The 57671-nt window shown below is 34.1% G+C and carries 38 protein-coding genes and 1 tRNA gene (2 of these 39 cut by a window edge); 15 read left to right on the plus strand and 24 right to left on the minus strand.

From position 1 onward, the window contains the following. The 3 genes from OYT91_RS12685 to OYT91_RS12695 all read right to left on the minus strand — a co-directional run. Nucleotides 1-818 carry the 5' portion of a PorP/SprF family type IX secretion system membrane protein gene (locus OYT91_RS12685; RefSeq protein ID WP_281238258.1) on the minus strand. Its footprint begins 100 nt before the window's first position, so the window shows 818 of its 918 coding nt (coding positions 1-818); it begins with the start codon at nt 816-818; the stop codon falls past the left edge of the window. Between the two features lie 46 nt (nt 819-864). Next, nucleotides 865-6876, minus strand: coding sequence for a T9SS type B sorting domain-containing protein (locus OYT91_RS12690; protein WP_281238259.1), 6012 nt, complete (start codon nt 6874-6876; stop codon nt 865-867). A gap of 547 nt (nt 6877-7423) precedes the next feature. Continuing rightward, nucleotides 7424-7503, minus strand: a tRNA-Leu gene (locus tag OYT91_RS12695). A 291-nt stretch (nt 7504-7794) separates the two neighbouring features. Here OYT91_RS12695 and OYT91_RS12700 point away from each other — a divergent pair. The 3 genes from OYT91_RS12700 (at nt 7795) to pth (ending at nt 10389) form a co-directional block, all read left to right on the plus strand. Further along, entirely contained in the window at nt 7795-8736 is a 942-nt protein-coding gene (locus tag OYT91_RS12700; RefSeq protein ID WP_269224516.1) for a ribose-phosphate pyrophosphokinase, read from the plus strand. Between the two features lie 52 nt (nt 8737-8788). Continuing rightward, entirely contained in the window at nt 8789-9397 is a 609-nt protein-coding gene (locus OYT91_RS12705) for a 50S ribosomal protein L25/general stress protein Ctc (protein ID WP_269224515.1), read from the plus strand. 320 nt (nt 9398-9717) lie between these two features. Beyond that, nucleotides 9718-10389, plus strand: a complete 672-nt coding sequence (gene pth, locus OYT91_RS12710; RefSeq protein ID WP_281238260.1) for an aminoacyl-tRNA hydrolase — start codon at nt 9718-9720, stop codon at nt 10387-10389. A 51-nt stretch (nt 10390-10440) separates the two neighbouring features. Here pth and OYT91_RS12715 read toward each other — a convergent pair whose 3' ends face one another. Continuing rightward, nucleotides 10441-13119 (minus strand): zinc-dependent metalloprotease, encoded by a 2679-nt coding sequence (locus OYT91_RS12715; RefSeq protein ID WP_281238261.1) that lies wholly within the window; start codon nt 13117-13119, stop codon nt 10441-10443. A 218-nt stretch (nt 13120-13337) separates the two neighbouring features. On the opposite strand from OYT91_RS12715, the gene OYT91_RS12720 reads away from it, so the two are divergent. From OYT91_RS12720 to bioB, 5 genes are all read left to right on the plus strand, one after another. Beyond that, a complete protein-coding gene (locus OYT91_RS12720; protein ID WP_281238262.1) occupies nt 13338-14282 on the plus strand; it encodes a bifunctional riboflavin kinase/FAD synthetase in 945 nt (314 codons plus the stop codon). A 495-nt stretch (nt 14283-14777) separates the two neighbouring features. Continuing rightward, nucleotides 14778-15827 carry an IS110 family RNA-guided transposase gene (locus OYT91_RS12725; RefSeq protein WP_281238263.1) on the plus strand — a complete coding sequence of 350 codons (1050 nt, stop codon included), beginning with the start codon at nt 14778-14780 and terminating at the stop codon, nt 15825-15827. Nucleotides 15828-16108: 281 nt separating this feature from the next. Next, nucleotides 16109-16939: an IS982 family transposase gene (locus OYT91_RS12730; RefSeq protein ID WP_281238264.1), complete on the plus strand. Its 831-nt coding sequence runs from the start codon at nt 16109-16111 to the stop codon at nt 16937-16939. A gap of 996 nt (nt 16940-17935) precedes the next feature. Then, nucleotides 17936-18373: a hypothetical protein gene (locus OYT91_RS12735; protein ID WP_281238265.1), complete on the plus strand. Its 438-nt coding sequence runs from the start codon at nt 17936-17938 to the stop codon at nt 18371-18373. 98 nt (nt 18374-18471) lie between these two features. Then, nucleotides 18472-19557: a biotin synthase BioB gene (bioB, locus tag OYT91_RS12740; RefSeq protein ID WP_281238266.1), complete on the plus strand. Its 1086-nt coding sequence runs from the start codon at nt 18472-18474 to the stop codon at nt 19555-19557. A 68-nt stretch (nt 19558-19625) separates the two neighbouring features. Here bioB and OYT91_RS12745 read toward each other — a convergent pair whose 3' ends face one another. The 4 genes from OYT91_RS12745 to OYT91_RS12760 all read right to left on the minus strand — a co-directional run bounded on the left by OYT91_RS12745 (nt 19626) and on the right by OYT91_RS12760 (nt 28951). Then, nucleotides 19626-22055: a RemA C-terminal-like gliding motility protein gene (locus OYT91_RS12745; RefSeq protein ID WP_281238267.1), complete on the minus strand. Its 2430-nt coding sequence runs from the start codon at nt 22053-22055 to the stop codon at nt 19626-19628. A 152-nt stretch (nt 22056-22207) separates the two neighbouring features. Further along, entirely contained in the window at nt 22208-27451 is a 5244-nt protein-coding gene (locus OYT91_RS12750; RefSeq protein ID WP_281238268.1) for a RemA C-terminal-like gliding motility protein, read from the minus strand. A 962-nt stretch (nt 27452-28413) separates the two neighbouring features. Beyond that, nucleotides 28414-28707 carry a type II toxin-antitoxin system RelE/ParE family toxin gene (locus OYT91_RS12755; RefSeq protein WP_269224504.1) on the minus strand — a complete coding sequence of 98 codons (294 nt, stop codon included), beginning with the start codon at nt 28705-28707 and terminating at the stop codon, nt 28414-28416. Next, entirely contained in the window at nt 28700-28951 is a 252-nt protein-coding gene (locus OYT91_RS12760) for a type II toxin-antitoxin system ParD family antitoxin (RefSeq protein WP_269224503.1), read from the minus strand. The genes OYT91_RS12755 and OYT91_RS12760 overlap by 8 nt, the downstream gene beginning before the upstream one ends. A gap of 219 nt (nt 28952-29170) precedes the next feature. Between OYT91_RS12760 and OYT91_RS12765 the strand changes: the two genes are divergently transcribed. Continuing rightward, a complete protein-coding gene (locus OYT91_RS12765) occupies nt 29171-29650 on the plus strand; it encodes a regulatory protein RecX (protein ID WP_269224502.1) in 480 nt (159 codons plus the stop codon). A 188-nt stretch (nt 29651-29838) separates the two neighbouring features. On the opposite strand, the gene OYT91_RS12770 is transcribed toward OYT91_RS12765, so the two are convergent. The 11 genes from OYT91_RS12770 to OYT91_RS12820 all read right to left on the minus strand — a co-directional run bounded on the left by OYT91_RS12770 (nt 29839) and on the right by OYT91_RS12820 (nt 45626). Further along, a complete protein-coding gene (locus OYT91_RS12770) occupies nt 29839-31011 on the minus strand; it encodes a beta-ketoacyl synthase N-terminal-like domain-containing protein (RefSeq protein WP_281238269.1) in 1173 nt (390 codons plus the stop codon). A gap of 163 nt (nt 31012-31174) precedes the next feature. Continuing rightward, entirely contained in the window at nt 31175-32479 is a 1305-nt protein-coding gene (gene bioA / locus OYT91_RS12775; protein ID WP_281238270.1) for an adenosylmethionine--8-amino-7-oxononanoate transaminase, read from the minus strand. A gap of 2 nt (nt 32480-32481) precedes the next feature. Further along, nucleotides 32482-33099 carry a dethiobiotin synthase gene (bioD, locus tag OYT91_RS12780; protein WP_281238271.1) on the minus strand — a complete coding sequence of 206 codons (618 nt, stop codon included), beginning with the start codon at nt 33097-33099 and terminating at the stop codon, nt 32482-32484. A gap of 133 nt (nt 33100-33232) precedes the next feature. After that, on the minus strand, nt 33233-34369 hold the full coding sequence (locus OYT91_RS12785) for an aminotransferase class I/II-fold pyridoxal phosphate-dependent enzyme (protein WP_281238272.1): 1137 nt from the start codon (nt 34367-34369) through the stop codon (nt 33233-33235). Nucleotides 34370-34480: 111 nt separating this feature from the next. Next, nucleotides 34481-34762 (minus strand): FoF1 ATP synthase subunit delta/epsilon, encoded by a 282-nt coding sequence (locus OYT91_RS12790; protein ID WP_264565893.1) that lies wholly within the window; start codon nt 34760-34762, stop codon nt 34481-34483. 84 nt (nt 34763-34846) lie between these two features. Further along, nucleotides 34847-36358, minus strand: coding sequence for a F0F1 ATP synthase subunit beta (gene atpD, locus OYT91_RS12795; protein WP_269224497.1), 1512 nt, complete (start codon nt 36356-36358; stop codon nt 34847-34849). A 263-nt stretch (nt 36359-36621) separates the two neighbouring features. Continuing rightward, entirely contained in the window at nt 36622-38115 is a 1494-nt protein-coding gene (locus tag OYT91_RS12800) for an SGNH/GDSL hydrolase family protein (RefSeq protein WP_281238273.1), read from the minus strand. Between the two features lie 37 nt (nt 38116-38152). Then, a complete protein-coding gene (locus tag OYT91_RS12805) occupies nt 38153-40990 on the minus strand; it encodes a TonB-dependent receptor (RefSeq protein WP_281238274.1) in 2838 nt (945 codons plus the stop codon). Nucleotides 40991-41292: 302 nt separating this feature from the next. After that, complete coding sequence (gene glmS / locus OYT91_RS12810; protein WP_281238275.1) at nt 41293-43140, minus strand: glutamine--fructose-6-phosphate transaminase (isomerizing); 1848 nt, start codon at nt 43138-43140, stop codon at nt 41293-41295. An 8-nt stretch (nt 43141-43148) separates the two neighbouring features. After that, entirely contained in the window at nt 43149-44798 is a 1650-nt protein-coding gene (gene bamH, locus OYT91_RS12815; protein WP_281238276.1) for a BamH family beta-barrel-assembly machinery protein, read from the minus strand. 21 nt (nt 44799-44819) lie between these two features. Continuing rightward, nucleotides 44820-45626 (minus strand): glycogen/starch synthase, encoded by an 807-nt coding sequence (locus OYT91_RS12820; RefSeq protein ID WP_269224493.1) that lies wholly within the window; start codon nt 45624-45626, stop codon nt 44820-44822. A gap of 107 nt (nt 45627-45733) precedes the next feature. Here OYT91_RS12820 and panC point away from each other — a divergent pair, with 107 nt between their 5' ends. From panC to OYT91_RS12845, 5 genes are all read left to right on the plus strand, one after another. Continuing rightward, a complete protein-coding gene (panC, locus tag OYT91_RS12825) occupies nt 45734-46582 on the plus strand; it encodes a pantoate--beta-alanine ligase (protein ID WP_281238277.1) in 849 nt (282 codons plus the stop codon). Nucleotides 46583-46587: 5 nt separating this feature from the next. Further along, the gene (panD, locus tag OYT91_RS12830) at nt 46588-46938 is read left to right on the plus strand and encodes an aspartate 1-decarboxylase (protein ID WP_269224491.1); all 351 of its coding nucleotides are present in this window, start codon (nt 46588-46590) and stop codon (nt 46936-46938) included. Nucleotides 46939-47117: 179 nt separating this feature from the next. Next, on the plus strand, nt 47118-48368 hold the full coding sequence (locus OYT91_RS12835) for an alpha/beta hydrolase (protein WP_281238278.1): 1251 nt from the start codon (nt 47118-47120) through the stop codon (nt 48366-48368). A gap of 2 nt (nt 48369-48370) precedes the next feature. After that, a complete protein-coding gene (radA, locus tag OYT91_RS12840; protein WP_281238279.1) occupies nt 48371-49732 on the plus strand; it encodes a DNA repair protein RadA in 1362 nt (453 codons plus the stop codon). A gap of 111 nt (nt 49733-49843) precedes the next feature. Further along, entirely contained in the window at nt 49844-51805 is a 1962-nt protein-coding gene (locus OYT91_RS12845) for a transglycosylase domain-containing protein (RefSeq protein ID WP_281238280.1), read from the plus strand. A gap of 316 nt (nt 51806-52121) precedes the next feature. Here OYT91_RS12845 and OYT91_RS12850 read toward each other — a convergent pair whose 3' ends face one another. The 5 genes from OYT91_RS12850 to OYT91_RS12870 all read right to left on the minus strand — a co-directional run bounded on the left by OYT91_RS12850 (nt 52122) and on the right by OYT91_RS12870 (nt 55817). Then, the gene (locus tag OYT91_RS12850; protein WP_281238281.1) at nt 52122-53159 is read right to left on the minus strand and encodes an NADP(H)-dependent aldo-keto reductase; all 1038 of its coding nucleotides are present in this window, start codon (nt 53157-53159) and stop codon (nt 52122-52124) included. A gap of 162 nt (nt 53160-53321) precedes the next feature. After that, nucleotides 53322-53588 (minus strand): type II toxin-antitoxin system RelE/ParE family toxin, encoded by a 267-nt coding sequence (locus tag OYT91_RS12855; protein WP_281238282.1) that lies wholly within the window; start codon nt 53586-53588, stop codon nt 53322-53324. After that, nucleotides 53578-53832, minus strand: a complete 255-nt coding sequence (locus OYT91_RS12860; RefSeq protein WP_281238283.1) for a hypothetical protein — start codon at nt 53830-53832, stop codon at nt 53578-53580. Before OYT91_RS12860 ends, OYT91_RS12855 begins: the two co-directional genes overlap by 11 nt. Before the next feature lie 106 nt (nt 53833-53938). Beyond that, nucleotides 53939-54877: an OmpA/MotB family protein gene (locus tag OYT91_RS12865; RefSeq protein WP_281238284.1), complete on the minus strand. Its 939-nt coding sequence runs from the start codon at nt 54875-54877 to the stop codon at nt 53939-53941. A gap of 178 nt (nt 54878-55055) precedes the next feature. Continuing rightward, nucleotides 55056-55817, minus strand: coding sequence for an exodeoxyribonuclease III (locus OYT91_RS12870; protein WP_281238285.1), 762 nt, complete (start codon nt 55815-55817; stop codon nt 55056-55058). 193 nt (nt 55818-56010) lie between these two features. Here OYT91_RS12870 and OYT91_RS12875 point away from each other — a divergent pair, with 193 nt between their 5' ends. Further along, nucleotides 56011-57671, plus strand: the 5' portion of a protein-coding gene (locus tag OYT91_RS12875) for a lysophospholipid acyltransferase family protein (RefSeq protein WP_269224484.1). 142 nt of this gene lie beyond the right edge of the window; only the first 1661 of its 1803 coding nucleotides appear in the window; the start codon lies at nt 56011-56013; its stop codon lies beyond the right edge, outside the window.

Consider the following 57671-nt stretch of genomic DNA (forward strand, 5'->3'; position numbering starts at 1 on the left):
ACAATGTGATCATAAGCATATCCTATTCTTAAATCAGGTGTAACATTAAAATTAACTAACAAACCAAAACTATCTTGCAATCTATAAGTAGCTCCAAATTCTACTTTTTCTTGATATAAAAAGTTAGCAGAAACATCTATAGAAGTTGGGACACTAAATGCGGATTTTAACAAAAATGAGGGCTTAAATTTTAAATTTGGATTAAGATCAAAAACATAGCCCGCAGTTAAAAAATAATGAGAAACATCTGAACCATATTGTTTGCCATCATAATCTAAATGAGCCGCCTTAATCATATTAGGTATCGAAAATGAAACATAATATTTATCTGTGTAATAAAAAACACCCGCTCCCATATTGAAGGTTACATCATTGCTGTTTTTGCCAAAAATTCCTTCCGAAGGGTCTGGTAAAGTAGAAATAATTTCAGAAAAATTAACTTTTTGAAAAGTCGCTCCAGCCTTAACTCCAAAAGACAAATTACTGTTTTCTCCTAATTTTAATTTATAGGCAAAATCACCATACACATTTTGTTCTGTTATTGGTCCTATTTTATCGGCAATTATAGACAAACCGATACCTACATTTTTTCCTACTGGCCCTTCCCCATAAAAAGTAAAAGAGGTAGGAGCATCTTCAATATCCAACCATTGTTTTCTGTACAACAATCCAAAAGTAGTGTGCTCTTTGGTACCAGCATAAGCAGGATTTATAACATTCATATTATACATGTATTGAGTATATTGAGGATCCTGTTGCGCCTTGACATCCATAACAAGCAACAGAAATAATAAAGTAGTCAGTAAAATTTTATTCATGTGTTATATATTTTTTCTAAAAAAAGTTTCTTTAATTATTTCTATTTTAATTTTCACGAATTAAATAAATCCATCCTGTTTTGGATTTACCATTATTAAATTCAATAACATAATAATAAGTAGCACTCGGGAGCGCTTCACCATTGTTGGATTGGCCAAACCATTGATTCGTATAATTAGACTGACTATACACTTGAAGTCCGTATCGATTAAAGATTTCTATTTTTTTTACATCCATCAATCGTAAATCAAAAAAATCATTAGAACCATTTCCATCTGGTGAAATTCCTTTCTGAATATCGCAGTATATCGATTCAATGGTAATGTTTGAAGTTGTTTCGCAACCTGTTGAATTGGATTTCACTGTAAGGTTATAAACCAATGGATAGGTTTCTGTTATAGCAGTAGCTTCTATTATATCGCTTACATTCAAAATATTCGAATTAGTTCCAACTGTAGCTCCACTTTGATCTTTCCATATATATTCAACTGTATTTGAATCATAAGAATTTGACAACGGACTAGCTGTTACTTCATACTTATTAGACACGCAAGTCCAAGAGGATTCAAATTGAATTTCAGGAGGTATTGCACTTATTAATTGTTTGGCTCCTATGGTTTCGCAGGTAATGTTGTTTTTAAATCGAACGCTTACTATATAATTGGCAGGCGCTAAATTCTGAAAGACAGGATTATCTTGATAACCATTACCTACACTATATTCAACTCCAGCTATTCCCGCTATTTCAATTGTTCCAACAGGCACCAAACAGGTAGGTTGAATCACTGACAAAAGAGTTGGTGTAACAGGAACCAAAGGTTTTGGGTCTATAGTTGTTGCGCCCAACGATGATGCGACACAAGTAATATCTCCAACATTTCTAACATTTAAAGTATAATTATTTGGGTTAAGACCGTTGAATACATTTGAATTTTGATAGTTAATTCCATCCAAGCTATATTCTTTCCCAGTTTGAGATGCAATAGTAATGGTTCCAGATGGTATTGCGCAAGTAGGTTGAACAACACTCAAAGCTGTTGGAACTACTGGCACTGTTGGTACTGCGCTAATTTTAGCAGCAACTGCAGAATTTGAAGCGCAAGTAACGTCGGCGGTGTTCCGAGCATAAAGTGTATAATCATTCGAAGCAAGGCTGCTAAAAACATTAGGCAATTGATAATTTATTCCGTCTAAACTGTATTCCATTCCTATTTGTGTTGCAATCGAAATTGTTCCTGTTGGAACGGCACAAGATGGTTGTACAAGATTTAAAACCGTTGGAACTATTGGCAAATTTGGAATTGCATCAATTTTAACGGTTGTCCCAGAATTAATAGAGCAAGAAGCATCCAAAATATTTCGAACATACATTACATAGTTCTCTGGTGGTAAAAATTCAAAAATAGTTGAAATTTGATAATTAGTTCCATCCAAACTAAACTCCATTCCTTGTTGTGGTGTAATTACAATAGTTCCCGTTGGAATGGCACAAGTAGGCTGAATACTATTCGAAACTGTTGGCATTAACGGAGGCTTCGGAATTGCATTCATTTTTGCTACTACAGTTGAAGAAACTGAAGCACAACTATTGGAATTAGAAACTTTAAAAGTATAATCGGTATCAGCCGCTAAACCAGTAAACAAATAACTAGTTCCTGAACCAGATTGAATTGTACCAGAGGATGGAATAATAGTCCAGGTTCCAGTTGTTGGTAATCCGCTAAACATAATACTTCCTGTAGGTATTGCACAAGTTGGCTGAATCATACTATCAATAATTCCAGTTTGTTGTTTATCCAAAACAGGGCTAACCATTAATCTGTTTATGCTTTCACATCCAATTATTGGAGTAGTGGATTGTTGGGAAGCATAATAGCTCGTTCCTGTAGTAATCATTGTATTCGAAGGTAAAATAGTCCCTCCACTTGTAGCATCATACCAAACAACATTTGAATTATTTATTATCCCTTTTAATACAATTGAATTTAGTGTTGCATTTTGAGATTCACAAAAAAGAGGTGTCACAGAGTCAGCTGTTGGAGTCAAAGGATCAACAATTACTGCTGAAATTTCAAGACGATTTACACTTTCACAACCTGAAACATTTTGAGTAGCATAATATTTCATCCCATCTACCAAAGAAGTTGACACAGGCAATGAACTTCCCGAAATTGGAGCGTTATACCAAACAATTGGAGCGCTACCGGTAACTACTAAATTCGATATTTTTGCAGATTGACTGGAACAAAACAACTGTATTCCATCACCAATTGGACTTGATGGAGCATTTATAGTAACATCCACTATGACTCTTGGGGTACTTTCGCAACCAGATACTGTCTGAGAACCATAATATAAACCATTAATCAAAGACGTTGAATCCAATAATGCTGTATTTCCTGTAGCTGACGTATACCATTTTATAGAAGTTCCAGAAGTCGCTTTAGTTGTAAGAGAAGCAACTGTTGCATTTTCGGACTCACAAAAAGTTATATTTCCATTGATTGTTATCGGTAATGGCTTATTGATAGAAACAGTTACGCTTAATTTAGTAACACTTTCACAACCAGAAATCGTTTGAGTAGCCAAATATAAACCATCAGTCAAAGATGAACTAGCAGTTAATAAAGTACCCAAAGAATCATACCATTTTACATTTGTTCCTGTTCCTGTTAAATCTGCTACTGTTGCGGAATTACAAAAAATGGGATTAGCAACAGTTGTTATGGGAGCAGCAGGTTTATTAATAGTTACAATTACTTTCAACCGCTCGACACTCTCACAAAGCAAACCAGATGTTGCTGTTTGAGAAGCATAATAATCTTCTGAATCAACTAATGCGTCCGAACTAGAAAGAGGGGTGCCACCAATTGCATCAGCATACCATTTAATATTAGTTCCAATGGCCATTAAATTTCCAACAGTAGCATTTTGAGATTCACAAAAGGTTTGGACGTTTGAACCCGTAGGTTTGGATTGCGAATTTATAGTCAGCGATACAGCAGTTCTACTGGAACTTAAACAATTATCAACGGTTTTTCTAGCTTCAGCATAATAAGTGTAAACGCCAGGCAAAGTAACGGTTGGGGTGTAAGTAGTACTGTTTGACAATATAGCAACTCCCCCACTATTTGTTGGATACCAATCTACCGTTTCTCCTGCATTAACTGTAGCTGACAAACTAAGATTAACCTGCCCTTCGCAAATAGACTTGTTCCCTCCAGTAATTGGATTGCTTATAATGGCACATGCACAATCGGGAGCGGTTACAACAATAGATTCAATACACCCATTTCCTTTATCAGCCGAAATGGTAATATTGGTTCCTGCAGGAATATTAGTTATAGAATTTCCAGCTATCACTCCAACAGCTGGTATTCTTGTAATAGTACTTCCACTTGCAACTGTAAAAGCTACAGTATAGGATAATAAATCAACCGAGCATGTTTTTGTCGTGATATTCAAAAATGGAGAATCCTTTATTTCTAAAACAACAGCTGTTCTTGAAGTGCTTGAACAAGAAGCTATGTTATTCTGCGCATAAAAAGTTATAGAACCAACTGCATTTAAAACTGGACTAGTAACTATAGTTCCGTTTGTCATAGCATTATACCAAACAATTGTTCCGGTTGCAACAGATGCAGTTGCTGTTAGAGTTTGTAAAGGACTCGATGCACAAACCGATTGATTTCCTCCACTTACAGCCAGTTGTGGATTATTTATTGTAACTGTAAGCGCATATCTGGCAGCGCTTTCGCAAGTTCCAATTGTTTGAGAAGCATAATATGTAATACCAGAAACCAAAACTACCGAAGTAGAAAGAGCACTTCCTCCAGTTGAATTGGCGTACCATTTAATAGTTCCTGCCCCTGACGCCAATAGATCGGCTATTGTTCCAGAGTTGCAAACTGTTTGTGTACCAGAACCCGTTGGAACTGGAGTTACATTTATTGTAGCTGTAGTTGAAGATCTTGAAAAACTTTCACAAGATAATGTACCTGTAATTGTTTGTGTGGCATAATAGGTTTCTCCATTTACTAAATCAGTATTGGGATCTAATGGCAAACCTCCTACTGGAGCCGCATACCATTTTACGTCAGTACCGGTTGCAACTAAATCACTAATTTTTGCTGAATTACAAAATGTTTGAGTAGCTGCTATTATGGGGCCTGCCGGATCATCCACAATAACATTTACTTGCAAACGAACAATACTTTTACAAGAAGTTGTCGCATTGGTTTGTTCTGCATAGTAAGAACCTGTCACTAAATCAGTATTAGTCGGAATCGCTGTACCACCAAAAGCTGTTGAAAACCATTCTATATTATTTCCTGTAGCAACCAAGTCACTAACTTTTGGGATATTTAATTTACAAAAATTTTGATTGGAAAAACCTGTTGGAGCATCTGTAACATTATAAACAACTGTAATATCAGCAGATGATACACTACATTGACCACTTGAAATAGTCCAAGTAAAAACATAAGTTCCTGTCACACTAACGGTAGCTGTAGTATTCCCAAGAGAACTATCACTAAATGTAACAGTTCCTGGTCCTGATTTTTGAGACCAAACTCCTGTTCCTACTGATGGTGTATTTCCTCCCAGAGGAGCACTCGTCAAAGAACATCTAGATTGATTCGCTCCTACATTAGCAATAGTTGGACTGGATGCAAAATTAATTGGTAAACTAGCGGTAGAATAACAAGGAGTCATTGCTGCACCTGCCACAACAACAGGATTTGGAGCTTCAAGATTATAATCGACTGCTCCACTTCCATAATCCGTAGTTCTAGTTGCGGGGCTTAAAAAAGAGTTTGTGACATTATAATTAGACGAAGAGTTATCTTGCATTGTAAAAGCAAAAAATTTAACGTCTCCACCAGTATAACCAACTAATGCTTTGGATACTTGCACTTCAAATCCTAAATTATTATCTGTGGTTCCTGTATTATTTTTATTAACACCCATTACAGCAGTTGGAGTTCCAGTGGCAGCAGTTCCTAAATAGGTTTTGGTAGAATTTCCAGTTTTCAATTCTATTACGTCTGCATAATAATTCGTTTCACCAGTATCTGTAGCAATTGCAATACAATAATCAGCGGCAAAATAAGAATCAAAAGTACTGGGATTGTTGTTAAAATAATTAAAAGCTCTTACATCTGGTAGCGATCCATTTTCGTCACCATAATTAGAAACATTAAATCCACCTGGCTTGGTATCTAGAAAAACCATTATCCTTCTAAAATTTAAAGCTTTACCAGCAATCCCAAAAACCAATTTATCTTCGGTTGGACTTATTTTTAAGGCATTAATATATCCATTTGCTGCATTTCCAGACAAAGAAGCCCCACCAACATTGTCTTCCAACACTCCTGTCCCCCAAGCACTTTCGGTAAGATTTCCGTCTAATGTTACTGCATATCTGGATCGAACGCTTACTATTTGACCATTAGTCAATGCATTCGTAGTAAATAATTTACTGCTTGACATTGCCTGCTTAACAACACCATCAACTGAAAATTCAAATAAATCAGCTCCTCCTGAAGCTGTAAAAGTAACCGAAGTCCCTAAACACAAAGGATTGGAAGTGTTATTTATTGGATTTGACGACAAAGAAACTGCTGGAGGAATATTATATACCGATGCTACAACTGGAACACGAGTACTAGTACCCAATCCTGATCTAGCAGAAACGTAAAAAGTAGTAGTTGCTGAAACATTTGGACTATAAGTATTTCCAGTTGCCAAAACCGTTGGACTAGTTTGACTAGAAAACCATTCGATGATATCACCAGTAGCTCCAGTAGCCGAAAGAGTCACTATACCAGGCCCACAGGAACTACCTGCTACTGTGTTAGGAGGAGTGATTACTGCTAAAGCTTTTAACGACAAATAAGAAGTGTTATATAAAGAATTTTTAGTACCAATACTTTTTGAAAGAAAAATATTGTCTTTATGGGTTGTAAACGTTGCTAAATTCGCAAAATTTACCGCAATTAATTTATTGCTTAATAAAATGATAATAAGAAAAATTAAACGTAATATTATTTTCATCAATCTTGTTTTACTGTTAAAAAAATAACGATTTAGTAACCTTTAAGGTTTTAAAAGTAAATCATTAATTACATTTAAAATAATCTCTTTTTTAACAATAAAAACTACAACGTTGTAGTGTTTACAAATTTTCAAAAAATAGTAAATTAAAGCCACTATTTCTTAATAAATTGATATTTGGTCGACAAACAAACACATTTAATCGATTTTTAATATAACATAATTCATAAAAAATGTAATATTTAATTTAACAAAATTTAATAAATTAACAGTAAAAAATACATAAAATCCAGCTATACGAAATTATTTTTTGATAGTAATATATTACAAGTTTAGAAAGTTAATGCTTAATTAAAAGTTTGCACAAAGAAAGAGTAAGAAAACAAAAAAGTTAAAAAAATTAGTCTAATAAAACATTCAATTGAAAATGTTATATAAAAAAAAGGAATCAAAAAAAAAAGAATTGTAGAAGACCCGGAATGAGGAATATAAAAAGTATTCGAATATTTAAAAACCAAAAAAACCGCTTCTTTCGAAGCGGTTTTTGTACCCGGAGCCGGAGTCGAACCGGCACGGTTTCCCACAGGTGTTTGAGACCAGCGCGTCTACCAATTCCGCCATCCGGGCTTAGCTAGACATGAAATAATAAAAGAATTATTTCAACGCAATAAAGAGACAATTAAAATTAACAACTATCTTTTTCTTTAACACGGTGCAAATGTAAAAAATATTTTTAAACATTCTAATAAAAATACTTAATTTTTTCCTTTCAGAGTTGATTTTATTTTCTAAATTTGCACCTCGTTAAAAACGGTACACACAACTAACTACACTCGAGGCATTTATATTCTTCTGACTTTGTACAAATTGATAAAGTCCTATTATATAAAGAGCTTCGAAATTAAAACAACAAATTAAATGTCACACCTAGAACCAGAAGCTAAAATTTTTGCTTGTTCAAAAAGTGAATATCTTGCAGAGAAAATCGCAAAAGAATACGGTATCCCAATGGGAAAAGTTACCATATCTACTTATAGTGATGGTGAGTTTCAACCTTCTTATGAAGAATCTATCAGAGGATTGCGTGTATTTATAGTATGCTCAACGTTTCCTACTGCCGATAATTTAATGGAATTATTATTGATGATTGACGCTGCAAAACGTGCATCAGCAAGACACATTACCGCTGTAATACCTTATTTCGGTTGGGCAAGACAAGACAGAAAAGACAAACCAAGAGTTCCGATAGGAGCAAAACTAGTAGCCAATTTACTAGATGCTGCAGGAGCGACCAGAATAATGACCATGGACCTGCATGCTGATCAAATACAAGGTTTCTTTGAGAAACCAGTAGATCATCTTTTTGCATCCACAATCTTTTTGCCGTATGTAGAAAGTTTAGGTCTTGACAATTTAATGATTGCTTCACCAGATATGGGAGGATCGAAAAGAGCTTACGCTTATTCTAAATTCTTAAATTCTGAAGTAGTAATCTGTTACAAACAAAGAAAAGCGGCCAATGTTATTGAAACAATGGAACTTATCGGAGAAGTAAAAGGCAAAAATGTAATCTTAGTAGATGACATGATTGATACTGGAGGAACTTTGGCGAAAGCCGCCGATTTAATGATCGAAAAAGGAGCCTTAAGCGTTAGAGCCATTTGTACACACGCCATATTATCAGGTGCTGCTTACGAGAAAATAGAAAATTCAAAATTATTGGAATTAATCGTAACCGATTCTATTCCGTTAAAGAAACAATCTAACAAAATAAGAGTAGTGAGTTGTGCACCACTTTTTGCTGAAGTAATGCACATGGTACACCACAACAATTCAATTAGCGGGAAGTTTTTAATGTAATGCCCCCTAAACTAGAAAAAGAGTTTAATTAATAACTATATAAATTTTTACAATGAAATCGATTACAATTAAAGGATCAGAAAGAGAAAGCGTAGGTAAAGTAGCAACTAAAGCCTTACGTAATGCTGGATTGGTTCCTTGCGTATTATACGGAGGAAGTCAAGCAGTTCATTTTTCAGCGGAAGTTATAGCTTTCAAGAACTTGGTTTACACTCCAAACGCACACACAGTTGTGATTGAGCTTGGTGAAGGAAAAACGTACAGCGCAATTTTGCAAGACATTCAAGTTCACCCAGTATCAGACAAAATTTTACACATTGACTTCTTTCAAATCCATGAGGATAAAGAAATCACTATGGAAGTTCCAGTAAAAATTGTTGGTAACTCAAAAGGAGTTATGGCAGGTGGAGATTTACGTTTAAACAACCGTAAATTAAAAGTAAGAGCTTTACCAAAAAATCTTCCAGATTTCGTTGAGGCTGACATTACACCTCTTGACATGGGTAACAAATTATACGTTACTAAAGTGCCAACGCCAAACTTCAAAATCATGCACCCAGACAATACAGTAATTTGTCAAGTGAAGATCTCTCGTGCCGCTATGAAAGCAGCGCAAGAAGCAGCAAAAGCAGCAAAAGCTCCTGCAAAAAAGAAAAAATAATACTTTTTCAATCTATATCAAAAGCATCAGTTTCACGACTGGTGCTTTTTTTTTGAATAGAAGCGAAAGATTAGGCATATCAGAAAACAGGATTCCCGCTGTCCTTCCAAATCTTTTATTTTTCTAAGAAAAAATAAAAGGATTTTCCTTCCCATCGGGGCTAAAGAGAAACATAGTGTCCTTTTGAAAACATTCTTTAAATTAATTCCAAATTTCAAAATTTAGAATTTAAAATAATTTTACCTTTTCTGTATTCTAATCCCTTGGTTCTTTTTTACTTGATTCTTTCCTCTTTATACTTTTTACACTATTTTTGCACCATGATAAAATGGATAAAAAACCTGTTTTCATCACCAAAAACAGTAACGAGAATCGATAACATGAAACTAGAGGTTCACGAACCCCAAAAAACAATAAATAACGTGAGTACTAAATTTTTAATCGTAGGCCTTGGCAACATTGGCTCCGAATACGTAAATACCCGACACAACATTGGTTTCAAAGTCGTAGATTTTCTTGCCAAGAAGGAAGGACTTTCTTTCGAAACCGTAAAACTCGGCGCACTCGCCCAATACAAATTCAAAGGAAAAACCTTTTTACTGCTTAAGCCAAACACTTACATGAATCTAAGCGGGAAATCCGTAAAATATTGGATGGACAAAGAAAATATTCCTCTAGAAAATATTTTAGTTATTACTGATGATTTGAATCTTTCCTTTGGAACCATTCGCATCCGAAAAAAAGGAAGTGATGGTGGCCATAACGGACTCAAAAACATCAATCTTATTTTGAACACACAAGAATACACCCGCTTCCGATTTGGAATCAGCGATGAATTCAAAAAAGGACAACAAATTGATTACGTTTTGGGCGATTGGGACGATACCGAAAAGGCAAAACTTCCAGAAAGACTAGAACTCGCCTCTGAAATCATAAAATCTTTCGGAACAGCAGGTATAGAAAATACAATGACCACCTATAACGGAAAATAAAAAAAGGAGACAAACTTAATTGTCTCCTTTTTTTATACGTTTAATACTTAATTAATTCACAATAATCTTAGATGATCCTTTTCGATCGCCATCAACAACGGTAACAATATAAGTTCCAGAAGGAACATTTTCTAATTGTACATTTTGAATAAAATCCCCAGTATTTTTAAACTTTTTATTGTAAATTTTTCTACCCAATAAATCCGTTACAAAAACTTGAATATCTGATGCATTAGAACTTGTAAAACGAACAGTAAAATTACCAGTATTCGGATTTGGGTACAATACAAAATCATTGATTTCAAAACTAGACGTTGCAAGAGTAGCATAAGAACTCGAACAAATCTTTAATGTAGCTGTATTTATTGTGCCTGTATCACCTACTCCAGTATCCCTAAACCTCAATTTCCAAGTTCCCCCTGGATTCTCTCCATTAAAAGCAGATAATACTCCTGCAGGAACAACTGTTTGATTGGTAGTAGAACCACATTCCAGAGCTCCTCCTAAATCATCATACGTTAAATCTAAAGTAGTACTTGTTGCACCACATGACTTATCAAATAATTTAACTATAGTTCCTGATGGACTTATTATATCAATTTGAACATCCGAAATGTAGGTATGGGTAAAATTAACGTTGAAATTTACATCAGTAATTTCAGAAGTGGATGCTGGGACCACTATCGTTTTTTCAGAATAAGTTGCCGATTCTGGTATAGCATAACCACCAGCAAAAACATAAGAATTACATAAAGTCGTAACACTATAACCCAAAGAAAAAGGTTTTCCGTTTACAGCATAATACACATTGGCGGTAGGTTCAATCAGAATTCTACAATTTTTAGCAGCCGTCAAAGGAGCGGTTATTACTTCGGAGCCATCATTTGGTGTATTAGTTGCTAAAAATACTGGAAATGTCAAACCTCCATCAGTAGATAACTTAATATTCACATTGGCAGATCCAGCTAACGAATTTGTTCCATTAACACTCCAATTAATTGTTTGTGAAGAACCCAAAACCCAACTAGAATCGGAGATGTTTTGCGAAGTTATTGCAAAAGGACCTTTGTTGCCATCAACAGTCACAACCATAGCATCTGTGTTCGTTTGTCCTAAACCCAAAATTGCATTATCTCTTCCTGTCAAAACAAAATTTAAACTTCTACCGACATTCGAAACTGATTCCCAAGTTGTAAACAATTGACCAGCCAAAACTTTAGAATAGTCAGGGAAATAACGTTTGGAAACCGTACTCGGCACTAAAGACCTGAAATTTGGTCCGGCAGGTTTTGCACCATAAGCAATACTATTTGCAACACTTTCATTGGTAGTAGCGGAGTCATTCTGTTCCCAACAATACGTCATGGTGTTTCCATTAGGATCGGATCCACTTCCATTCAAAACAAAAGCAGTACTTTTTGGAATTATATAATCCAAACCTGCATTGACAGTTGGAGTTTGATTGACTAAAGTTGTATTTACACCACATTTTGAAGCCAAATTATCCTGTATTTGCAAAATACTAGCATAAGCAAAATAATCATCGGATTGACTTTGAACATCGTAATCAGTTATTCCCGCATACCCCATAATTGTTGAACCACTACCAGGCTCAACACTTACTCCAGTTGGTTCTACAACATTGGAAAAAGTATGATTCGCGCCCAATTGATGACCCATTTCATGTGCTACATAATCAATGTCAAAAGAATCACCTTCAGGTTTACCATTGGATGGAGATGTAAAGCCACTTCCTTTACCTGCGGGAACAGAAGTAGTGGGACCCACACACACACAACCAATACATCCAGCATCGCCGGCACCGCCAGAATCACCAAACAAATGACCAATATCATAATTAGCATTACCAATAGTTGCAGTTAAATTATTTTGTAATTCTAGATTCCATGCACCATTAGCTCCAGCTGTAGGGTCAGAATAAGGGTCTGTAGCGGCATTGGTATATACAATCAAATTATTATTAGCAATAATTTCCAATTTCAGCGCCAAGTCTTTATTAAAAACCCCGTTTACTCTTGTCATTGTTGCATTCATTGCTGCCAAAGCTTTCGCAACTGTTCTCCCAAAATATGTAGTATATTCTCCCGTGCAAGACAAAGCCAGACGCATCGTTTTAAATACACCATTATTAGATTTTAAATTTGTTGCTTTTTTTACTAAACTACTATTCAAAGCAACATCAACAGTTTTACAAGTTAAGGGTAAATCTCCTTTGTTTCTGTATTTAGACGTTTTAACGATATAATACGATTTGTTTTCGGTTGAAGGTTCAATAAATTCGGATCCGCTGTCTCCTCTCAAAACCATTGTTTGAATTCCATTTGGAGAAACGCTAAAGTTAATCGATGCTTTTGGATCAGAAATACCAATACCCGAATAAGCACGAATTTCAGGATACTTTGCTTGAAGTTCAGGTGCAAAATTTGAAGATTCCACCACTGTAAATTGCTCCATTTTTCCATTACTGTTCGGAATTGAAACAACAACACTGTTCCCTGTTGCAGCTCCTGAATGAAGGTTTGCTAAAGATAGCTTGAACTCTGTTTCATTTAATGCATACAATCGTTGCTCTCCAAATCGAGAATTAGTGTCCTCTCTTTGTGAAAGCTCTTTTTGTGAACTATTCACTTCTGTCCATAAAGACTTGACTTGGGAATGGGCCGAACAAAAAATTAAAAAAGCAGTCAAACAACTAAAAATTCTCATCATAATACTAAAATTGATACACAAAATTAATTCATTTGCAATGGAATACACAACGATTTAAAAAATGATTTAACTAATTAAGCAAACAAAAGTTATATGCAATAACTCCAATTATAAAACTCCAACTCCAATTAAAGACCCACAGTGCTTAAAATTGGAACTTCTTATTCTTCTTTTTAAAATAGATAGTATAAATTTGCACAATATTAAAAACAAGTATTTTGAAGATTTTTCATTCTATAAACGATTTCCACATTGGTTCTGGAGAAAACATAAAAAAGACAATCCTTACACTAGGTACCTTTGACGGTGTTCATTTTGGACATAAAAAAATACTGGAAAAACTAACTCAAAGTACAGAAAACGATAAATACGAAAGTTTAGTACTGACTTTTTTTCCGCATCCCAGAATGGTTTTACAAGAAGACTCCGATATAAAACTTCTCAATACCCTAGAAGAAAAAATCGCCTTATTGGATAAGATAGGAATTCAAAATCTAGTCATTCATCCTTTTGATGAAAATTTTTCAAGATTGACTGCTGAAGAATTTGTGAAAAATATACTAGTTGATCAATTTCATATTCATAAAATAATAATTGGACACGACCACCGATTTGGTCGCAACAGAACTGCCAATATTAAAGATTTAATTGCCTTTGGAAAAGAATATGATTTTGAAGTTGAAGAAATATCAGCACAAGAAATAAATGAAGTCTCCGTTAGTTCTACAAAAATACGTCAGGCACTTGACGATGGTAATGTAGCTCTGGCCAATAAATATTTAGGCTATGATTATTCACTAACTGGTATTGTAACTAAGGGTAAACAATTGGGGAGAACTATTGGTTTTCCTACCGCCAATTTAAAATTAGAAGAAAATTTTAAGCTCATTCCTAAAAATGGTGTTTATATAGTTAAGAGTACTATCAACTCCAGAATAGTTTTGGGAATGATGAATATTGGATTTAACCCTACAGTTGAAGGAAATAAGCAAACAATCGAAATTAATTTTTTCGATTTTGATGAAAATTTATACGGTCAAAAAATAACCGTTTCCATACTAGAAAGAATACGATCGGAACAAAAATTTGACTCCATAGCGCTTCTTTCAGCGCAATTGCAAAAGGACAAAAAAACGGCTTTGGCCTATTTTGAAAATCAATAAAATTGTAATGTAGACTGGATACAATTTTATATTTTAAAAACTATATGCTTTAAAGTTTATTAGAAAAATAAAATAGTTTAACCCGTTGGATACAATAAAAATTTAACCACATTAAATCATAGATTAATGCTAAATTGACTAAGAATAAATAGAAATAGCATTATTTCACGCGTAGAATTGCTATTTTAATAGTTAAACGTCTATTTCTTTCTTTTAAAAAATATAAATTCTATGTTTCTTCTATGTTTGCGAAGTTATCGATTTTAATTATTAAAGTCAATAAATTTGAGTAATGAAGTGAAAAGGAATGAGAGAACATATGTATTTAAATAGTTCAAAGAAATATATTGACACATAGAAAAATCCTCATTCTTTTTTATCTTTTAGAGCCTGAACAGAATGTAAGAAATTAGACAAGTTTTAATATCCAGAATATCCAATTAGGAGAAAAGACAAAGGAAAATTCATCACTTTATAAATTTAAACTTTAAAGTTATGAAAGAATTAAAACAAGTAGTAGGAATTGATGTAGCTCAAAAAGAATTAGTGGTTACTTTAGGTAGAATGTTTGAAGATTTATCAATTGAATTGTATGCTTACAAGGTTTTTAAAAATACCGAGAAAGGATTTGTTGGACTATCAGATTGGGTAAAAAAAGTATCTAAAGCAGAGTTAAAAGTTGTTTACGTAATGGAAGCTACGGGTGTTTATCATCAAAAATTTGCTTACTATTTAGATAAGAATAGTTATGAGGTTTGTATCGTATTACCGAACAAAATAAGCAATTACATCCGAACTTTAGACATTAAAACCATTACTGATAAAACGAGTTCACAAGCTATTGCTCGATTTGGATTGGAACGGAAATTAGATTTATGGAATCGCCCCAAAAGTGTTTATAAAAACTTACAGCAGCTAACCAGAGAACGCAATCAGATTGTTTCAGAGCGAGTTATTGTAAAAAATCAATTGCACGCAGAAGAATCAGAAGCCGAGCCAAATGAGAATAGTTTAAACCGTATAAAGGCAAGAATCAGATTCTTAAACAGTCAGGAAAAAGAGATTAAAAAAGACATTAGTGCTATAGTAAGAAGTGATGAAAATTTAAAAAAAGAAATAGATATCATTTGCACATTGCTAGGAGTTGGAGAGTTAACAGCTGTAATTGTTTTGGAAGAAACTAATGGTTTTGAACTGATAAGGAATAAAAGACAATTAACAAGTTATGCAGGTTTAGATATAAAAGAAAAGCAATCGGGTACATCAATAAAAGGAAAACCTCGAATTTCAAAAAAAGGAAATAGAAGTTTGAGAAAAGCGATGCACTTTCCAGCATTGGTAGCTGTAAAATGGGATGAAAATTTCAGAGAATTATATGCCAGAATAGTATCAAAACACGGCATAAAAATGAAAGCCTTGGTAGCTGTTCAAAGAAAAATACTAGAAATGATTTTTATTGTATTCAAAAACAAAACCACATACGACAAAGAATATGAAAACAAAAAACAAGCACAAAAAAATAGTGTGCAAACACAAAAGGTTTAAACACGCTATAGAGTCTAGTTCTAGGACTGACTTAAAAACAAAATTATAAAAAATATAGATTAAATTTTGAAATCAACACAAAATCTATGAGGTAAAAAATAATTTCAACCAAAGTGTTAATAAAACTAAACATAGACCAAAAGTCAATAATTTTAGTTGGCAGACAGAATTAACAAGGTTGTTGTTGCAGTTATAATTAATTCAAGTTGCTAGTTTGCAAAGCATAAAAAAACAAAGCAGAGGTTTAGTAAATTTGTTTTGCGAACCAATAAACAGAACCAATGCTTTGTAAAGACAAAATTATATCAATTTTTTGTTTAATAGATGATATTTTAAAAGGAATTAATCACATAGAAGATGTAAGAAGACAAGTTAGCGATAGCGAAATTATCGTTACTGCCATTGTTTCTTCAACAAGTTTTTATGGTAATCATTCCTCGGCTATTAAGTTTATGAAGCAATATGGATTCATACCCAATATGTTGGATAAAAGTAGATTCAACAGGTTATTGCATAAAATAGGTACACTTCTATATGAGTTATTTGAGATTGTAAGTTCTTATTATAAAGACTTTTGCTGTGAAATGCATTACATTATAGATTCTTTTCCAGTTGCCGTATGCAACAATATGCGCATTGCAAACTGCAAGATTCTTAAAGAAAAAAAGTGGAGAGGTTATACTGCCAGCATGCGAAATTATTTTTATGGGGTTAAGGTACAATTACTCACTACAAAAGATGGAATTCCTATAGCTTTTCATTTTACACCAGGAAAAACTGGTGATGCAAAAGCATTGGGCAAAATGATTGATAAATTACCTGCAGAAGCCTCATTATATGGCGATAGTGCCTATACCGATTATGGGTTAGAAGATTTTGCTATAGAGAGAAAATGCGTCTTTTTAAAGATTCAACGCAAGTCAAATGCTAAGAGGATAGATACATTGGAACAAAAAAATGAAAAACTAAAAATGAGGAAAAGAGTAGAAACAGCAATAAGTGACATCAAGAAAATGTTTCCAAGAACAATACACGCAGTAACCTTAGAGGGATTTCTAATAAAGTTAACTCTGTTTGTCTTTGGACTACAATTAAATAAATCGATTAACTAGCAACTTGAATTAATTATGAAAATTCACAAGACTTAAAACGCAAAATAGCAGTAGAAACAAAATCTATAAAGAATATATTTTAACCATTTTTCAATAAAACTCAAAATATAGAAAATAATACTATTCTAGAAACGACTTCCTTTTAAGTGAGGGATAGATGGCAATGTCATTAATTTAAAGGTTTCTCACTACGCTTTTTCAAAATATAACTCTCGCAAAGACGCGAAGACGCAAAGAAATAGCTCTTAACTTGGCGACTTGGCGAGAAAAAACAAAGCTTAACTTAATGACTTTGGGATAGTCGGCAATGTCATTATGTTAAGGGTTTCTCACTACGCTTTTTCAAAATATAACTCTCGCAAAGACGCGAAGACGAAAAGAAATAGCTCTTAACTTGGCGACTTGGCGAGAAAAAACAAAGCTTAACTTAATGACTTTGGGATAGTCGGCAATGTCATTATGTTAAGGGTTTCTCACTACGCTTTTTCAAAATATAACTCTCGCAAAGACGCGAAGACGCAAAGAAATAGCTCTTAACTTGGCGACTTGGCGAGAAAAAACAAAGCTTAACTTAATGACATTGGGATAGTCGGCAATGTCATTATGTTAAGGGTTTCTCACTACGCTTTTTCAAAATATAACTCTCGCAAAGACGCGAAAACGCGAAGAAATAGCTCTTAACTTGGCATCTTGGCGAGAAAAAACAAAGCTTAACTTAATGACATTGGGATAGACGGAAGCTACCGAAGTAGCACGGATAGCCCGACCGCATTGTAGAAAGGGAGCGAATAAGCGGTGTCTAATTTAGGTCACTTTATTTTATGGTGGCACTCCCCAAAAACTTTTTTACAAATAATATTTTTTTTATCAGAAAAGGATAAAAAACTACGAAATCGTTTTTTATTTATTTTTATTGGCAATTTTTTTTTAAATTTATATCAAACTAAATGATTATCAGTGCTATATTATATTTCTCACTTTTAAAAATAAATAATTATGAAAGTAAAAAAAGAAATTAAAAATGGATATTTCATTTTTATATCAGTTGGAATCTTTTTTCTGTTAATGGAGTTTCTTGGTTTATCCAATGTTTTCTATTTGAGATTAATTAATATGTTTTTTATAATTTACGCAGTAAATGACACGCTTCAATTTAGGATTAAACATAGAAAATTCAATTTTGTACGCAATGCTGTGGCTGCAATGACTACATCCATTATTGGAGTAACTTTGAGCATAATTGGACTCTTTATATATAGTTACATAAGAGGTGGAGACAAATATATTCAACAATTATCAGAAACTTTTTTATTTGGCGGACACCCTTCCATAAACATGTATTGTATAACTTTATTTTTTGAGGGAATTGCTTCATCTGTTATTATTACCATGTTACTGATGCTGTATTATAATGACAAATTTATAGCAGATTAAACTGATTTTAAAACTATTCAGAGTAAGTCTTTTTAAGACGACTGCTTTGCATCTTTAGAACAATTTGATTACTTTTGAGCCATCAAAAAAAAGGATCAATGAGCATCACAAAACACAACTGGACAAAAGAAGAAATTATTTCAATATACAATAAACCAATGATGGATTTGCTTTTTGAAGCAGCAACTATTCATCGCGAACACCATGACCCAAATGTAGTACAGGTTTCTACTTTGGTATCTATAAAAACAGGTGGCTGTTCTGAAGATTGCGGGTATTGCCCACAAGCAGCTCGATATGACACAGGAGTTGAAGGTAATAATTTGATGTCTGTAAATCAAGTTAAAGATCAAGCAATCCAAGCAAAATCAGGAGGTTCGTCCCGTGTGTGCATGGGAGCAGCGTGGAGAAATGTAAAAGATGGACCAGAATTTGACCAAGTTTTAGAAATGGTTCGTACCATTAACAAAATGGATATGGAGGTTTGTTGTACCTTGGGTATGATTACCGAAAATCAAGCACAACGTTTATCAGAAGCCGGTTTATACGCCTATAATCATAATTTGGATACTTCAGAAGATTACTATAAAGAAGTGATTTCAACACGTGGTTTTGAAGATCGTTTACAAACTATAGAAAATGTACGCAAAACTAATGTTACAGTTTGTAGTGGTGGAATTATAGGAATGGGCGAAAGTATCGAGGATAGAGCAGGAATGCTCGTTGCCCTTTCTACTTTATATCCACAACCGGAATCAACACCGATCAATGCATTGGTTCCTGTAGAAGGAACACCAATGGAGAACGAAAAACCAGTAGATATTTGGGAAATGATCCGAATGGTAGCTACTACCAGAATTGTAATGCCAGAAACACAAGTACGTTTATCTGCTGGGAGAATGAATATGAGTCGTGAGGGACAAGCAATGTGTTTCTTAGCTGGAGCCAACTCTATTTTTGCTGGAGACAAATTGTTAACTACACCAAATCCAGACGTAAATGAAGACATGAAGATGTTTGATTTATTGGGATTGAAACCTCAAAAACCTTTTACTAAAGTAGCACAGCGTCCGACAGTTGAAGCCGTAGATTCGCAATTTGAATCACTTGGTGAAAAACCAAAATGGACCCGACCAAATCATACAATTGAGAAAAATTTAGAAGCCTCTATTAAAGGAAAATAATTTTTTCTAAACTAAAATGAATCCCCATTTTCGCTTTGAAAATGGGGATTCTTTGTTTATTACATCAATCAAAATACTACTTTATTTATGTAAGTCTCCCTATTATCCAAATAAGTCTTTACAATTAGAATTTGATGCTTAAACATCGCATTTGAGACAACTAATTGTGCACTGTTTATTTGCTCCTTTTGAAATAACAAATTACCTTTTAAATCATAAATCAAAACTTTTGAAATATTTCCTTCTTCAGCATTAATTTGCAATTGGCTATCGTGAACACTAATTTTTATATCGTCATTGGAGTGATCAAAAGGATCTGGTTTTGAAATTGATTTTTTAACGGATGAAAACCGCAAAACAAAACGATTATCAAATGTTCCTTTTTGGGTCGAAAAAGAATAGGAACTCAACTTTAAATCGTGCAAAATTGAAGTCTCTTTATCTTCTAAATAAATTTTTTGGTTCTCAAACAAACCATCAGTTTCATCCAATTTAATTGTAAAAGCACCTTCATTAGATGATTTATAGCCTAAAGGTACGATATCAGATTTTGCAAATGGCAAAGATCTTCCTTGTATTACTAAATTTGCCGCACCAATTATACTATAAAAATCAAGATTACTATCATTATTTATACTCAAACCATCAAATGAAATGCCAAATTCATTAGTTGCATTTGTTATATATCCTATTAATAATTGTCTAAATGCTCCATCCGAATTTGTTAAATTCAACCAAATTCTATGCTTTTTTAATTTTATTGATTTTACTCCTTTAAAAAATTGCTGATTGCTATTGTCTTTTGATACTCTCATTTTGTTATTAAAAACAACGGGGCCATCTCCAACAGAACTCAAAACAAAAAAAGATTGGCCGGAAGCTATAGTGCCAAACGGTTTTTCACCCCCACTTGAAGCAGCTACGCCACCTAAAATAGAATAAGATGCAAAATCAGATTCGGAATATTTATTATTGGCAATACTCGTATTATGACTCCAAAAACGCAAAGTCCCTTCAAGCCTAGAATGATTAATACTGTTTTCTAACAAAAATTCATCTGCATTTAAACCTGAAGGATATGGGTTACCAATTAAGTTTCCATAACCATTTGGACCCACTGCTAAAGGTGTAATGTTATTATTTGGTGTTCCTATAAATTCTACAGATTGAATATAAGTAGGAGCTGTTGGAATAGGCCAAAAAGGAGGTTTTGGCACACGAATGATATATCCAACTCCAGGTGTCATTATTCCATCATCATAAGTCCAGTCATCTGCATTACAGTCATACCTATAATATTTATCAGGAAGTGTATTTGGTGACAATAGCTTAGCAGTTTGACCAGATACTGGTGAAGACCAATAGGTATAATCAAAATTCCTCATTGGTTGACTATTGCGTTTATAGACAATAGCACCTGAATTTATTGCATTATCATTGACTTGAACTAAACTTGCATCATTTTCAAACGTTAAAACACCTTTTACATCCAATCCATTTTCAAGCTTTAATACCACACCAGAATTAACGGTAACCTTACTATCTGAATCAATTGTACAAGAACAAGCCTCAATATTCGAATCAATAATACAATCGGTTAAATAGCGAATATTTTTGTTCGCAGTAGGCAAACCATTTGACCAATTACCATTATAAAGAGTTTCAAGAGGCGAAACTTTAATAATATTGGATGAAACCTTATTTTTACAACTATTAACCGCATTTAATCTAACATAATAAGTTCCCCCTGCAACCATTCCAGAAATAGTGGTAAACAAAACATTACCTAATTCTTTATTCTGATAGCCTACTAGCCTATTTACAAATTCAGAATCAGTTGCTACATCAATAAAATAATTAGTAGTATACAAAGTATTTGACCAATTAACCACAAAAGAAGTAGCAGTACAATTAAGACTAGTTTCCTGCAATAAAGGTATTGGAGGTTCATTACAGGATACTGAACCTTTAAACTCAAAATCATTAACACTAAAAGTACCAGTACCCGCAATAGCAGCCCATGCATACAATCGAAACGTAATCGGTTTTGAAATATTCTGAAAAATAGGATTCAATAAAGAAACAACTGATCCGTTTGAACCAACAAAGCCAATATCCGAAACAAAATCATCAACACTAGATCTAAAAGCAAAAATTGTTGGTCCGTTAACCGAAGTTTGACCAGTATATTGAAAACTAATAAAATCAATCTTTTGATCTGAATTTGGACTTAATATAAATTCAAAATAAGCGTCAGGATCTATTTTTACCGTATTCCAACTTTTAGCATCATATCGATTATTCGCATCTACACCAATAACACCAACACCTCTGCTAATACCTGAGGCATCAATATTAGGATCAGTCTCTTGCCCAAAAGTATAAGGATTTGAATTATTAGAATTAACGCCTGTTATAGAATTTCTAAATATATTTTGTGCAGAAGACAAATTTAAAAAGAACAAAAACAAAGGCAGGTAAGAAAAAGAGAATCTCATATAAAACTGTATTTAAAATAAACAATATATTACTTAATAAAATTATAAAAAATAATTTATATTCTTACAATTCTTAATACTATTTAAATACCGTTAAAAAAAATCCCATTCACTAATGTGAATGGGATCATTATTAATATGTTTTATAATTCCTAATTTTTATAAATAATCTCCTTTGTTACCCATTTTCCTTCGATTAATTGGGTCATAACAATTAAAAACTGATCACTAGCATTTAAGTCTGGCACAATAAACTCATTACTATTCACAGCATTATTTTGATATAATAATCTTCCTCTTAGATCATATACCATAACCTTAGCCATAGTCATTTCAAAAGAATTAATTTTAATTTGATGATCCTTAACAGACACAACTAATGCTTTTTCAACTTTAGTAAACGATGGGTTCTCTAGATTTGGACTTGAAGGATCAACTACAACTGGTGGATCAACCACTACTGGTGGAACTACTACAACTGGAGGATCTATCACTACTGGTGGAACTACTACAATTGGAGGATCTACCACTACTGGTGGTACAACTACAACTGGAGGATCTATCACTACTGGTGGTACAACAACAATCGGTGGGTCTACCACTACTGGTGGAACAACTACAACCGGTGGATCTACCACTACTGGCGGAACAACTACAACTGGTGGATCTACAACTATAGGAGGATCAACTACAACTGGTGGATCTACAACTACAGGTGGATCAACTACAACTGGCGGAACAACTACAACCGGTGGATCTACCACTACTGGTGGAACAACTACAACTGGAGGATCTACCACTACTGGTGGAACAACTACAACCGGTGGGTCTACTACTACTGGTGGAACAACTACAACAATATTATCAGTATATCGCAATATAAATCGATTATTAAAAGTTCCTTTAAGCGTAGTAAATGTATAGGGACCTTGTTTTAAGTTCTGAATTAAATGACTTTCTGTATCTTCAATGTAAACGTCTTGATTCACTAAAACACCGTCTACTTGATCAATACTTATTGTAAAATTACCATCCACGTTTGTTTTATAACCCAAAGGCACTTTATCCGTATTTACGAACGGTACTGGACGCCCTTGAATAACTAAATTCATGTTTTCATTTACACTATAAAAATCAATATAATCATTTCCATCAAAACTCACTCCATCAAACGCTTTATCAAGACCAAGAGTTGCTCCTGATACATATCCCACTAACATTTGTTTGAATGCCCCTTGTTTATTAGTCAAATTCAGCCAAACACGGTTTTTTTCTTTAGAACTACTTTTCGATTTGGTACCTCTATAGAATTGTGCATTTTTACCCGAATCATCAACTCGCATTTTATTATCAAAAGTAACAAATCCATCAGAACCAAGACCTGGTAATGAATTCACAAAAAATGATTGACCCGCAGCAATATTACCATCAGGTTTATTGATATCTTGCCGTACATCGCCAGCATCAAATTTTCCATTATTATTATTATCGATATAATTACCCATCGTATTGGTACCACCAACCCCATTATAAGCAGCAAAATCAGATGACGAATATTGATTGTTCGTAATTACTGTGTTGTGTGTCCAAAGATAAATAGTACCATCAAGTTCATTACTATTAGCAGCCATAAAATCATCTGCACTCATAGCTGAAGGATATGGGTTACCAATTAAATTACCATGACCGATTGGACCAACTGCTAAAGGCAAAATTTTATTATTTGGAGTTCCTTCAAATTGGACAGACTGAATATAAGTAGGAGCAGTAGGTATAGGCCAAAAATTAGGTTTTGGAACACGAATGATATATCCAACTCCAGGTTTCATCATTCCATCATCAAAAGTCCAGTTATCTGCATTACAGTCATACCTATAATATTTATCAGCAAGCGTATTTGGAGACAATAGTTTAGCTGTTTGACCAGTTACTGGTGAAGACCAATAGGTATAATCAAAATTCTTCATTGCTGTCGAATTTCGCCTGTAAATTATCTTTCCATTATTTACGGCATTATCATTCACCTGAATTAAACTTGAATTATTCTCAAAAGTTAAAGTACTAGATGGATCAACTGTTAATCCATTTTCAATATGCAAAATAGCATTTGAATTTTTATCTACTAAATATCCTGCGCTTCCCACTGGAGTTCCCACTACCACATTTACACCTGGATTGATTTGAACAGAACAAGCGTTTATTGGAGTTACCATTGTTACACTGCTTGATGAACCAATTGCAAAGACAGCTTTTTTAGTATTATTCGGAGCCAAATTATCCCAAGTTAAACCACCATCTGTCGTTGTAGTAATCGGCACAGAAATAGTTGCAGTATTAGAATTCAAACTTGGTGTACCGCAACTACTTACTGCTCTAGCTCTAGCATAATAAGTAACTCCCGGTGTCAATCCGTTTACAATTACCGATTCAGTAGGATTTAATGAAGGTGATACCGAAATATTTTGATAACCTGGTATAAAAGTTAAAAATAGTGGATCTGTAGAAACATCAAAACGATAATTGGCAATATTTGGAATAGGTGTCCATGTAGCATTAGCCGAGATATCACCACAATTTAATACAACATTATTTAGAACTGGCGCAACTGGTGTAGAATTAACTTGTACCGCTTGTTGTGCAGATACAGATCCTCCACAACCTCCAGTAATTGTGTAAATAATATTAGTAGTTCCTGCCGAAACTCCTGTTACCAGTCCAATAGTATTCACAGTAGCTACTGCAGTATCACTACTACTCCAAGCTCCTGTACCTCCGCCTAAAACTACTGTATTTATAGCATAAGTTGTAGTTTCAGTAACACATAAATTACTTATACCCGATACTGAAGCAATGCTTGCATTTGGACTAATTGATGTAATATTTATCGGTAAACTATCAGAACATCCTACTGCATCAACACTATTTAATGTATAAGTTCCAGAATCCAAAGCAGTACGACTCAATGTTGTTGCATTATCTGTCCAAGAAACATCCAAAACGTTAACATTTACGGGCACATTTGCACCAGATTGATACAAATCAATTGTCTTTGAATATAGTAGATTATTGGATACGTCGAAAAGTTCTAACAACATGTTTTGCCCTCTCTGTTGGCAACAATCCAAACGATTGTAAATTTTTATAAAATCTATGTTTTTTCCTGATTGAAGGTCTACTTTTATCCATTCATTGATATTTGGAGTTCCACTGTGCCAATAATTACTGATTCCAGAATTATTCCCATCAATTGCTTTTTGTGGCCCAATATTTGGTATATCATTTAAATAATTTGAACTTGAAGTAGCAGAAGCACCATTAGAAGCCAATGCCACGTTGGTTCCAGTAAAAATTTCAAACGCCTCTATCTCTGCTACCTGTTGCCAAGCATCTGCATTGACATATTTTTGAGTTAATTTTAAATAACGAACATTAGTAAGCCCTCCAGAAAGTGTAGGGGTGATGGTTCCATTATTAGATGCCGGACACGTTTCATCAACCTTATTTGGAGTAATAGAAAATGGAGTATTTACAGTTACCGTTGCCAAACCAGACAAAACACTTGAACAAGTAGGAGCTGATTGATATACTGCACTAACCAAATTGTACACAAAAGTACCTGCAGTAGCAGTTAATACTGGAATTGTTGCTGTAGTATTAGCTCCTACATTTATAGTAGTATTTGTGCCTCCATTAAATGTATAAGTAATCGTAATAGGTAAACTTTGTGGATTTGTAAAAGTCACATTTGGGGAAGTTGCATTTAAACAAACCGTTGTAGTACCACCAATAGTAGCAGTAGGAGGTGATAAAATGGCGACTAGCTGATTCGATGAATTTCCACTAGTTATTACAGGACACGAACTATTAGCACGTACTCGATAATAATAAGTACCAACACTTAATCCCGTAACATTATAGGACGTTACAAAACCAACATTTAAACCACTATAGACTCCTACAAAACTCGAAAAAGCTGGACTTGTTGACACATCCAATATATAACTTGTGGCAGAATCAACTGTATTCCAATTTGCCGTAAAACTAGAACAACCAATATTCGTTCCAGCTGTTGATGTTGGAACGGTTAAAGCAACTGTTGAATCTGTTATTATAGCCACAACATTCGAACTATATACACATGCCGCAGAATTTACTGTTGAACCTCTAACGTTTCTTCTATAAAATATTTGAGTAGCTACACTAGGTGAAGTTCCTTGAACCGTATAATCTTTTGCAGTAGCACCAGATATATCCGCCCAAGTATTATTATCCGTTGAAGACTGCCATTGGTATTGAACAGGTGCAATTGTATTATTACCTTGCGTAGCTACTACAGCACCCGTTAAAAGTGTCGATGTAGATGCACATCTTGTAATAGGTCCTGTTGGCGTGACCGTATTTAAACTATTTATGGTAGTAGCCGCCGGGAAAATAGTGAAATTTGAAACGTTAGATCCGTTCTTTTCGTAATAATCAAAAACCAATTGACTGTTGCCATTTAAATAAACCAATACGTTATTATAATCTGTAGAGGATTGCTGCCTCCATGCGTCAAAAACCAATGCGCCATCAATATACAATCGAACCCCATCATCTCCTGTTATGTTTACAAAATAGCAACCCGCAGGATAGGTAGCCGGTGTAGTTTGCATTCGGTAACGAACCGAGAATGTTTCTGTACGAACAGTTTGAGTAGTTCCAGCCGCTGTAACAGGAATGCAAGTATCACCCCCTACATAACTATTATTAAATGAAATGGTAGATCCCGAAACCGTATTGGCTTGGTTAAAATAGCCTATATAAGAAGCAAAAGCATCAGTGTCAATAGGACCAGCTGTAGCAATGGGAACACTGTTTGAAAAATTATACACATGACCTATCCATGAATTGGTACCTGCAGCTGTTTGAGAATCTAGGTTGTTACTGCCTCCTGCATATTGTACTGTTATTGTTCCAGCAGTTCCAGAAGTTGTCGAACAATTATTATCATTAGTGTACCTCACTAATAAATCCCCAGTAAAAGTTGCTGTCCAGGGTGAAACCGTAGCATCATTATTACCGGAGCCAGAGGCTGTCCCAACATTTGTAGCAGTATTACTTGCATTAAAAAGTGTTATCCTTTTTGTAAAACCGGGATTCCCAGATGCAATGATGTTATATTTAAGTCCACTTATCACTTTCACGGCGACGTAGTTTCCTACCCCTACACCCGTAAATTGAACTGATCCAAAAACATTGTTACTAAATTCTGTATTATAACAAATATTACTTGTGCTTCCAGACTGAGAACCGCCAAAAGAACATTGACTATAACCATGCAATTGAACAAAAAATAGTAAAAATAAAATAACTACTAACTTCAATGAAGCAGTATTTTTATTTACTAGATTATCCAATATTTTATAGTGATTTTTAACCTGTAAAAAAAAGAAAACTATTTCTTTAAATTTAGCATACAGAGAAGAAAAAAAAGCAGTAAATAAAAGTAAAAATCTATTCATAATATTTTGGGGTATAGTGTCTAAATCACTAAAAAAAAGGTTTTTCCCAAATTATATAGCAACTATATAGTTTAAAAAAAACTTTTTGTGATCAAATTAGTTTTACAAAGGCAAAACCACGTAAAAATACGTGCCAAAATTAATCATTTAAATTTACCAATAAAATAATACCTTCGATAAAAGCGGTAATATTTAGTTAAATAACTGTTTTGAAAATATTTTGTAGTATTTTTATATTTAAAAATTCAATCCATATACCAATATTAAAAATTGATTAACTGTTTGAAATAAAACTATTTAAAAAACAATCCAAAAATTGAATTGAATAAAAAACCTACTTAAACTATAGAACTCTTTCTATTTACTGTATTAAAACATTGAAATACCATGTTTTGATTTAAAAAAAGGGAATCCTGATTACTTATACTCGATTCATTTCTAATAAAAAATCTCCATTTAAAATAAAGCAACCCAAAAAATTAATTTCTAACTTTTACCACAAAACGTGTTTTATTTTAAAATAAACAACTCCTTTTTAAACTGAAAGAATCTATAACATTTGGCCGCTTGACGATATGGCGGATTAAGGAAGCCTAAACTTTCGGTTAATCCCAAATTCAGCATTAGACATTATTACGCAGAGTCACACGAAGAATTCGCAAAGAATCTCAAAATTTTTTAAGCTCCATTCAAAGAATTCGATTTCACTTTGTGCGTCTTTTCGAATCCTTTGCGACTCTTTTTGAAATTTTTCCTATTGCGGAATCTCGTTTAATGACTAATTTTACAAGTACAAAACTGTCTTTAAATTAAGCCTAAACCCGCTATATTGCCAAACGGAGGTTATGTAAGATTCCTTATAGTCTACTTTTTAAATCCATCATTCCATCAAGAATTCTTGCGATTTCTATTTCGTTCATTGATATAATTGAGTAGAAGATAATATGTTCACCTGATTTAATACCTAAAATTCCTTTCGTAACTATATCATAGTTTCTACCAAGTTCCGGGTTATTTGCTAGATCATCACATGATGCCATAAGTAAATCATAATACTTTTCAGCTTGCATTTCAGACCAAGTTTCGATTGTATAATCCCAAATTTCAGTTAAGTCATCAACAGCTTTATATGTTAAATAATATTTAGCCATTTGATATTTTTCTTGCTTTTAAAACGTTAAGATGTTTTTTAGCATCAAAATCTACTGCCCGACCACTTTCAATTCCATCTTTAATCGCTTTTCTTAAAGCTACAATTTTATTTTCCTCATCTTCTAAAAGACGAAGACCAGCTCTGACAACTTCGCTTGCGTTATTGAATCTCCCATCATTTACACTGTGTTCGATAAAACTTTCGAAATGATTACCGAGCGATATAGAAGTATTTCGTCCCATAATTTTTTTTAGCTAAGTTACCAAAATATGGTAACTTTTCAAATTATTCCGTTTTTTTTTGAAATATTATATAACTTTATGATAAAAAAAAACTCCAAAATTTTCAACAAGTAAGTTCAAGAACCAAACACTTATTATTTTAGAATAATAAAAAAGCAAAATACATTCTTACCAAAATCATACATTTGTCAAAACAATTATACGATAATCCCCCTTTTGATGAAAGAAGTCTATTCCCTCAAAGAAGCAAAATTAAAAATAGAGCATTTTTGTGCTTATCAAGAACGGTGTCACGAAGAAGTGGTTTCGAAATTATGGAGTATGAAATTGGACCAAAATGAAATAGACGAAGTTATTGTACATCTTATTGAACACAATTTTCTGAACGAAGCTCGATTTGCCTGTAGTTTTGCAAGAGGAAAACACCGCATCAAACATTGGGGAAAAATAAGGATTACCAATGAATTGAAGATGCGAAAAATCAATAAAACCCTGATTAACTTGGCATTAAAAGAAATTACACCTGAAGAATATTTGGAAACATTTGAGAACCTAGCCGAAAGAAATTGGAAATCCATTTCAGAAACTAATGCCCTCAAAAAGCGAAAGAAATTTTGCGATTATATGCTACGCCGTGGTTTTGAGAGTAACTTGATTTATGATAAAGTACGGGAGTTGGAGAATGGGAATACCGATTAAAAAGATTCAATTTCGCAAAGATTCACAAAGAAAAAGCGCGAAGAAGCACAAAAAAAAACAGCAACCCTATTTAAACCATTAAGAAATTAAGATTCATTCAGACTCAATGCTTAATAAATCTTAATTTCTTAATGGTTTTTGTGTTTCTCTGCGAAACCTTCGTGAATCTTTGCGCTATAACCCTCTTCTTACAAACTCAAAAGCACACTCACTGCATTTCCTCCAAAACCAACGGCATTGACTAATACCTTTTTGATTACCCTTTTAGAGTTTTGAACTCTGAAAGGATTAGAATCATCAAGAAAAGGCACCCCAATAAACTGATTCTTTTGCATCATCAAAATGGCCATTTCCATACTCAAAATACCCGAAGCTCCAAAAGTATGTCCAATTTTCCATTTATTGGTAGTCAATAATGGCAACCTATCACCGAAGACTTTCTCAATGGCTCTAAACTCGGTTAAATCACCTTTTATAGTTCCAGGAGCATGCATTACGATCGCATCTACTTCTGAAATTGCTGTATTTTCCAAAGCCATTTTCATCGATTTCTGAAAACACGTAGCTTCTGCCGAAATCGAAATATTATGCTCCAAAATTTCTGTTGCATAACCAATACCCTCAATATAAGCCAGTGCATTTTCTTTTTTCCCAATTTCGAGGCAACACACTCCAGCGCCTTCACCCAAAATCATAGTATTTTGTTTTTTATCCAAATCCAAAGCACGATTCGGATATTGTTCTTCACTTTTAGAATAAATTTTCAACGCCCGCATTTGTCCAATTGTAAAATCGGTCAAAGGCGCTTCACTCCCACCTACCAAAAATTTATCAGCCATACCCGCTCTCAACCATGCCACTCCATTAAGTATTGCATGCAAAGCTGTTGAACATGTGATAGAATGTGAAATTTCAGGCCCTGTACTTTGCAAATCATGTGCCACCCAAGAGGAAATATTCCCCAAGGTAGTTGTTGGCGAAGCTAAAGTTTGAGCTTTACCCGTTTCTAAATACTCCTGAAAATGCTTTTCGAATAAATCGGTTGCACCACGAGAAGAACCAATGTTAATTCCAAAAATAGCTTCTTTTGACCAACCTGATTTCTCTATAGCAGAGCGAGAAGCAACCATCGCATACAAAACCGATTTATCCAAAGCTTTGTATTTTATATCAGATTGCCTCAATAACTCAACTTCTGCTTTAGAAGTAGTATCAAGAGCAGCAACTAATGTCTCATTATGATCTAAAAATTGTGTGGAGAAACAAGGATTTTCCGTTAGATAATTTTCCCAAATGATATCGGATGAATTTCCTAAAGACGAAATGGAAGCTATAGCGGTAATGGAGATAGTTTGTGACAAAATATTCAGTTCTTATTTTACTGCAAAGGTCGCAAAGTTTTATGCAAAGTCTGCAACTGAATACACTTTTATAACAACAGAATAAAACAAATTGTTACAATTATAAAGTCAAAAACAGTTTGCGATACTTTGATACTCCTTTGTTTCTCTTTGCGAAATAATTTTACGCTATTTCCAATGCTTTTTCGACTACTTCATACACTATTTGCAATTGTGCATCCGTAATGACATAAGGAGGCAAAATGTAAACAATATTCCCAACAGGACGCAAAATCACACCATTTGCAATAAAAAAATCATAAAGTTTGTTGCGCAATGTCCCATAATAACTTGCTGAAGATTCTGTTTTTATTTCTAAAGCAAAAATAACTCCTAACACTCGAGTCACAGTAACCATTGGGTGATTTTCAATTCGCATTTTAAATTCCAAATGCCTTTTATTTATGCGAACTAAATTATTTTGCATAACATCCGTTTCCAACAAAGTCAAACTAGCCAAGGCCGCCGCACAACCCGTAGGATTTGCCGTAAAAGTATGGCCATGAAAAAGTGCTTTATTGATATCGTCATCATAAAAAGCGTCAAAAAGAGCTGAAGTAAAAGTCGTTATCGCCATAGGAATGGTTCCTCCAGTCAACGCTTTGGACAAACAAATCATATCTGGTTTTTGTGTCAAATAATCACAGGCAAACGTTTTTCCCGTTTTTCCAAATCCCGTCATCACTTCATCTGCAATTGTCAGAATATTATTTTCTAGACAAATTTGAAGCAATTGATCCAATGCTTCGGGTTCATACATCACCATTCCAGCAGCACCTTGCACCAAGGGTTCAAATATAAAGCCCGCGCAATTATTGTTTTTAATGACTTCACGCAACGTATCAAAACTAATTTGCTCCTGTCCTTCTAACGGAACCGGAATCCGAACCACATCAATAAACATTCCTTGAAATGCCTGTGTATAAAACGATATTCCGCTGGCAGCCATCGCCGCAAAAGTGTCACCGTGAAAAGCATTTTCAAAAGCAATAATCGTCGTTCTCTTTTCGCCTTTATTATAGAAATACTGCAAAGCCACTTTGATGGCAACTTCAACAGATGTCGAGCCATTATCAGAGAAAAAAACTTTCTTTTGATTATCAGGCAAAATAGCTAATAGCTTTTCGGCCAAAATAATGGCTGGTTCATGAGTAAATCCGCCAAACAAAACGTGTTCTAAAGTTGTCAATTGCTTGTAAATCGCATCGGCAATGAATTTATTGGAATGTCCATAAGGATTGACCCACCAAGAGGCGATGGCATCAATATATTCTTTTTGATTTTCATCCCAAAGCAAAGCCCCTTCCCCTTTCGTTATAGCAATAGGAAGTGCTGCCGTTTTGTGCTGCGTATAAGGGTGCCAAAGATATTGGCTGTCTCTTTCGATTAGCCCCCTAGCCCCCAAAGGGAAAATATTTGTAGTACTCATAATTATAAATTCAATAATTTTTCTCGAAACCGATCTGCATATTCTTTGATTACATTTTGGTCAAAGTACGGTTCTTGCTCGATTCTTCCAATACATTTAATGCCTGTTTTATTCAAAATTACAGATTCGGTTGATTTATTTTCATCCCCAGAAAAAATAATTCCAGCAATCGCTATTTTACGATTAAGCAAGGATTCAATAGTAAGCAACGTATGATTGATACTCCCTAAATAATGTCTTGACACCACAATCACTTTATAATCTGATCGAATCAAATCAATGACACAATCCGCTTCATTCAATGGTACAAAAACACCCCCTGCTCCTTCTATAACAAGATGATTATTCGTATTTGGTTCTATTATATTTTCTAAATCAATAGAAATTCCATCAATTTCAGCAGCAAGATGTGGACTTGCTGGCGTGTTGAGCAAATAGCTATTGGGGTGAATTACCGTTGTAACATTAGAGACAAACGACTTGATTTTATGACTATCAGAATGATCAACATCACCAGCTTGTATAGGTTTCCAGTAATCAGCTTCTAAAGCTTCTACTATAATGGCAGAAGCAATTGTTTTACCTACATCGGTAGAAATTCCTGTAATAAATAGTTTCATATATTTTTATTTCGCAAAGATTCGCAAAGTTAAAAGAAGAAACACCAAGATCTACATTCAAAAATTTCTTTGTACACCTTTGCGTTTTTCACTTTGAAAACCTTAGAGTTATATTTTTAATTTAAATTTATTTCTAAAAAACAAAGCTACTCAATAACGTCAAGACTTTGGTAATTTCTTCTTTGCTATTAAAACTGTGCAAGCAAAACCGCAATCGTTCCTGTCCTTCGGGAACAGTTGGCGAAAGTATGGCTTTTACATCAAAACCATTTTGTTGTAGCAAACTCGCAATACTTTTTACCTTTTCATTTCCTGGAATAATCACACTTTGAATAGCCGATTTACTGCGAACAAACAACGGATTCAAATACAACATTTTTTTTACCTGATTGAAAAAAACAATATTCTCTCTAAGCGATTCAATTGCATTTTTATCTGTTTCTAAATGATGGTAGCCCATTAAAATAGTTGCAACAGAATGTGGAGAAAGTCCTGTGGTGTAAATAAAACTTCGAGCAAAATTCACGAGATAGGACTGTAACTCATTCGAACCCAAAACAACTGCTCCATGACAGCCCAATCCTTTTCCAAAAGTCATAATTCTAGCAAAAACCTTATCCTGCAATTGTAAACTTTGAATCAATCCTTCTCCTTTTTCTCCGAAAACACCCAAAGCATGAGCTTCGTCCACCACTAGATAACAGTTGTACTTTTCAGAAACAGCAATCAATTCTTCCATGTTGGGACAATCGCCATCCATAGAAAAAACAGATTCAGTCACAATATAGATTAAAGTGTTAGGATTCCGTTGAATTAGCAACTCCAAATCCTCAAAATCATTGTGTTTGAATTTATAGGCTTTGGCAATCGATAATTGTATGCCATCTCGAATCGAAGCGTGACAAAGTTCATCATACAAAATGAGATCCCCTTTTTGAGGAACAGTGCCAAAGAAACCAACATTGGCATCATAACCCGAATTGAACAGTAAAGCAGTTTCTGATTGATGGAATTGGGCAATTTTGTGTTCTGTTTCGGTATATAAAGAGTGGTTTCCGGAGAGCAAACGCGAACCCGTGGCTCCGTTACTTTTTATATTTCGATCCAATAAAAGTTGATGGGTCTCGTTGAAAATCATTTCGGATTTTGAAAAACCGATATAATCATTCGAAGCAAAATCAATTAAATCATTCGGCTGTGGAAGAATGCGTAATGATTTATTTTTGTTGCGGATTTCGAGTTTAACGGCAAGGTTTTTGGGAAAATTCATAAAAGCAAATTTAAGAAAATATTTTTTTTACCTAATGATCTTATATAATCTATTTGCTCAAAATAAAAATGCCTGACAAGAGCCAGGCATTTTTTTTAAAACTAAATTGTCTTAGTCAGCTAAAACAATTACTTTATTATCTTTTAACTCCAGAGTACCTGAGGCAATTTCTAAAGTATAATTTTGATCATTTACTTTGGTAAATAAACTGGCAGTTTCTTCGTTTAAATCAAAGCTAGGAGCAGTGATATTAACGGTTCCTTTTTGCAATAAAGAAACTATTGGCGCGTGGTTATTCAACATTTGAAAACGACCGTCTACTCCTGGAACAGAAATAGAAGTGATTTCTCCTGAAAATAATTTCGCTTCTGGTGATACTATTTCTAATAACATATTTTTTATAGTTAGAAGATGGAAAATGAAAGATGGAAGATGAAGAATTTACTTCTAACTTCTAACTTCTGACTTCCAACTTTATTAAGCTTCTGCCAACATTTTTTCTCCAGCCTCGATAGCTTCTTCAATTGTACCTTTAAGGTTGAAAGCTGATTCTGGCAAGTGATCTAATTCACCGTCAATAATCATATTAAATCCTTTGATAGTATCTTTGATATCTACTAACACACCTTTCAAACCTGTAAATTGCTCCGCAACGTGGAAAGGTTGAGATAAGAAACGTTGTACACGTCTAGCTCTTGAAACCGCTAACTTATCATCTTCAGATAACTCTTCCATACCTAGAATCGCAATAATATCTTGCAATTGTTTGTATTTTTGAAGAATCTCTTTTACTCTTTGTGCACAGTCATAATGCTCATCACCAATAATATGTGGAGCTAAAATTCTTGAAGTAGAATCCAAAGGATCCACTGCAGGATAAATACCTAACTCCGCAATTTTACGAGACAATACAGTAGTAGCATCAAGGTGAGCAAACGTAGTTGCTGGCGCTGGATCTGTTAAATCATCCGCAGGAACGTAAACCGCTTGTACAGATGTAATAGAACCTTTGTTTGTAGAAGTAATACGCTCTTGCATCGCACCCATTTCAGTTGCCAATGTTGGTTGGTAACCTACCGCAGAAGGCATACGACCTAAAAGAGCCGAAACCTCAGAACCTGCTTGTGTAAAACGGAAGATATTATCAACAAAGAACAATACATCTTTTCCTTGATCAGAACCTGCTCCATCACGGAAATATTCAGCGATAGACAATCCAGAAAGTGCTACACGAGCACGAGCTCCTGGAGGCTCATTCATTTGTCCGAAAACGAAAGTAGCTTTAGACTCTCTCATTCCTGGCATATCTACTTTAGACAAATCCCATCCTCCATTTTCCATAGAGTGCATGAATTCCTCACCGTATTTTATAATTCCTGACTCCAACATCTCACGAAGTAAGTCATTCCCTTCACGTGTTCTTTCCCCTACTCCTGCGAATACAGAAAGTCCACCGTGACCTTTTGCAATATTGTTAATCAACTCCTGAATCAATACTGTTTTACCAACACCAGCACCACCAAACAATCCAATTTTACCTCCTTTTGAGTAAGGCTCAATTAAATCGATTACTTTAATACCTGTAAATAAAACTTCAGAAGAGGTAGATAAATCTTCAAATTTTGGAGCTTGCTTGTGAATTGAAGTTCCGTTTTCACCTGTTTTTGGTAAAGCAGGCAAACCGTCAATAGCATCACCAATTACGTTAAACAAACGACCGTAAACATCGGCACCAATTGGCATTTGGATAGGATTTCCTGTTCCAACCACTTCATAACCTCTACTCAAACCATCTGTTGAGTCCATCGAAATGGTACGCACCGTGTTTTCACCAATGTGAGATTGTACTTCAAGTACTAATAACGTACCATCCTTTCTTGTGATTTCTAATGAATCATAAATTTTCGGAAGTTCAACATCTTTTCCGTTGAAAACTACATCGACTACTGGTCCAATGATTTGGGCAACTTTTCCTATTACTTTTGACATTACTTATGTGTTTATTAAATAGCTATTTAGGTTTATGAAATACAGCCCATCGAAATCGCTCGACTGGATACTTTTTTCAGAGTGCAAAGATAATTTTTTAAAATATAAAATCAATATTTTTTTTTATAAAAAAAGCTAATTTTTTAATGAATTGACTTTTAAGTCGTTTCAAACTATCAAATCAAAGCATTTTACATGAAATACAAAAAAAACCACCTCGTTATAAACAGGTGGTTTAGATATTAATTTAAAAATTAAATTTATTACAAAGTTTTCGGATATTGAATTCCATATTTCTCTAAATCTACTGTTCTTAAAGTGGAATCGTATTTTTTATTTATTGCATTTACAAAAAGATTAGCAATATAAGCATACCCTCTTGGACTTGGATGAACACCATCTAATGAAAAAGCACCACCAGTAACATATGCAGAGGTAATCTGAAAATTCCCAAATGGAACACCCGTTGTAGACAATTGAGTCATTGCTGCTTTAGCATCTACAAAGGCTAAACCTTTTGCATCAGCAATTGATTTTATCGTTTCGTTATAAGCATTAGTAGCCGTTACTACTTCTTTTATTTCATCTTTTGATAAAACCCATTGATCAGATAAAGGAACCGAAATCCCATTTATTTTAGTAGGATCACTACCTACTGGAGTACCTATAAAAGAACTAGCTAGCAATACTACCAAGTCTTCTTTAGTAGCCTGTCTATAAGAAGGAACTCCATAAGCGGATAAATTAGTTAAGTAACTATCAACAATTACAACAGCATTATTACCTGGAACAAATTTTATAGTTCTTCTAGCTGCTTCTTCTGGTGTAATAGCATTAAAATCCTTCACCATTTTTTGTAAACCAGCGTTGTATTGTGCATAACCAGCGTTTAACTGATCCGCTTTTGTAGCATCCAAAGCTACTGGATTATAAGGAACTGTAGTAAAATACGGCAGGGTAGTAACATAAGGTAAATTGGCAACTACACCTTTTGCTCCTTTTGCTGTCAAATTAGCTACCAAAGCATTATACACATTTGCAAAAACATTTGGATCAGTAATATCATTTCCTCCATAAGTTGAAGGATCCAAATTACCTGTTTGGTTTACACCAATTCCACCTGATGTTGCATACCCTAATACATCATTTCCACCTATAAATAAAGAAAAGAAAGTTGGAGATTGCGCTAATGCATCAGCCAAAACAGTAGTTGAACCCGAAGTAGCAAAACGTGCATAATATGGGTTTGCTTTACCCGAAGCCACAAATGCTACGTTTCCATATCCTGCAGCTAGTAAATGATAACTTTTCGCCCCAGGAACACCCAAATTATTAAAAGGACCTGTTAAATGAGTCGTTACTTCTGTAGTTGGAACACCAACTACTGAACCAATAACAGGCTTTTTAGTTTTATCATCAAATGAAATAATAGCTTTTCTTGTTCCTGCAATAACATTTCCGCCTAACAAAAGACCTCCAAAATTATCTGCCATTAGCGGAGTTGTAAAAGTTCCACCTCCAGCAGGCTCAAATTGTTGCGCCAATATATTCACGTATGAATTTTCTTGTCCCGCTTTAAAAAGCGCACCATCACTATACCCTGCCGCAAAAGAATCTCCCAAAGCCACATATTTTGTCAAAACAGCTGCACCAGGAGTAACTGGTACTTCTACAGGAGCCGAATCTTCATCGTTATTATTATTACATGCTACAAAGCTTAAAGAAGCTAATAGTAGCCATTTGAAATTTTTTATCATATTCTATATTTTTAAGTTTTTGTCTTGTCTAATTTAATTATGGATTAATTGTCATTGAAGCAAACCACTGTTGCCCAATTGAACCAGCTCCAATTACTTGAATATAATCTTTTCCTCCAATATTAGTTGCCCCTACTTTGAACAATAATTTACAGGTTGGAACAGCATAATTGATTTGAGCATCAACTACAGTGGCCGAAGGAATCATACCATCAGCAAAAGAGGATTGCCATAAATACTCAGAATTCCATCTTACATTGGTATTGAATCCAAAATTTTTAAATAATCTTGTATTCCCTAAAGAAGCTTTAACCCTGTGTTTCGGAGTATTAAATCCAGTTACAAAACCTGGGTCTTGTGATTGATCAAAATCCAATTGCGAATAATTATAATTAGCACCTAATTCGAAGTTTTTATATACTTTTTTAGACAATCCCAAGCCAAAACCTAAAGAAGCCACATCTGCAGAAGTATTCGAATACACTTGGTAAATCCTTCTATCTCCTCTAACCAAAGCATAAACTGGACTTAATGGATCAGTCGGAACAAAAGCAGCATTCACATCACCGTAATACACACCAGCTACTCTAGAAGTATTCAAGAAATGATTGTATTGATTGTAATACCCATTAATATCCACTGACAAATCATTATTGATTATAGTTCTGTATCCTAATTCATAAGCTTTTACTTCTTCTGGACGAACTAAATTTACGTTTGCCGATTTTAATTTAGCAGCAGCTCCAGCCACATCCGATGGATTCTTAGCCAACTCTTTACCAAATTCTTGTACAGAAGTTAAGGTATAAGATTTATTGTAAGCATTTGTTCCATCCATAACAACAGTTGCAGTAGGTTTTCCTATAGCTGTATATGCAGCTTGACCAGCCGCACTCACATTTCTAACTTCAGAATAACGAACTAAATTCTCAGGAGCAGATCCAATTAAAGCAAACGGCCCTAAGTCAAGTCCAATATACTGATCTTGTGTAGTAGGATTTCTAAAACCTGTTTGGTAAGAAACTCTAAAATTGTGTGTTTTTTTAGCCCCAGCCGAATAAACTGCAGAAATCCTAGGAGAAATATTTCCATCAAAATTTTGACTTTTGTCGTAACGAATAGAAGCAACCAACTTTAAACGATCTTCCAAAAGCAATTTAGACGCTTGAGTATAAATACCATATTCATTATAACGAATTGGACCATCATAATCGGTAAAAATAGAACCACTAGAATTCATTTCGTATTGACGAGCAGAACCACCTACCTGAATTTCAGCAAACTTCATTAAATCTTTAAAATTATAGTTTACATCCGCATGATAAATTTTCGATTGATCTGTAAATTTCGAACCTTTTGTAAAGTCTGGATCACTTTTAACAGCATTTAAAGCAGCATTAAATTCAGAAGAACCTGGCTCAAATCTTGGTTTACCAGTAGGAGTAGGTAAAAAAGTCTCTAATCCTACAGGCTTAATATTATAATCGGCATAGTTTCTAGCATTTAATGCAGATAAAGTTGCATCTGTACCTAATACTGCACCAGAATACTGAAACGCAGTAGCATAATTAGTAAACCATTCCGTATCCGATTTAGCAGCTCTTTGAACATTCCAACCTGCAAAACGCATATCATATGAGTTCCCAGCATCTTCAGCAGAACGATAGGCTCTTGCAAAAAAGTTTTTACCTTTTACTTCAAATTTAATTTGACTCATAAAGAAATCATTCAAAGCATATCTGTTTGCTCCTTGATAGATCGTATTCCCTAATCCTAATTTGTATTGAAGAATAAATTCAGTGTCATTTTCCCATGGTTTGAAATGCATAGAGAAATCGGCTTTTACACTGTTCACTTTATTATCATTCAAGTCTTTTTCACGGTATCCTGTTCTACTTACTTGGCCTACATTAGTAATAAAAGTAGTCACCTCATCACCATAAATATTTAAACCATCATAATTTTGATTTGTTTCATGGCCTATAGTTCCGCCAGTCATACTTCTTCTATCATCAGCGATCCATTCTGTAGCTTTCATATAGTTAAAATTAGCTTTCACAGCAAAATGTTTACTAAAAGCTGTAGCGGCTCTAAGCCCCATGTCAAAATAATCATTGGTTCCCGCCACATCTTGAGAAGTTTGACCGTATTTAACATAAGTACTAATTCCTTGATTGGTAAAAGGGCTTTTACTATTCATGAATAAAATTCCATTGAAAGCATTAGCACCATACAAGGCAGACGATGCTCCAGGCAAAAGTTCTACACTAGCTACATCAATATCAGAAAGCCCAATTAAATTTCCCAAAACAAAGTTCAATGCAGGAGAAGAATTATCCATTCCATCTACCAATTGCATAAAACGAGTATTTCCTACGGCAGCAAAACCTCTGGTATTAACCGTTTTAAACGAAATACTACTCGTATTGAATTGTACTTCTTTTAAATTCTCAAGACCATCATAGAATGTTGGAGCAGTAGTACTTTTTACTTGTGCAATTCCCATTCTCTCAATCGTAACAGGAGATTGAAGCACACGTTCAGGAGCTCTAGAAGCAGAAACAACAATTTCATTTAATTTTGTTTCTTCCGAATTAATTTTAACCCTAACTTTTTGAGATACCGTTTCTATCTTTAACGAAGAAGACAAATACCCTAGGGCGGTAACTTCAATTGAAAATGGAAGCGTTTGATTTGTGACCAAAACAAAAGAACCATCATAATCCGTAATAGTTCCTTCCTTTGATCCAGCAATCGAAACATTTGCTCCTGGGATGGGTTGATTATTCTCATCAGTTACAACACCTTTGATAGAATTTTGCGCAAAAGATATGCTACAAAAGAACAATGTTAAAAAAAGTAAATACAATCTCATTTCTCTAATTTTTGTTGGTTAATGGCGCCAAATTACATATATTTTTTAATTATCAATAGTTTTATTTAAAATATTTGTTATTATTATTAACGTTTACATCAATTAAATAACAATTTCATATTTTTACTTTTTACACTTTTAATAATAATATAATGCGATATACATATTAAATACTATGCATACATAATAATTTAGCAATTCTATTAAATTTATCATAAAATTTACATCGATTTCGTAAAAAGTAAAAAACAAAAAAAGGCGAGAAATAAATCTCGCCTTTTTTAAAATTTTAAATAAATTAACTATTCAACAGTTACCGATTTTGCTAAATTTCGAGGTTGATCAACATTACAACCTCTCATAACAGCTATATGATAAGATAATAATTGCAAAGGAATTGTTGTAATCAATGGAGATAGTGCATCTGATGTTTCGGGAATCTCAATTACATAATCCGCTAATTCACGAACTTGAGTATCTCCTTTGGTAACAACAGCAATAATTTTACCGCTTCTTGATTTAATTTCTTGTATATTACTTACTATTTTGTCATAATGCCCTTGTTTTGGTGCAATTACAATTACTGGCATTAATTCATCAATTAATGCAATTGGACCGTGTTTCATTTCGGCAGCAGGATAACCTTCAGCATGAATATATGAAATCTCTTTAAGTTTTAAAGCTCCTTCTAATGCAACTGGAAAATTATAACCACGCCCTAAATACAAACAATTTGGAGCATCTTTAAATATAGCGGCAATTTCTTTTGCTTTATCATTAGTCTCTAGAGCTTCCTTAACTTTTTCAGGAATTATTTCTAATTCTTGTAAATACATATGGAAATCCGACTTAGATAAAGTTCCTTTGGCTTGAGCCAAACGAAGCGCAATCATTGTTAACACCGTAATTTGAGTAGTAAAAGCTTTTGTAGAAGCCACACCTATCTCTGGCCCAGCATGTGTATAGGCACCCGCATGAGATTCTCTTGAAATAGAAGAACCTACTACGTTACAAACACCAAAAACAAAAGCTCCGTGCTCTTTTGCTAATTTAATTGCTGCCATTGTATCAGCTGTTTCACCAGATTGAGAAATAGCAATAACAACATCCTTACTATTAATTATTGGGTTTCTATATCTAAATTCAGAAGCATATTCTACTTCAACAGGGATTCGAGCAAACTCTTCAATAACATATTCGGCAACCAGACCAGCATGCCATGACGTTCCGCAAGCAATAATAATTATACGATCTGCATTCAAAAACTTCTCAAGATTATCTTCAACACCTGCTAATTGAACAATTCCTTCATTGGCATGTAATCTTCCTCTGTAAGTATCTTTTATTACACTTGGTTGCTCATAGATTTCTTTTAGCATAAAGTGATCGTAACCCCCTTTTTCAATTTGTTCCAAATTCATTTGAAGCTCTTGAATATAAGGATCAACAATAGTATCATCTTTAATTTTACGAACCTTCATCGGTCTATGAAGTCTGATATTAGCCATTTCACCATCTTCAAGATAAACCGCATTTGAAGTATATTCAATAAATGGTGAAGCATCAGAGGCTATAAAATACTCTCCTTCACCTATACCAATAGCCAAAGGACTCCCTAAACGTGCAGCAACAATTTCATTTGGGTTTTTTTTATCAAATACGGCAATTGCATACGCACCTACTACTTGATTTAAAGCTACTTGAACTGCTTTACCTAATTTTAATTTTTCCTTTTTTTGAACTTCTTCAATTAGATTGATCAAAACTTCAGAATCAGTATCAGACGTAAAAACATACCCTCTATTTATTAACTCTACTTTTAAAGGAGCATAATTTTCGATGATTCCATTATGAATAATTACTAAGTCACCGGAATTAGAAACATGAGGATGCGAATTGACATCATTCGGCACACCATGAGTCGCCCAACGTGTATGTCCAATTCCAATTGTTCCGTTTGTAGTAATTTCTTTCTCTGCTTTTGCTTCAAGATCCGAAACTTTTCCTTTAGTTTTAGACAACTTTATGTTTTCACCATCATACAACATTACACCCGCACTGTCATATCCGCGATATTCCAACCTTTTTAATCCTTTTATAACAATAGGATAAGCTTCTCTATAACCAATATATCCAACTATTCCGCACATACTATATTTTAATTAGGTTTTGTATAATAAATTTCGAATTTCAATCTTTTTTTATCATCTATTGGCAAATTATTACCATATAGAATAACTCCTAGCGGATTCATCACAGAAGCCATTGGTGCAAATAATGGACTACCATTTTTATCTTTTAATGCATAAAAACTGGATTTATTTATATCCTCTGTAATTACAAGTCCCAACTTTACATTGGTAGAATCTTTATATTTAACAAGATTTCGTATGTGATTTGTAATTCTCAATTTATAATAAGAACCGCCACCATTGGCTGCCGTTTCTTTAGCAAGTATACCTCCAAAAATGTATTTATTATATTTAGTGTTTGAAGAAACCGTGGTACTTTCATAATAATCCGATAACACCTGATTGTTCGTATAATCATATAAGTAAATTCTCTGAGGCACAAAACTGGAACCCATTTCGGTTGTATTTAAATGAAAAACCAAATTAGCTTGATTAATAAGATATTTATTGGTACGCATTATATCCAAATTATCAGGCACTCCATTTTTCAGGCCGCTAACGCCATCATCTCCAAAATTATCTACATCACCAAACAATTTCACAACAGATAATGAACCTGCCCCTCCTTTTAGATAAAGATTAGGATCTCCATTAACTTCGTCTACATTAGATTTTAGGGTTGCACTGATATACTTTGCATTACTATTACTTTCATCTAGCAAACTAACCGTATTCCCTTTTAATTCCAATATCAAAGTTTTTTCAACAGCTTTTGAATCAATAGTTTCTGAATAGGTTACGGTAATCTTTCCAGCTTTAAAATTCAACATCGCTAAATTTCCATCATTACCATTTACCGCTTCTATATTAAAAAACAATCCTCTAAAATAATTTTTAAAAATTTCATTGGTAGCTAATGAACCCGCTGGCGCACCTAATGCTCCGAATAATTTTTCCTGAAAAAAGGCATTATTCAAATTCAATTGCATACCTGGAGGAGTTCGCGTGACAACATCCTTACCATCAACTTGTGTAGTAACCCTATGTTCTGAAGGATCAAAAAAGAACTCCAAATTTTGTGACAAATCCGTTTTATCATCATTAAGATAGTAAGGTGCATTATTCAATGGAATTATTTGAGAATAAAAATCATCATACTGATCATTATAAAATTTTTGTGGCTTCAAAAACTGCTCGGCAGGATCTAAATCCCTCATAAAATAACCAGATTCATAGATACTGAGTTTCATCTTAGATTTTTCTGGTAGCCCATAAATTGAATCCAAAACATAAGTACTGTTCCCATTTGAATTATCCAGAACCGTTTTAGTTTTATCATAAAAATAAGGTACCGTCAACACAACACTTTTTACAGTTGCAGTTTTATCGATAGTTGGACCTGGCGACGCTAACGCTAATTGAGTTACAAAATTAGCTTTTGTAGTACCAAAAGAAGGATTTACATAAATACCAAAAGCATTTACTTCCAAGTTATTGGTCTGAATTGCATTTAATTTTTGATTATATGCAACAACTGGAAACTCTTCTTTTGTAATACCAAAAGAATCACTATCTATAAGATCTTCACCGATAACACTAAACTCTTTATCACAGGAAACTAAAAGTGCACTAAATAAAAGGAAAGGAATTATTTTAAAAAAGGAATTTTTAAGCATATTTATTCGTAAATGAATTATTTATAACAACATATTTTTATAGAACTCGGTATAAGCTACCGCAAACTCTTCTTTAGATTTCAAAGTTAAAAAAGGTTTGTTTGAAGACTCTATATATTTTGTTAAACTTGAAGACACTCCTCCAGATGCAATTATAACTGCATCAGAATTAAGAATGGTAGTTTTCATGATATTTTCATAATTTGGAATCTCCAAATCGGTAATTGCTTCATCTGGAACACCATCAAATCTAACTTTATTGATCATTTCAACATCCAAAGTCCCATCAAATGATTGACTATAAACAGAAGTTACAATTTTAGTATCAGAAAATAAAGCTTCATTTTTGTAAAAATGTTTCATATAAACCGGCAACATAGAAGCCATCCAACCGTGTACGTGGATAATATCTGGAACCCAATTTAATTTTTTAACCGTTTCTACAACACCTTTGGCAAAAAAGATAGCGCGTTCATCATTATCAGGATACATAATTCCTTCTTCATCGGCAAAAGTGGCTTTTCGCTTAAAGTATTCGTCATTATCGATAAAATAAACCTGAATTCTTTCCTTTGGAATAGAAGCAACTTTTATAATCAGTGGCATATCCAAATCATTCACCACTAAATTCATTCCAGAAAGTCGAATTACTTCATGTAATTGATGTCTTCTCTCGTTTATATTTCCATACCTTGGCATAAAAATTCTAATTTGCCCGCCTTGATCATTAATCATTTTTGGTACGTCATAAGACATTAATGAAACCTCATTTTCAGCGAGATAAGGTACAACTTCAGATGATACGTATAATATCCTCTTATCTTTCATAGTATAAATTGATTAAGTATTGGCAATAAAAACCACGCAAAATTACAAAATTTTATGCAGTTATGGACTAAAATATTAAGTTTGCACCTAATATAAACAAAACGACTATGCAAATTTTCTATGGAAAAGCAGCTTTAATGGACTATTTAAACTCCATAAAGACTACAAATTCTACAATTGGATTTGTTCCAACTATGGGTGCTTTACATAAAGGTCACCAGTCCCTAATGTTTGAATCTATTAAAGAAAACGACATAACTGTTGTTAGTATTTTTGTAAATCCAACACAATTTAACAATCCTGATGACTTAGAAAAATATCCTCGAACTCTAGAAGAAGATATTAAAAAAATCTCCAATATCCATTCAGACATAATCGTCTTTGCTCCTACTGTTGAAGATATGTATGAAGGAAATACCTTATCGCAGTCATTTGATTTTGATGGGCTAGAAAATAAAATGGAAGGAAAGTTTAGACCCGGACATTTTGATGGCGTTGGTACCATTGTAAAACGTCTTTTTGAAATAGTTTCTCCTACTAGGGCTTATTTTGGAGAGAAGGATTTTCAGCAAGTACAAATAATAAAAAAATTGGTTGAAAAAAACCAAATCCCGGTGAAAATTATTGAATGCCCTATTTTTCGAGAGACAAACAACTTAGCGATGAGTTCTCGAAATGAACGCTTAACTTTGCAGCAAAGAGAAGAAGCTGGTATTATTTACAAAATACTTGTCCAAGCAAAATCTATGTTTGCAAATAATAGCGCGCAAAAAATCAATTCATGGGTAAAAAAAGAATTGGAAAAGAACAAAACCTTTACTTTAGAATACTTTGAAATTGCAGATGAAGCTACTCTTTCGACTTGCATTAAAAAAAATAAAAATAAAAAATATCGAGCATTCATAGCTGTATTTATCAATAACATTCGATTAATAGATACCATTTCATTAAATTAAACACTATGCACATTCAAGTTGTTAAATCAAAAATACACCGAGTAAAAGTTACAGGAGCCGACTTAAACTATATCGGAAGCATCACTATAGACGAAGCCTTACTAGAAGCATCCAATATAATAGAAGGCGAAAAAGTTTCAATTGTAAATATAAATAATGGAGAACGTTTTGATACGTATGCCATTGTGGGTGAAAAAAATTCGGGAATAATTACACTTAATGGTCCTGCTGCGCGTAAAGTACAAAAGGACGATATCATCATCATTATTTCGTATGCAACATTAGAATTTGAAGAAGCAAAAACTTTCAAACCTTGGATTATTTTCCCTAATGAAAACGACAATAGTTTGACATAGTTTAAATTTAAAAAATCTGAATCAATTTCCGAAAATTCTGTATACAATTTAAAAGTATATTTACTGCAATAAAATAACTGACATCAATTCGTATGAAATCGCCATGGCAGAAGCTGCCGCAAACACCAATGAAGATCTGGCGATACCATATTCCTATAAAAAACAAATATTATCTACATATGAAACAACTAGTAACACTTTTAATAGGACTTCTTACAATTACAAGTTATTCGCAAGTAAAGACAATCAGTTATAATTCAGACAAACTTCAAGAAAAAAGAGAATTATACATTTCACTTCCAGCTTCTTATGAAAAAAATCCAACGAAAAAATACCCTTTACTTTTCGTTTTAGATGCTGATTATTTGCTAAATCCGTTTTTAGGCACTTTAAAATATGGAGCATATTGGGATGATTTACCCGAAGTAATTATAGTAGGTATAGCACAAAATGACCAAAGATCAGTAGATTGTGGTTTAGACATAGTCACTGGAATGCCTGATGGAAAAAGCGTAGATTTTTTTGATTTTATATCTCTAGAACTTATTCCATACATACAAAAAGAGTACAGAACAACCAATTTTAAAATCATTGCTGGCCATGATCTCACAGCGGCTTTCTCTAACTTTTTTCTTTACAAGGACAATTCTTTATTCAATGCCTACATTAGCCTAAGTCCTGAATTACCAGTAAATATGGAAAATGAGTTGCCCAATTTTTTAGCTTCAAGCAAACTTCCTCTTTTTTATTATTTATCAACAGCTGATGGTGATGAAAAAAAAATGCAGGAAAGAATCAAAATCATGGACACTAAAATTCGAGCCATTCAAAATCCAAATTTGAATTATAAATTTGAAGATTTCACAGAAACCTCCCATTTCTCGATAGTTTTACATTCAGCTCCGACAGCATTATATCAAATTTTTGCTGCGGCCCAACCCATATCTACAAACGAATATACTACCAAAATAGCAACACTTAAAGAAGGTTATGTTGATTATTTAAAAACTAAATATGACATAATTGAAAATTCATTTGGTATAAAAAGTACCATTCGCATAAATGATTTTAAAGCAATTGAAGCAGCCGTATTAGAAAACAAAGACTATAATGAATTAGATGGTTTGGCTATACTTGCTGATAAAAGTTATCCAAAAAGTATGTTGGGCGATTATTTTTTGGCAACAATGTTTGAATATAAAGGTGATAATCCAAGAGCAGTTCGCTATTATATGTCTGGCTTCAACAAAGAAGAAATTGCAGATCTGACCAAAGATATGATGTTTGCCAAAGCAGAAGAATTGAAAAAAACCTTTGCAAAAAAACCAAAAATTAAAGGCAAAGTTGGTCAAGTTGAAGAAACTAAAGAAGTTCCTGCAGAAGAAACTCCTGCAACTGAAACTCCTGTTACCGAAGAAAAAAAACAATAAAAATGGCCAAAGTAAAAACAACCTTTTTTTGCCAGAATTGTGGCGCACAATATGCTAAATGGCAAGGACAGTGCAATTCTTGCAAAGAATGGAATACTATCGCCGAAGAAATTATTCAAAAACAAGAAAAAGTAGCTTGGAAAAGCGAATCTTCATCTACCAGTAAAGCGCCAAAACCTTTACGAATTAACGAAATTGACAGCGCCGAAGAAATTCGGCTAGACACTACCGACAATGAACTAAACAGAGTCTTGGGTGGCGGAATTGTGCCTGGCTCCTTAATTCTTTTGGGTGGCGAACCAGGTATTGGAAAAAGCACTCTTTTGTTACAAATTTCTTTAAAATTACCCTACAAAACTTTATACGTTTCGGGTGAAGAAAGCCAAAAGCAAATCAAAATGCGCGCGGAGCGTATCACTCCAAACGGAGACAATTGCTATATTCTTACCGAAACCAAAACGCAGAATATTTTCAAACAAATTGAAGCCATTCAGCCCGAAATTGTAATTATTGATTCTATTCAAACCTTACATACCGATTACATTGAATCAACTGCGGGAAGTATTTCTCAAATACGGGAAACCACAGCTGAATTAATAAAATTTGCCAAAGAAACCAATATCCCCGTAATTTTAATCGGTCACATTACCAAAGACGGAACGATTGCCGGACCAAAAATTTTGGAACACATGGTCGATACAGTGCTTCAATTTGAAGGTGATCGTAATCATGTCTATCGCATTTTACGCTCGCTAAAAAACCGTTTCGGCTCTACTGCCGAAATCGGAATCTACGAAATGTTGGGTAGCGGTTTACGAGAAGTTTCGAATCCTTCCGAAATACTAATTTCACACAAAGACGAAGAATTATCAGGAACTGCCATTGCCACAACCCTAGAAGGCATGCGCCCTTTGATGATTGAAATTCAATCTTTGGTAAGCACCGCCGTTTATGGAACTCCACAGAGAAGTACTACAGGTTACAACGCCAAAAGACTGAATATGATTTTGGCCGTATTAGAAAAAAGAGCAGGTTTCCGATTGGGAGCCAAAGACGTTTTTCTGAACGTAACTGGAGGAATATCAGTTGATGATCCTGCCATTGATTTGGCTGTAGTTGCCGCCATTTTATCGTCTAATGAAGATATTCCTGTCAATAAAGACTTTTGTTTTGCAGGCGAAGTGGGACTCTCGGGAGAAATTCGCCCTGTGAACCGAGTGGATCAACGCATTCAAGAAGCAGAAAAATTAGGATTTTCGACTATTTTTGTATCCAAATACAATAAAATTGCCTTAAAAAATACGGGTATAAAAATTCAATTGGTGGCTAAAATCGAAGACGTGGCCAGCCAATTGTTTGAGTAAAAAACAAGACAAACACATCAATAAGTTTAACACAGATTTCACAAATTCGCACAGATTAATTTGTGTAAATTTGTGAAATCTGTGTTAAAAAAAACTTTTTCCATTTCAAATATGAGAACTAACAAACAAAAGTTACTATTGGCTTCCAAAATACTTGGAATCGTTATTGTTGTACTCCTAATTGGTTTTCTAGCATTTAGAAATGAACTTTTAAACCAAGCCATCGATAAAGTTTCAACCACAATGAAACTGGAATACAACAGCGAATTTGCCATAAAAAAAGCTTCTTTTGATGGTGTTTCGGGAATAGAATTGGACGAAATTACTTTGGCTCCGAAAAATCTGGATACCATTTTTAAAATTCAAAAAATAAAAACCAGCGTTAATTTATGGCGATTGCTAATCGGCGATGTGCAGCTCGGTACCTTGGAAATAAAAAATGGTTATGTACAATTGACCAAAAAAGGCAAAATAAAAAACTTTGGCGTTTTCTTAAAAAAGGACAAAAACGAACCGAGATCCACTAAAAAAAGAGATTATGCCGAATTTGCCTATCGCATTATATCCAAAGTCCTTAATTTGGTTCCAACAGACATGAATATTGAAAATCTAGTATTCAAACTCGATGATAATGGCAAAAAAGCAACAGTAAACATCAAAAAACTATCCTTATTTGAAACCAAATTGGAATCGGCTATCGATGTTCAAACCAATACTTTTGCACAAAGATGGAAAATCAACGGAATGGCAGATCCTAGAAACAAAAAAGGGGATCTACGTTTTTTTAATATTGACACTGGCGCGATTAAAGTTCCTTATTTTGATGAGCGTTACAACCTAAAAGCAAGTTTTGATTCCATCCGATTCAATGTTCAAAATATTGACATGAGTGGCGGCGAATTGCACTTTGACGGTTATACTTCGATTACAAATTTGAAAATGAACCATAAAAGAATTGCTAACAAAGATGTTGTCATCAAAAATGCGAGATTTGATTATCGTTTCTTATTGGGTTCGGATTTCATCTCTATTGACAGCAGTTCGACCGTTCAATTCAACAAAATTAAACTTCATCCTTACCTTTCCTACAATACCGAAGAAGATACGGTTTATAAACTCAAAGTGGCTATTCCAAAAATGAAAGCGCAAGACTTTATTACTTCTCTCCCTGATGGTTTATTTACCCATTTCCAAGGTATGGAAGCCACTGGAGATTTTGATTATAAATTGGATTTTATGTTCAACAAAAACAGACCCAATACCATTGTTTTTAAGAGTAACATAACCAAACAAAATTTAAAAATAAACAAATACGGAAATATTGACCTGGGCAAATTAAATGGCGAATTTACATATCGAGCCATTGACAAAGGCGTACCACAACGCCCTGTTTTTGTAGGCGCCAGCAATCCGTATTACACGACTTTGGACCAAATTTCCCCTTACTTGCAAAAATGCGTTTTAACATCTGAAGATCCTTCTTTTATGTCACACCACGGCTTTATAAACGAAGCCTTCAAACAGTCGATTCTGAAAAACATTCGCACCAAAAAATTCTCTCGTGGGGCGAGTACCATAAGCATGCAATTGGTTAAAAACGTATTTCTTACCCGCGAAAAAACCTTGTCAAGAAAACTGGAAGAAATTCTGTTGGTGTACATCATCGAAAACAATCACATCACGAGCAAGCAACGTATGCTGGAGGTTTATTTTAATATTATCGAATGGGGACCAAACGTATATGGAATTGGCGAAGCAGCCGAATTCTACTTCCAGAAAAAACCAGCCGATTTGAATGTAAACGAATGTTTGTACTTGGCAACGATTATCCCAAAACCAAAAAAATTCATGTGGCAATTTGACCAAGAAGGGTTGCAAAAAGCCTATGCAACCAAACAACAGACTTTCTTGAGAAATTTAATGTTTCGCCGAGGTTTGTTAGTACCTGAAGACACTATTGGTTTGTCTAAATCTATCCTATTGACGGGTCGAGCGCATTCGTTATTGAACATCAAAGTTCAAGATACAACGGTAATTGATTCGATGGCGGTGAAGGAAGAGTTTGATTTTTAAAATTTACAGCTTAATTCTATAAATAACAGCATCTGTTAAAATAAATTTTCAAACCATATAAGTCATGTAAGTTTTTAGGCTGAATAATGCTAAGTAAAAACTAAGTCCATTTAAGTAAATACAAAACTTTTTTCACTTATTTTTACTTAAACCACTATTTGAAAAGCTAGTTTTATTTGTCTTATTTGACTTATATGGTTCAAAATAGAATGCTGTTTAAAATAGAATTTAGCGAAATTTACAGATCCTCAAAAAATGTTTTTTTTCATAAAATAACCCTTTCAAAGTTTTAAACTCTGAAAGGGTTATTCCATTATTAAGGTGCTGGATCTGGAATAACAGCTTGGATAGCATCAATCTCTTTCAGAATATCTTCGGTCAGTGTGACATTAATGGTGTCGATATTTTCTTTGAGTTGTTCCATTGTTGTAGCGCCAATAATCGTACTGGTCAAAAAAGGTTGTTGCTCTACAAATGCCAAAGCCAATTGCGTCAAAGTCAATCCGTGTTTATGAGCTAATTCTTGATATAATTGGGTAGCCTCGGTGCATTTAGCACTACTGTATCTGGAATATTGGGGGAACAAACTCAATCGTGCATTGGGATGACTTTCGCCTGTTAAAAACTTACCTGATAAAACACCAAAAGCCATAGGTGAATACGCCAATAATCCCACATTTTCTCGAAGACAAACTTCGGCGGAAGCATTTTCGAAAAGGCGATTTAGCAAAGAATACGGATTTTGAATCGTTTTGATTCTTGGTAAATTATGGTATTTACTTTCTTCCAGAAAACGCATCATTCCCCAAGGATTTTCATTGGAAACTCCAATATGCTTGATTTTACCTGCTTTTACAAAACCATCCAAGGCTTCCAAAACAGCATGAATATTGTCTTCCCAAGCATCGTCTTGAACTTTGAAACCCCTTTGTCCAAAAAAATTGGTTTTTCGTTCTGGCCAATGCAATTGATAAAGATCCAAATAATCGGTTTGAAGACGTTGTAAACTATTGTCTAATGCATACTGAATACTAGCTGGTGAAAAATCTAATTTTTCGCGCATATAACCGAAAATTGGACTTGGACCCGCAATCTTTGATGCTAGAACCACTTCGTCTCTTTTTCCGGTTTTCTTGAACCAAGAGCCAATAATTCTTTCGGTGCTTCCGTAGGTTTCTTGCTTTCCTGGAATCGAATACATTTCGGCAGTGTCAAAAAAGTTAACGCCTTTTTCGAGTGCATAATCCATCTGCGCGTGTCCTTCAGATTCTGTGTTTTGTTGACCAAAAGTCATGGTACCAAGACATATTTTGCTAACTTTTATATCGGTATTCGGTAAAGTAGTGTATTTCATTTTTTTTGAGTGCCTAAGATTCGGATAAACTAAATTGCTAAGTCTTTTTGACAGCAAAGATAAAAATTAGTTCTTCTTTTTTGGTTTGACATTTCCTAATATTAACATAAAAGGTTCAACGTTTGCACGTGAACCTTTTACTAATCTGTAAGTAACTATTTTTTATTTCAAACTCTTAATTGGATCTTGAAGCGTATTGAAAACCCTAACTACAGTAATCACGTTATCGTTTAATTGATACAACAATTTGTAATTCCCAACAATTATTCTTCTGCAATCTATACGATATTCATCAAATTGAAATTGTTCTGAAAACACAATATCTAAAGGAGCTTTTACAATTTCAGTAAATTTAACATAAGAAACAATCCCAAAAATTGTACGCAAATCACGCTTTGCACTTGCTGTCCAGGTAATCCTAAAGCTCATTTTTCCATACTTCAATCTCTTTCAGTAATTCTTCATGAGGCGTTATTCTGCCATATTTCAAATCTGCCAAACCCTCTTCAACTCTGTCATTATATTCCGAAATAGTCAAGGGAAGTCCCGAGGCATCCGATGCTATAATCTCACGATCGTATTTGTCTAATAAATCTGAAATTTGCTTCAATATAAAATCATTGGAGTGTTTCATTTGCTCAATGATCTTGTTTTTTAATTCAATTGTAGACATAATTCTTAATTTACAAACCCAAAGTTACAAAAAAAGGTTCAACGTTTGCACGTGAACCTTTTTTAAACTTAGAATCTTAGACTCTAAGCAACTTAGAATCTTTCTATTAAAAATCATTCAGCATTTTTGAAATTTCATCTAATCTTGGAGTCAGAATAATTTCGATTCTACGATTTTTGGCTTTCCCATCGGCAGAAGCATTGCTTGCTAAAGGTGAATATTCGCTTCTTCCCGCAGCGGTAAGATTTTGTTTGTTTACTTTTTTGTTTTCTCCCAAAATAGTAACAATCGCCGTAGCTCTTTTGGTTGAAAGATCCCAGTTATCGGCTATTGGTCCAGAACCTTCGTACGGATCATTATCAGTGTGACCTTCTATCAATACTGAGATATCAGGATTATCGCCCAACACTTTCCCAACTTCAACAACTGCTTTTTTACCTTCGGAACCTACAGCCCAACTACCAGAATTGAAAAGCAATTTGTTTTCCATAGAAACGTATACTTTCCCGTTTTTTTGTTCTACGGTTAAGCCTTTGCCTTCAAAACCGTTTAGCGCTTTAGAAAGTGTTTCTTTTAGTTTTTTCATACTGGCCTCTTTGGCAGCGATAAGATCTTCCAACTCTTTTAAACGTTGGCTACTGGCATTTAACTTTTCTTGTTCTAGTGCCAATGCTTTGGCTTTTGCATCCAATTGCGCCAATAATTCACGGTTCTTTTTCATATTGGCTTCCAGTGATTCATTGCTGTTTTTTTCTAAAGCAGCGTAGGAATCTTGCAAAACTTTCATTTTGTCTTTGGCAGCAGCATAATCGGCTTGTACTTTGGCCAGATTGGCATTGACATCGTCTAGGTTGGTTTGCAAAGCCGCTTTCTCTGTTTCCAATTGTTTTTTGGAAGCCAAAAGTGTTGCATTTTCATCAGAAATGGCTCTGTTTTCTTTCTTTAAATCGGCAAATTTAGTTTCAAGTTCATTGTATATTTTCTTGGAAACACAAGATGTGGACAGTGCGAGAATTAAAAGTCCGATGGAAATTTTTTTAATCATTTGGATTGAATTTAATATTTATATGTAGTATTTGAGGTCAAAAGTTCTTGTAAAATGTAATGCCTTAGCCCCGATAGCAGTGAAAATCCTTTTTATTTTTTTCTTTAAAAAATAAAAAGATTGCAACGGATAGCGGGATTAGCTCCTTAAAACTTTCATCATTTCTATTGAAATTGTTCTATTCGATTTCGACCAAAACTGGGCAATGATCCGAATGCATGGCGTCTGGCAGTATAACGGCTCTTTTGAGTTTATGTTTTAAGGAGTCGCTCACTAAATTGTAATCGATACGCCAACCTTTGTTATTCCCGCGAGCTCCTGCGCGGTAACTCCACCACGAATATTGGTGTGGCTCACTGTTGAAATGGCGAAAACTATCCACAAACCCAGATTTCATGAATTTATCCAGCCATGCTCTTTCTTCGGGTAAAAAGCCGGATGTGTTTTTGTTTCGAATAGGGTCGTGTATGTCGATGGCTTCATGGCAAATGTTGTAATCACCGCAAATGATTAGATTGGGAATGTCTTTTTTGAGCTGATCAATATAGTCTTGAAAGTCGTCCATAAACATAAACTTGTGACTTAAACGGTCCATATTGGTTCCCGATGGCAAATACAAACTCATCACGGAGCAGTCGTCAAAATCGGCACGAAGGTTGCGTCCTTCAAAATCCATGTGCTGAATTCCAGTTCCATACACTACGTTATTGGGTTTTGTTTTGGAAAGAATAGCAACACCACTATACCCTTTTTTGGTAGCGGGATAATAATATTGATACGGATAACCGGCTGCGGTTATATCTGCAACAGGAATTTGTTCTTCGGTGGCTTTGATTTCTTGCAAACAGATTACATCGGGATTGGCTTGTTGCAACCACTCGATAAAACCTTTGTTTATGGCTGCTCGAATTCCGTTTACATTATAGGAGATAATTTTCATTTTTTAGTTATCTATTGTTTTCAAAAAAATATAATTCAGGCTCGTTTGGACGCTCCACTTTTTTTAAAAATATTAAAAATTATTTTTTGTCGAATCCAAAAGTAACAAAAAATAGAAAGATTGATTCAAAATAAAACATAAAAAATGGAGTATTTTGCTATCTTTGTAATTAGCTCAAAAAAGAAAAATATAAATGGGTTTAGTTACCGCAAAAGAAGTTGCAAAGGCAATTAATACGGATAAGTACGGTGTTTTTGGCACTTTCACAGGTTGGTTATTGATGAAAGTATTGAAGATTTCGACATTAAATCAAATATACGACAGGAACAAGCATTTGAAAGAGTTGCCGTTCTTGAATGCCATATTGGATGAATTTCAAATTAAGTTTGAGATTCCTGAAGAAGATTTTAAACGATTACCAAAAGATGGTGCCTACATTACCATTTCAAATCACCCACTTGGAGGAATTGATGGGATTTTGTTATTAAAATTGATGCTCGAAAGAGAACCCAACTTCAAAATTATAGCTAATTTTTTATTGCATCGCATTGATCCGATGAAACCGTATATTATGCCTGTGAATCCTTTTGAAAACCATAAAGACGCCAAGTCTAGTGTGGTAGGAATTAAGGAAACGCTGCGTCACCTTAGAGACGGAAAGCCATTGGGAATGTTCCCTGCGGGAGAGGTTTCTACCTATAAAGATGGTAAACTCGTGGTTGACAAAGCTTGGGAAGAAGGTGCGATTAAAGTGATCCGAAAAGCTCAAGTACCGGTGGTTCCTATTTATTTTCATGCCAAAAACAGTCGTTTGTTTTATTTTTTATCCAAAATAAACGACACACTTAGAACAGCTAAGCTACCTTCGGAATTATTGACTCAGAAAGATCGTATTATTAAGGTACGAGTTGGGAAACCGATTTCGGTCGCCGAACAAAATGAACATGAATCGATTGAAGAATACACGGAATTCTTGAGAAAGAAAACCTATATGTTAGCCAATCCATTCGAAAAAGAAAATAATTTTTTGAATGCTGCGAGTTTAAAACCTACAAAAAGTCCAAAAAAGATTGTTACTCCTGCAAGTACTGAAAAAATGATTGCGGAAGTAGAAACTTTAAGAACAAAGGATTTACGTTTGTTACAAAGTAAAAACTACGAAGTATTTTTTGCAGAGGCCAAGCAAATACCTAATATTTTACATGAAATAGGTCGTTTGCGTGAAATTACTTTTAGAGAAGTCGGTGAAGGAACCAACGAATCCATTGACATAGACAAATACGATCAATATTACCGTCACCTCTTTTTGTGGGATGATGATACCAAACAAATTGCTGGCGCCTACCGCATGGGATTAGGATCGCAAATTTTTCCGAAATATGGAATTGAAGGATTTTACCTGAACGGGCTTTTCCGTTTTGAACCCGAATTACATGACATGATGAGTAAGTCTATTGATATGGGTAGAGCCTTTATCATCAAGGAATATCAGCAAAAACCAATGCCATTGTTCTTGTTGTGGAGAGGAATTATACACACGACTTTACACTATCCAGAACATAAATATTTATTGGGTGGAGTGAGTATTAGTAATCAATTTTCGGATTTCTCAAAATCATTGATGATTGAATTTATGAAATCACACTATTACGACCCTTATATTGCACAATACATTCACCCTAAAAAAGAGTTTAAAGTCAAATTAAAAGACGCCGATAAAGATTTTATTTTTGATGAAGCGGAAGCTGATTTGAATAAATTCGACAAATTGATTGATGAATTGGAACCTGGTATTTTGAGACTTCCAGTATTGATTAAAAAATACATCAAACAAAACGCTAAACTTGTTGCATT

Origin of the sequence: Flavobacterium praedii (assembly GCF_026810365.1) — a bacterium.
In the GTDB taxonomy this organism is placed as follows: domain Bacteria; phylum Bacteroidota; class Bacteroidia; order Flavobacteriales; family Flavobacteriaceae; genus Flavobacterium; species Flavobacterium praedii.

Bases quoted from the DNA above. Each gene is read 5' to 3' on its own strand.
- OYT91_RS12690 (WP_281238259.1), bottom strand. From the start codon at position 6,876: ATGAAAATAATATTACGTTTAATTTTTCTTATTATCATTTTATTAAGC.
- OYT91_RS12700 (WP_269224516.1), top strand. From the start codon at position 7,795: ATGTCACACCTAGAACCAGAAGCTAAAATTTTTGCTTGTTCAAAAAGT.
- OYT91_RS12705 (WP_269224515.1), top strand. From the start codon at position 8,789: ATGAAATCGATTACAATTAAAGGATCAGAAAGAGAAAGCGTAGGTAAA.
- pth (WP_281238260.1), top strand. From the start codon at position 9,718: ATGATAAAATGGATAAAAAACCTGTTTTCATCACCAAAAACAGTAACG.
- OYT91_RS12715 (WP_281238261.1), bottom strand. From the start codon at position 13,119: ATGATGAGAATTTTTAGTTGTTTGACTGCTTTTTTAATTTTTTGTTCG.
- OYT91_RS12725 (WP_281238263.1), top strand. From the start codon at position 14,778: ATGAAAGAATTAAAACAAGTAGTAGGAATTGATGTAGCTCAAAAAGAA.
- OYT91_RS12730 (WP_281238264.1), top strand. From the start codon at position 16,109: ATGCTTTGTAAAGACAAAATTATATCAATTTTTTGTTTAATAGATGAT.
- OYT91_RS12735 (WP_281238265.1), top strand. From the start codon at position 17,936: ATGAAAGTAAAAAAAGAAATTAAAAATGGATATTTCATTTTTATATCA.
- bioB (WP_281238266.1), top strand. From the start codon at position 18,472: ATGAGCATCACAAAACACAACTGGACAAAAGAAGAAATTATTTCAATA.
- OYT91_RS12745 (WP_281238267.1), bottom strand. From the start codon at position 22,055: ATGAGATTCTCTTTTTCTTACCTGCCTTTGTTTTTGTTCTTTTTAAAT.
- OYT91_RS12755 (WP_269224504.1), bottom strand. From the start codon at position 28,707: ATGGCTAAATATTATTTAACATATAAAGCTGTTGATGACTTAACTGAA.
- OYT91_RS12760 (WP_269224503.1), bottom strand. From the start codon at position 28,951: ATGGGACGAAATACTTCTATATCGCTCGGTAATCATTTCGAAAGTTTT.
- OYT91_RS12765 (WP_269224502.1), top strand. From the start codon at position 29,171: ATGAAAGAAGTCTATTCCCTCAAAGAAGCAAAATTAAAAATAGAGCAT.
- bioA (WP_281238270.1), bottom strand. From the start codon at position 32,479: ATGAGTACTACAAATATTTTCCCTTTGGGGGCTAGGGGGCTAATCGAA.
- bioD (WP_281238271.1), bottom strand. From the start codon at position 33,099: ATGAAACTATTTATTACAGGAATTTCTACCGATGTAGGTAAAACAATT.
- OYT91_RS12785 (WP_281238272.1), bottom strand. From the start codon at position 34,369: ATGAATTTTCCCAAAAACCTTGCCGTTAAACTCGAAATCCGCAACAAA.
- OYT91_RS12790 (WP_264565893.1), bottom strand. From the start codon at position 34,762: ATGTTATTAGAAATAGTATCACCAGAAGCGAAATTATTTTCAGGAGAA.
- atpD (WP_269224497.1), bottom strand. From the start codon at position 36,358: ATGTCAAAAGTAATAGGAAAAGTTGCCCAAATCATTGGACCAGTAGTC.
- OYT91_RS12800 (WP_281238273.1), bottom strand. From the start codon at position 38,115: ATGATAAAAAATTTCAAATGGCTACTATTAGCTTCTTTAAGCTTTGTA.
- OYT91_RS12805 (WP_281238274.1), bottom strand. From the start codon at position 40,990: ATGAGATTGTATTTACTTTTTTTAACATTGTTCTTTTGTAGCATATCT.
- glmS (WP_281238275.1), bottom strand. From the start codon at position 43,140: ATGTGCGGAATAGTTGGATATATTGGTTATAGAGAAGCTTATCCTATT.
- bamH (WP_281238276.1), bottom strand. From the start codon at position 44,798: ATGCTTAAAAATTCCTTTTTTAAAATAATTCCTTTCCTTTTATTTAGT.
- OYT91_RS12820 (WP_269224493.1), bottom strand. From the start codon at position 45,626: ATGAAAGATAAGAGGATATTATACGTATCATCTGAAGTTGTACCTTAT.
- panC (WP_281238277.1), top strand. From the start codon at position 45,734: ATGCAAATTTTCTATGGAAAAGCAGCTTTAATGGACTATTTAAACTCC.
- panD (WP_269224491.1), top strand. From the start codon at position 46,588: ATGCACATTCAAGTTGTTAAATCAAAAATACACCGAGTAAAAGTTACA.
- OYT91_RS12835 (WP_281238278.1), top strand. From the start codon at position 47,118: ATGAAACAACTAGTAACACTTTTAATAGGACTTCTTACAATTACAAGT.
- radA (WP_281238279.1), top strand. From the start codon at position 48,371: ATGGCCAAAGTAAAAACAACCTTTTTTTGCCAGAATTGTGGCGCACAA.
- OYT91_RS12845 (WP_281238280.1), top strand. From the start codon at position 49,844: ATGAGAACTAACAAACAAAAGTTACTATTGGCTTCCAAAATACTTGGA.
- OYT91_RS12850 (WP_281238281.1), bottom strand. From the start codon at position 53,159: ATGAAATACACTACTTTACCGAATACCGATATAAAAGTTAGCAAAATA.
- OYT91_RS12855 (WP_281238282.1), bottom strand. From the start codon at position 53,588: ATGAGCTTTAGGATTACCTGGACAGCAAGTGCAAAGCGTGATTTGCGT.
- OYT91_RS12860 (WP_281238283.1), bottom strand. From the start codon at position 53,832: ATGTCTACAATTGAATTAAAAAACAAGATCATTGAGCAAATGAAACAC.
- OYT91_RS12865 (WP_281238284.1), bottom strand. From the start codon at position 54,877: ATGATTAAAAAAATTTCCATCGGACTTTTAATTCTCGCACTGTCCACA.
- OYT91_RS12870 (WP_281238285.1), bottom strand. From the start codon at position 55,817: ATGAAAATTATCTCCTATAATGTAAACGGAATTCGAGCAGCCATAAAC.